Raw genomic sequence first — 57,671 nt, 5'->3', positions numbered from 1 at the left:
GTTTTGAGTAGTTCTTCCCCGTGTTTCAGTGACAGGTTCTTTTTATTGCTGTTGGTGTTCCTCATAAATTTAATTTGCCTCCTTTGAATTATTCTTAGTTAATAGCTGGTCTACTGCTAAAGCGAAAATAACACCTATTAGATTAACAAATAAATCAATTATATCATATACATTTGTCATTATCCCAAAGCCATTTGTAATCTCGAATAATTCCACAATTGTTAAAGAGATAATAGCCGAAATAAGTTTATTTTGTTTCCAATAATCAGAGGAAAAGGAAATTAAAAAATACACGGCGAACGAGATTGATAAATTTCCGGAGTAACTTTTTACTATTTCAAGTCCGGGCCCGTTGTAAATCTGTTTTAATAAAAGAAGCAGCACTCCGAGAAGAACAAATAAAACATTACGAACTTTTTGTTGATTACTTATGGTTGAAGTGCCCATAAAGCCTTAATGATTATTTTATTTATAAAGAAATTTTTTGGTTGTCAGATTCCGGATGATCCGCCTTTGGCGTATCTCCGGAATGACTGGTTTATGTTCAATTTTTTAAAACCACTTCTTCTTCTTAAAGAAATAAAGCATAAGAACACTTAAACCGATCATTACTCCCCACAAGGCAAAGTACGCCCATGGCCAGTTCATCTCAGGCATATTGGGGAAGTTCATACCATAAATTCCAACTATAAATGTAAGCGGGATGAATATCGTTGCAATAACAGTAAGCACTTTCATTACCTCGTTCATCTTATAGCTCATCAGTGAAAGATGTGTTTCCATCAGACCGTTTGTAATTTCACGCTGCACATCGATTGTTTCTGTTATCTGTATTGTGTGGTCAAGGAGGTCACGCAAATACGGCATTACTTTCTTGTTGATCAGCTTTGATTCTTCTCTGATTAATCTTGAAAATATTTCTCTTAATGGCCAGAGTGATCTGCGAGTGAGCAGCAATTTGTTTTTAAGATTATAAATTTTTTCGATCTGCGATCTGTCGGCACTTCGGATAACTTCGTCATCTAGCAGTTCAATTTTTTCTTCTATCTGTTCAAGCACAAGATAGTACTGGTCAACAACAATATCCATCAATGCGTAGAATAAATAATCGGATGCCTGCTTCCTCACCCTTCCATAATTGTTTGTTATTCGCTCATTGATTGGCGCAAAAATGCTGTCTGATTTTTCAAGGAAGCTGAAAACAAAACTGTTCCCGAGAATGAAGCTCACCTGCTCGATACCGATCTGGTCTTCGTGATTGTTGTTTGTGAGCATCTTCATAGCAATAAATATATAATCGTCGGTTATCTCAATTTTCGGACGAGTCTCTGTGTTCAGTATATCTTCAAGTACCAGCGGGTGGATATTGAACTTTTCTCCGATCTGTTTTATCAGCTCTGTATCGTGAAGCCCGCAAACGTTTACCCAGGTAACTTGCGGCGTATCGGTATACGGATCAATTTCCTCAACAGAATTTATTTCACAGGTTTCAACATTTTTTTCATCGTACTCTGTTAAAGATATTTTAACCTTTTCAATTTTCTTTTCGCCAACGTGGATGATCGAGCCTGGAGGCAGGCCAACTTTCGAAGTGGTTTTCTTTTTAATCCCGGGAGTCAGGTGTTTGATGATGTTTACCGGCACTTCTAAAATATTTTGAGGAATGTCTGTAATTTTCTTCATAGCGGTTTCATAATGATTGATTTATTAGTTAAATAAAAATATAAAATTTTCTGCTGGCAAACATTTGCTTCTTTACTATCTTTTCGTTCGATGAAAAAAATTTTTTATCTGTTTACAACAATTTTGATTCAAATAATGCTTACTTCCTGTGAGTTTTTTGAGGGTTCATCTCATATAGATCCCGACGATCCGAGTATTGAATACATCGGTAGGTTTGATTTTTCAAATCCGAAAAGCGTTAGATTTGATTGGCCCGGTGTTCAGATACGAACCCGCTTTGAAGGGACTTCCTGTTCGATAAAATTGAAAGACGGAAACAGCGACTATAATATTTTTATTGACGGAAGACTTCATAAAATAATACGGACAACTTCGGATACTGTTTACGTTCTTGCAAACGTTCTTCCAAATAAAGTTCACACTTTATTAATTACAAAACGGACCGAAGCACTATTCGGTGATGCAGCATTTGAAGGATTTATACTCGACGGAGGAAAGGATCTTGTAAAGCCAATTGAAATCATTAAGAAAAAAAGAAGAATCGAATTTGTCGGCGATTCATATTTCACCGGGTTTGGTTCCGATGGTAATTCTTCCGATTGTGTATTCAGCCGCGAAACAGAAAACAGCTATCTTTCTTTTGGTCCACAGCTTGCAAGAAAGTTAAACGCTGATTATTCCGTCGTTGCAATCTCGGGGTCCGGTGCAGTAAAAAATTACGGTGACTCGCTCCGCACTTCTGAGTTGCCGCTTCCTCATTATTATGAAAGAACATTGATGAATGATTCGCTTCTCTGGGATTTTAAACTATGGCAGCCGGATGCGGTTGTTGTTCGTCTCGGAAGAAATGATTACTGGCAGAAACCTCATCCCAAAAGAGAAATGTTCCTGACAGCGTATCTGAAGCTGATAAATGATATCAGAAGGCATTATCCGAACGCACACATTTTTACTTTATGCAGCCCGATGAGAAGAGATCCACACTGCGATTATATCAGCAGCATAGTGAACGAAATGAAACAGAAGAAAGGGGACAAGAAAATTCATTTTGTTAAAGTGGATGTTAAATTCAATGAGAAAAGAGATTTCGGCTGCGAAAAACATCCGAACAGGTTTGGTCATAAAAAGATTGCAGACTTTCTTGAACCCATAATAAGGAAAGAACTCGGATGGGAGTCATTGTTAAAACGAATCATCCCATCCAATCCGTTTAGTAAGAAATAAATTTATTAATTGTGGTTGGCTGATAAACCGTTAAAACGGTTTATTTCTCTCCTCTTTTTCATTAATCCACGACTTAAGTCGTGGGCTAAAAACCTAAAATGTTTTGGTAACCGTTTCTCCAAAGGAGTCCTTTGGACAACGGTTTGGAGTTAATTCAAATACTTGAAATAATTTTAACTATTCTTTTCTTCCTTGTTTACAAATAAAGTCTGCGTAGGATAAGCAAACTCTATTTTTCTCTTCTCAAACTCAGAATAAATTTTCAGGTTGATGCTTTGCTGGGTGTCCATATATTTCACATAATCAGAGCCCGATACAAAATAAACAAATTCGAAGTTAAGACTGAAGTCACCGTACGAAGCAAAATGTCCGCGGTCGAAACGAACATCGCTGTGTGATTCAATAATTCCTCGTACAAGTTTCGGTATCTCTTCAAGCTGGGCAGCAGTTGTTTGGTAGATCACTCCGAGTTTAAATACCACTCTTCGTTCCTGCATCTTCTTAAAATTATGAATTCTTGAATTGGTCAGGTCAGTGTTCGAAAACACTAATTGCTCACCTGTGAGTGCACGAACTCTCGTTGTTTTTATTCCTGTGTATTCAACGGTGCCGACTTTATCCTGCACAGTTATAAAATCACCAACTTCAAAAGGACGATCTAAAAAGATTACGAAGTAGCTGAAAAGATCGCCAAGTATTGCCTGTGCTGCGAGAGCAATTGCAATTCCTCCTATTCCAAGTCCTGCTATGACCGCCGAAATATCAAATCCGAGATTATCCATCAGAAAAACAATTCCGATCACCCATACGAAAATATTTATCAGCACAGTCATTCCACGAAGCTGTCTTGCCTTTTCCTCTCCTCTTTCCTGCCTTTTGATAAAGTACGAAATCATAAACATTATTGTTGAGCTTATGAAGCGGACAATAAAAAATGTTAACACAAATAACGAAGCCACTTCAATAATTTGTGAAGCGTGCTCTGATAGCGTTAAACTTGTTATTGCAGAATAGAACACCCCGTAATACAGCAGAGGAATTAATGACTTCTCAATTGTTTTGATTAACAGATCATCGAGAGTTGTTTCGGTTTTTTCAGCCCATTTTTTCAGCCGGTACAAAACAATTTTCTTTAAAATCTTAATTAGTATAATTCCAGCAACGAATATTCCGATCGCGATGATGTAGGCTTGAAAGGTATTTCCCCAAAATGTCTGGTTTAGAAATTCTTGCATATTTTCAAACTCCTTTCAATCTTAATTAAATTATTACAAAAAAATTCCATTTCAATTACAATTTAATAATTTTTTCAGGTTTGATTTTTGCTCAATTGCTTTTACCTGATACAATATCTAATTTTTCATTGTAATAAATTGAATCAACTTTAACAGGATAATGTCAGTTCACACCGAAATAAATAAAGGGGAAATTCCTCAGAATAATCAATCCGAAAGAGAATACTTCAAAGCATCGGATGAGTTTAAAGATGATGCTCACTTTTCATCTTTAAATCAATATAAAAATGTCTACGAGTTTTCCATTGCAGATAAAGAAAGATTTTGGGGCGGCGAAGCGAGAGAGCTGCATTGGTTTAATCAGTGGAGTGATGTTAAACTTGGAAAGGCATTCAACTCTAAATGGTTTTTAAATGGAAAAACAAATCTGAGTTATAACTGCCTTGACAAACACCTGCCAACAGAAAAAAGAAATAAAGCTGCGATTATCTGGGAAAGTGAATCCGGCGAAAGCAGAATATTAACTTATCAGCTTCTCCACACAAAAGTCTGCAAGTTTGCAAATGTTTTGAAGAAACACGGCGTTCAAAAAGGCGACTATATAATAATATATATGGGAGTAATTCCGGAAGCTGTAATTGCAATGCTTGCCTGCAGCAGAATTGGAGCAATCCATTCAACTGTCAATTGCGAACTTAGCAGCAGCGCACTCGCAGAAAGAATAAATCATCTTTCCTGCAGATTTGTGATTACGCAAGATTATGTTTTAAAAAGGAAATCAGCTTGATATTAAAAGTAAAGTGGATGCAGCAATTAATAACACGAACTCGATTGAAAAAATAATTGTTTATAAAAGATCAAAAAATCAGGAAAGCAAATCACTGCCCGAAAAAGAATTGTTCTGGCAGAATGAACTTGATAAAATCTCGGATAATTGCGAAGCTGTTCCTCTTTCATCACAGCAACCATTATTCAGTTTATTTACCAACGGACCGAGAGGAGATCTTGTAAACATCCTTCATTCAACCGGCGGATATATGGTTCAAAGCTATCTTACGGCAAAATGGATTTTTGATCTTAAGGGAAATGATATTATCTGGACGGTATCTGATATTAGTAAAATATCCGCACATACTTACAGTATTTATGGACCGCTATTGAATGGAGTGACAACTTTTCTGTATGAAGGAGTTCCCATTTACCCGGAACCTGATAAATACTGGCAGTTAATATCAAAGTACCGGATTAATATTTTTTATGTGAATCCAACAACCATTCGTGCGCTTTTGAAACTCGGCGACGACTGGGTTTTCAGGCAGGACATTTCAAGTCTGAGATTGCTCGGTATAAAAGGAGAAACGATTAAAAGAGATACCTGGCTTTGGCTGTATAACAATATTGGAAAACAAAAGTGTCCGATCGTTGATACATGGCTTCAGACAGAAACAGGATCGATAATAATTTCTCCCCTGCCCGGCGCTTCCGAGCTGCTTCCCGGCTACACCGGATTTCCTTTCCCTGGAATTGAAATAGATATTGTTGACTTAAATGGAAAATCTGTTGCAGAAGGGGAAGCCGGTTATCTTATTATTAAAGACAGCTGGCCATCGATGTTCACAACTGATAAAGCAGACAAAGATGAATCCAATATGAACTGCTGGAAACAATTTAAAGGAAATTATTTTACCGGTGATGCTGCAATAAAGGAAGAAAATAATTTTATTAAAATACTTGGAAGAGTTGATGATGTTATAAAAGCTGCCGGTAACAGAGTCGGAGGATCTGAAATTGAAAAAGTGCTGCTGACACATCCATCAGTTTCTGAAGCAGCAGTCGTGAAAAGATCGGATGAAATTATTGAGAATGCAATAGTTGTCTTTGTTACTCTAAACAATACTGAAGGCACACCACTCCTGAAAGAAGAACTGCGGAATTATATTTCAGAAAAAATCGGAACGCTTGCTAAACCGGATGAGTTAATTTTTTTGAAAGAATTTCCGAAGCTTGAAAACGGAAAGATTGACCGCGGGTTGTTAAGAGAAAATGCCAGGGAAGGACTGAAAGAGTTGTCCGGGAAGGAAAGCGAACACCAGAAAATTCTTGAAAAACTGAGGGAGGATTACCAGAAGATTTACTTTGAATAAAAACAGCCCGTACACTTTGCTTGCCGGTATAAAATAATTGCCCCTTGTTTATTAATCCTTCTTTTCTAATTTTAATGTGTGATAACTCAATTAATTAAAATCTATTAACTGAAAAAACTTACATAAACTAAAGAGGCATTGATGAACAAAAGAAAAATCCTTTTACTGATTTTCCTGCTGTCGGCAGGTTTTATTTTTTCACAAACAACGCATGATGTAACGGTCCAGAACTTTTCATTTTCTCCCGGCGAGCTAACAATTACTGTCGGCGACGCTGTAAAGTGGACTAATGTTCTTGGAACCCACAATGTTAAAGCAGATGATAATAGTTTTACAAGTGGGCCCGCAGCACCCGCACCCTGGGAGTTCACACATACTTTTACAACTGTTGGACTCCATCCATACTATTGTGAACCACACGGTGCACCAGGTGGTTCAGGAATGGCCGGAGTAGTTATTGTTCAAAATCCAGTTGGTGTAGAAGATGAAAATTTAGTTGCAGATAAGTTTGAGCTGCTTCAGAACTTTCCAAATCCTTTTAACCCAACGACAAAAATTGAATATCGGATTTCAGATCGAAGCTTTGTTTCACTGAAAGTTTACAATATTCTTGGTGACGAAGTTACGACTTTAGTGAATGAAGAAAAGCCAGCCGGTGTTTATAATATAAATTTTGACGGAACAGGTTTATCAAGTGGTATGTATTTATACAAAATTCAGGCGGGAAATTTTGTTGAAACAAGAAAAATGATTTTGATGAAGTAAAATTATATTGTTATGATAATCAGAAATGGGTGGATTTATTCCACCCTTTTTTATTTTACTTTGAAAACAACGAACGTCATGTCATCCTGCTGCTTGTTGCCGTTCAGCCATCGCTTCGCAGAGTTTGTAAAGTGCTCGATTATTTTTTCCGGAGATTCTTTAACAACTTCTTCAAATTTCCGGATTACATTATCATAGCCGAACATTTCTAATTTTTCGTTGAACAGTTCTGGCAAACCGTCACTCATCAATGCAACAACATCACCCTTATTGAGCTTTACATTAATCTTGGTGTAACTGAAATCAGCAAAACTGCCAAGAGGCAATCCTTTTAAAGATGCAGATTCAACCTGTCCGGTCGATGCACGGTAAATCAAAGCCGTGGGCATTCCCGCTCCGGCGAGCTCGAGCAAATCATCTTTTATTCTGATCAGCCCCATTGCCATAAATAAATTCGGGAGATGCATCTTGCGGATGGAATAATTAATATGATTAAGTATTTCATCAAGATTTTCATTTTGTGATAAAAGATTGAACAAACTTTTTGTTGCAGTTACTATCGTACCTGCCTGTGCACCGTGACCTGTTGCATCACCGATTACAATAGTTAAGGTTCCATCCGGATGCTGTTGAAAATCATAATAGTCTCCACCTACCTCAGTGGCGGTTTGCATTAATGCTGCAATTTCGATTTTGGGATGATCGGGTATCTTTGCAGGAAGCATTGATAACTGAAGATCTCGTGCAGCTTCAAGTTCTTTTTTCTTTTGATCAAATTCCATCTGAAGGATGGCTGCTTTTGCTTCGGCCGCATCCATCTCACTTTTATGAAATTTCTCCAGTGTTTCATGTGCCTGCTTTTTGAAACGGTATCGGTTGTAAAGCAGGATCATAATAATTATTGCTATTACAAGTCCGGCAATAAGTGTGGTTCTGTACAGATTTTGAATTTCACTTTTGCGTTCGAGCAATTCAATTTGCTGCTTCTGTTCTTCTGTTTTGTATTTTGCTTCCAGCTCTGCAATGGTTTCCTGTTTCTGCGAATTAAAAATTGAATCGTGCACAGCTTTGTATTCTTTGTATTGTGCCAATGCTTCTTTATAGAAACCATTGTGTTCATAAATATAAGCAAGAACATTTCGAGCTTCACGAATTGTGGACCAGCTTCCTGCTTCTTCTGCAAGCTTTAATCCTTCTCTGCCTGTTGAAACAGCTTTTTCGAAATTTCCCATTTGATTATACAAATCAGCCAGTACCAGTAAGGAGGAAGCCAGTCCTCCTTTATCGCCGAGCGATCTTCTTATGTCAATTGACTTTGTGAGATGCTTTAATGATTCAGAATAGTTATTTAAAGAAAGATAAATTGAACCAATGTTGTTCAAAGCAATTGCAATCGAATACTTACTGCCGGATTTTTCCCAGATTGCAAGTGCCTGCTTATAGTAAATCAATGCTTCATTGGGATTACCTTTTAACTCATTAATTGCTCCGATACTGTTAAGTGTCGAAGCCAGATTGTTTATCTCATCAATCTCTTTCCAGTAATGCAAAGCCTGGTTATAATATTCAAGAGACCTGTCGTATTCTCCAAGTTTTTGATAAAGAATACCGATGTTATGAGTAGATGCTGCGAGCCCCCGCTTGTTTGAATTTTTCTTATTGATCTGAAGCGCCATCTGATGATATTTTAATGCTTCATCATACTTGCCCAGAACATCATTGGTAATTCCAAGATAAGTATAGGTTTGTGTAAGTTCATCAATGTCCCCCAATCCTTCAAGTAGTCCAAGTGCTTCGATATGATTTGCAAGCGCTTCTTCATTTTTACTTAATCTTCGATTGACCGAACCAAGTTCATTCAGAAGCTTTGCTTTCAGTACGACATCACGATCCGATTCGTTTTCCTGAATTGCTTTTTGTAAAATAATTATTGCATCTTCATACTGACCCTCTGTTCTCAATATCCTCGCGCTTAAAAATGCAGACCAAATTAATCCGTTGCGGAAGCCCGTACTTTTTGATTTATTTTCAACAAGGGTTGAGTATGTTTTCGCTGAATCAAGTTCATTCAGATATATAAACGCCCAGCCCTTATTGTAAAGCACTTCGGTCTCGAGCATGATGTCAGGCGATTCCTTAAGAATATCCAAAGCCTCATCACCATAATTTAATGCTTCATCGGATGCCGAACGTTGAACTTCCTCCATAAGGTCAATAAGAATATTTACCCGCTCATATCCTTCCGATGTACTAAGTACATTTTTAAGACTATCGACCTGATGTTCACCAGCAAAGGTAAAACAAGCCGTAGATAGGAAGAAAAACAGTACAATTTTTTTTAATAAGCTCATAAATAAATCTTTAAACCTGGGAAAAATATTAACAGTTAATCCGATTGCCATTCGGACAGATGATAAGCTAAAATTGATTTATGCAGATGCTGATAAAAGTGCAGGCCAAAAATAATTTCAGAAGATTGAACTGTCAATCAAATTTTCCTTAATATTGATGAAAGGAGTTTTTCTATGCTGAGCGGAAGCAGTGTGACGAACTCGACTTCACACCAGATGATAATATTTTAAGTACGCGTTGACGTATAAATTTTTTATTTGGGACTAAACCTGTAGTCAAACACGTAAATAATATTTATTATTGATTTGTTAAATTAAGTTGTAGCATGAATTTATTGAATTCGGGTTTTAGGTTAGTTAACTCATTTAAATATAAATTCTAAATCAATTTCAAAAGGAGTGCAAGTTATGGCAAACGGAGTAATTAATTTTTTTCATCTGCTGGCGACATCAATATGGATAGGAGGAATGGTATATATTCATTTTGTATTGCTGCCGGCCGTTTCAAAGATTGATCAGGGCGAAGGAGGAAAGCTTCAGGGAATTATAGCGAAAAGATTTTCGATTATTGCCTGGAGTGCGTTACTGATTCTTCTTATCACCGGCTATCTGAAAACGCCCTCAGAAATGTTATTTAACACAACAACTCATTTCGGGATAATTCTAACGATAAAGCATATTTTGATTCTCTGTGTAATTGCTGTGGGCATTATGATTGGGGCGGTTGTTGTTCCGGGTTTAAGAAAGCATATGCCGAAACCCGGCGAAAAACCATTGCCAGAATTTTTCTCTTTTAAAAAGAAGCTTGAAATTCTCGCAACGACCAATCTGACGCTCGGGATATTAATATTAATCTGTGCTTCAATGTTGTGGTAATTGTATTTTGTTCATTTACATGATTTTGAATAGGGCAGACTGTTTGTCTGCTCTTTCATTAATAATAAACTCATCGAAATAATTTTAATTAATTTTTAAATATTCTTTCATTATTCAATTTTAATACTTACTTTGCATTCAGAATAAATGCATAAGGAAGTATTTATAGCCTTAGCTATGCTATCTTGCCGAAATTTCTCCCCTGTTTTCCTTAGTGTCTTTCTCTGTCATAGAATTGAGTTATGGTTCGCTGGCTTTAAAAAATAATTTCAATTCATTAAACTAATTCGGAGGCTATATGCAAAAATGGCAACTACTTGTCATAAACATTTTCATGTTCGTTCTTCTTGCATCCATAAAAACTTTACCTCAAGAAGATCCATTCCGTATTAACGAAACCGGACCAGTTACAGTTAAATCGCAGGACATTTTTCTTCTTTGGATGGAAGATATTGGAGGAGGAAATTATAAAAGCTATCAAAAGGTTTACAGATATAAAACGGATGGCATTTTAATTCCACACGACTCACTAGATATTGATACCATGATTACAAAAACCCTTCGTCGTGAAGACAACCGACAAGGCAGGAATGATTATGTAGATGTGTCAAGAGGCCAGTTCAACAGAGATCCATATGATGATGCAGTTTCGATCTGGCGACCAGGGAATTCAAATCAGAAGATAGAAATAATGATCAGTCATTTTGATACTACCGGTTTCTTTACTGGATCTTCCGCGACCGCATTCGATGCTGGCGAAGAAATAGAGGGTGATGAAGAAATTTATGTGAGAACTGGAAACTTTGACAACGATATCAATGATGAATTCGTTATTGCATTCAGGGATGCTGCCGATTCAGTTATATTTTGTTCGTATGATGTTGATTCGACGCTTCAAGTATCATTGATTGGAAGATTTGCTAATTCAAAAGTTGCTGGTTCTAGTCTTACCCATTTCGTAAAGTATTTTATAGAAACAGTCGATTTAAACAACGATAATGTAGATGAAATTGTCTCCTACAGCTGGGAGACAGGAGTTACTTCAACATACGTCCCAATTACAGTTCGGATTTATACTTTTGAAAATGTGACAATTGTACCCAAGGGAACGACGAACATAAATGTACCAAAATCAAATGCCACAGGTTTGCAGGATTTTATAATGTCATCCGCTAAAGGACAATTTGATGATGATGAGAATGATGAACTGGTATTTAGTGCTGTTGTTAAATCTAATAATTCACACATATCGCATCATTATATAATTAATGTCTCGCAGAACCTGACATCAATATCTGTCGGACCAAGGGGACAGTTTACTTTAAGTGGAATTCATAATCCAAATTCGCTCACGGAATTTTGTGTGGCTGCAGGCGATTTAAACGATACCTTTAATAAGCGTGACGAAGTAGTGTTTGCCGCAGGTACTCAGATTCGTGTTGCCAGTGTTAATGATGATTATTCATTTACTGCTGAAGCATTAATCCCGATAGCAAACGGAGGTGGCAGCGATTATCTTCAGAGCAATAATTTTCTTAAAATCAGTGATCTGAATATGGATAGACGAAAAGACATTTTACTTGTTAAGAACATTGTTGCTGTTTCTCCACATGCAGGAAAAGGGTTCCTAACCTATGCTATTACTTTTGAAGATTCTACGCTTGACACCGGAACCCACAAAACATTTGCCCGGTTATTTGAAGATGAAAATCAGAACGATGTTTATCACAAGTATGCTATTACGGTTGGTAACTTCGATGGATTTGATTTTACCGTTGGAACACCGTCACTGTATCATGATTATGGTATCGTTCAGCCAATTGTTCTGTTAAATGCACCACCAGTTCACTTTGATGTGATTAATGGAAACATATATGACGTTAATGGATGTTATAATGGAGGCAGTTGTGATTTTTATTCTAAATATAAAAAACAGACAACATCATCAGTTGAAGTAAAAACTGAAATCAGTAATGACTGGGCAGTCTCTGCCGGAGTTAAAGTAGAAGGCGAAATAGAAGCAGCACCGATGGGTGTTGGAGTTTCAACAAGCTATAAAGTTTGGGCAACCGGAAAGTATGGTAAAAAATTCAGTAATGATCAGACTAATCGTACAACAATATCTGTAAGTGTTGAGGTCGAAGCTCGGGAAGATGACAGAATCTATTCAACTATTGCTGATTATGATATCTGGGAATATCCCGTATTCCATGGAAACGAACAGTTTTCCAGAAGATCCTATTTTGCATTAGTGCCAAAGAATGTTCAAGCCACATGGTATGGAAGTAAAAGTTATTTCGCTCAGCAATATGTTCCTGATCATGAAGTAAGTAATATTCTTTCTTACTATCCCTATGATACATTATCTAACAATCCAAACCTTGCACAGGTTATCCGGGCAAGTTATGTTTCAGATAGGTTTTCGCTGGATGGATCTTCATCATATGACTGGAATTTATCGATAACCGATTTTGAAGAAACAGGAGCGGATACAACACGGGATATGGGTATTGATGCCGGTGTTGAGCTTGGCGGATTTGAAAGCACTTTCAAATTTGATAATCAGAAAATGAGTACCCATACCACAACAGTTGAAAATTTAATCGACTTGCAAGTGCATCTGGGAAGTGTAAATATGAGCATCGGAGATGTTAAGTATGCAGTGACTCCATATGCGTACTGGGGTACAAATGATGCTTTAGTTGTTGACTATGCAGTTCAACCGGAGTTAGCACCGCCTGGATTTCCTGAAACCTGGTGGCAGGAAACCTATGGAGATATTCCTGACCCGGCGTTTATTCTTCCATGGCGATTGGATCCAGAAAAAGGATTTGCACTTGGAGATCCGGAAAAAAGATTTCAGACAAAGGATATAACTTTTGTTCCAAGAAAACCTCAGGTTGGCGATACTTTAACAATTACCGCAAGAGTGCGGAATTTTAGTTTGATATCGACTTCATCTCCTGTATCAGTAAAATTCTATCTTGAAGATCCTGATTCCGGAGGAACACCAATTATAGGCGTAAATGGAACAAACACAGTCAATACTAATGGCGTTGTTCCGCTCCAGGGAAAATCTGAAGTTAACTTTAAATGGGTTCTTCCTAATGGATTACCAGCATATCCAAAAATTTATGCTGTTTTGGATCAAGAAAATGCAATTACAGAAATACACGATAACAATAACAAAGGATTTAATATTTTAGGATCATCCTCTGTTTCTGGTATTGATGATAGTGAAAATTATATTCCGGACACATATGTTCTCTATCAATCATATCCGAATCCATTTAATCCAACTACAACGATTAAATACTCATTACCCAACAGCGACGTAGTAAGTCTGAAAGTATTTGATATACTTGGAAGAGAAGTAGCTGTGCTTGTGAATGAATATAAACCCTCAGGGACATATGCAGCTGAATTCAATGCATCCGAATTTGCAAGCGGAGTTTATTTTTATCGATTGCAATCAGGAAACTTTGTGCAAACGAAGAAAATGGTATTAATTAAATAATAAATCAGACAGGAGAAATAAATGAAAAAAATAAAAGCATTGTTCATCTTAATATTTTTTCTATTAGCGGGACTTAATTATGCTCAAGGAAAATTTGAAGGTAAGATCAAAATGGAAGTAGAAGCTGATGGAGAAAAGCAGGTAATCGACTATTCTGTTAAAGATTTACGATTCCGAATGGAAGTTCCTGAATCGGAGGGGGCTATGGTTTACGATAGTCATGCAAATAAGATGTATATAATTATGGATGAGCAAAAAGCATATATGGAAAACTTTATGCTTCCCGAGATGGATAAGAGTTCGGGAAGTTACACGAAGACAGGGGAAACGAAAGATCTCCTGGGATATAAATGTGAAAAATTCCTTTTCCAGCAGGATGACAGAAAAGGTGAAGCTTGGATGACAAAGGATTTGGGTGGATTTATTCTTTTTGGTGATTTAAATCAACAGAAGTTCAATATTCCCAGCTGGAAAAGTGAAGTTCTTGACGCTGGTTATTTCCCATTGCAGGTAATTGAATATGACAGCGAGGGAGAAGTTATGAATACATTTAATGTTATCGAAGTTGTTCCTCAGGAATTAGATGCGGATTTATTTATTCCCCCATCCTCTTATAAAAAGTTTGAAATGCCGGGAATGAATATGGACATGCTTATGAATGCAGAGTAATGATTGATCGAAATAAAATAATTATGGTGCACGTATTGTTTTAGTTATCTGCTTTTTATGTCACCCCTCTTTTAAGATTATAAAGGAGGGGTTTTTTATGATGGCTGATAATGATACAATATTTTTATAATAGAAATAAAAAGAAACACATTTCTGTAAATATTGATTAGTTTTGCGTGGTATGATGATTGAGTTAGTGCTATGCAAAAAACAAATTCAATCATTTTATATTCAATTCGAATAGAGAGAAATATGAGAAAATTAGTTTTACTGTTGAATATCTTTTTACTGACGACAGCAATAACGCTTCCTCAATGGACTAATCAAAACCCCGTTCCCGAAGGCAATCATCTCTGGTCAACTTTTTTTATTACGGATAATACGGGATGGATTGTTGGTTCAGATGGATTCATCAGGAAAACAGCCAATGGAGGACTCGATTGGTTTGAACAAAACGGCGGAACTTCTTCAACACTGCGATCGGTTCAATTTATAAATGAAAACACAGGATGGATTTGTGGTGAGAATGGTTTAATCATTAAAACTACTGATGGCGGCGCAAATTGGTTTGGGCTATCATCCGGCACAACAGAAAATTTAACAGATATACATTTTATTGATTCTAATATTGGGTATGTGGTTGGTTACAATGAAACTATTTTGAAAACCTCCGATGGCGGCTCAAGCTGGAGTACTCAAAACACCGGTTCTGACTTCGATATTTATTCGGTTGATTTTGTGGATGCAATTTTAGGATATGCAGTTGGTGGCAGAGATTCAAGCAATTTTCTTAAAACTACTGATGGTGGACTTAGCTGGATAAAGAAAACTTTATCATTAGGTAATATATCAACCCCGATTTTAAACTGTGTTGAGTTCACAAATTCGAACACTGGTTACATTGGTTCGGAAGGTCAGTTCCTTAATCATTCAGGAAATATCAGTAAAACTACTGATGGCGGAATAACATGGTTTTCCACGACTTTATGGAGAGCTATTCAGAAAGGGGATCAGTCTGAACATTATACAGAAGACAATCCGACTGATAATCAAAGAGGTATAAGATCAATTTATTTCAAAGATCAGAATAGCGGATTTGCTGTCGGTGGTACGAGAGATGGTTGGTGGAGAAGTATTTTTACAACTACCGATGCCGGCGCAACCTGGGAAAATAAATATGGTTATTCAGAACAAACAGGGTTACTTTCTGTTTTTGTAAATGGCAACGGAAAAGGATTAGCTGTTGGATACAGCGGTATTATTTATACAACTGAAAATTACGGATCTTCATGGTTTCAAATTCTCAGCGGGAAAAATTCACTTTACTATGCAGGCGATTGGATCACCTCCGTTTTTATGATCAATGAAAATGTTGGATGGGCGGCCGGATATAGAAAAGGAATTTGGTATTATCCAATAATTTTAAAAACTACCAACGGCGGAAAAAGCTGGATTACTAATTCTGAGTTCGGCAATTCATTTACTAAATCATCAACGAATATCTTTTTCATAAATGAAAACAGCGGCTGGGTTAGCTTTTATGATAGAAATGCATACAAAACTACTGATGGCGGGCTTACATGGTTTACGAGTGGAATTTCCGGCAATAGTATATTTTTTATAAACCAGGATACAGGACTGGCCGCTTATGAACCTCTTGGTATTTACAAATCAACAAACGGCGGAACGAATTGGACTAAGAAAAGTTCTGTGAGCAGTCGCAGTATATTTTTTGCTGATATCAATAATGGATGGGCAGTTGGTAACAGCGGAAGCATTTTGAAATCAACTGACGAGGGCGAAAGCTGGATTTCAAAAACAAGCGGCACCACTTCTAACTTAAATTCGGTTCATTTCTATAACAACAATGTAGGAATGTCCGTTGGTAAATATGGAACAGCTTTGTTGTCAACAGATGGAGGGGAAAACTGGGTATCACAAATTATTGGCACTTCCAGCACATTAAATTCTGTTAGGGTAACCAGCCAGAATACTGTATGGATTGTTGGTAATGACGGGACAGTAATAAGCAGTGATGATCAGGGAACTAACTGGATATCTCATTCGGGGTTAACGGAAAGCAATTTGTCTTCAGTACATTTTCTAAATGAAAACACAGGCTGGATTGCGGGAGACAATAGTATAATTAAATATTTTGTCGAGCCAGCACCTCCAACAATCCATTTCGCACCGGTGTGGTCCGGTAGCGGATATATGGTTATGGATATCTATGTAACAGGAGTAGAACTAATTGGCGGCGGAAGTCTTATTGCCGGTGATGAAATAGCAGTGTTTGACGGTGAGCGTTGTGTGGGAGCCGTGCTTCTCACCGAACCAATTCCTGTTGGTGGAAATATAATTATTAAAGCATCAACAGATGATCCGGGAACACCCATAATAGATGGTTTTATTAATGGAAATCCGATTAGCTATAAATTCTGGTTATCATCAATATCCCAGGAAGTATCGGAATACACTGCAAACTATATTTCAGGAAGCGGTGTGTTTGTTTCACTTGGTTCAGCCACTGTTGAATTCGCCAATGTAGTGCCCGTCGAATTTATTTCTTTCAAAGCCAACGTATCCGGTAATAAGGTTGTTCTCAATTGGCAGACTGCAACCGAAGTGAATAACTATGGTTTTGAAATTGAACGCAGTTCAGACAAAAATAATTGGATAATATTAGGTTTTGTCAATGGAAGCGGAAACAGAGAAGCACCAAAAGATTATACCTTTATTGATGACAATTTAATTGGGGGGAATAAGTTTTATTACCGCCTGAAACAAACAGACAACGATGGCAGTTTCGTATATTCAGATATTATTGAAGTGGATGCGCTACCGGTCAGCTATTCACTTTATCAAAATTATCCTAATCCGTTCAATCCCTCCACAACAATAAGATATCAGCTGCCCAATGAAGCAAAAGTAATTGTAAAGCTTTATGATATGCTCGGTAACGAAGTATCCACACTTGTTAACGAAGTTAAGCAACCCGGAGTTTATGAGGTTGAATTGAACGCACAAGATCTTGCAAGCGGCACTTACATCTACAGGTTAGTCTCAGGAGGGTTTACTGAAACCCGGAAGATGGTGCTGCTCAAATAATTTGTATCAAATTACAATTGTCAGGTATTGATCAATATTGAATTAGGAGGACGAAAGTCCTCCTTTTTCTTTTAGTAATGATTTACAAATGGTTTTGCTCATCCAAATCATCGGAAAAAATAAAAATATTTTTCCTCTCTTTTTCCGAAAGCCGGCAATAAAAAAATTAGCATTTCAGATTGTACTATAGCAAATTAGAAACTTTGCTTGACGATTACCAAGATTCACCAATCAGCAAGAATAGTTGCATAAGTTAGTTAATCTTATAACTTTAAAATTATAATTTCACTTTACTCCGAGAGGGCACGAGTACAGCCAGTTTCCGTATCCTCATTAGACTGCATCCCCAATACTCTCCCGAAGTGAGAAATAACTATTCACATTTTTTAGGGAGGTCTCATGAAAAACTTCAAGGAAATTTTCTCTCCTTTACCAAAGATTCTCTTTCTGCTTTGCTTTTTCTTCATAACGGGTTGCGAAGAAGAAAATCCCGTTGAACCGGATCCTAGCAGCAACCTTTTACCTGGAGTTGCTTACATTGGACATGGATATAATGTTTTTGGTGATTATGCTAAAGCCGAGTTCGTAAAAAGCCCTCTGTTTGAATATGAAAATTATTCCACTGTAACAGTTGGTGGGAAATCATTTAATATTCCATCAGAAGTTCAGTATACATATATCAACGGTGCAGAATTTAATAGTGTTTATGGTTTGAATTCTTACGAATACCGGGAGTCAATGACTATAAATGCAAGCCTCAGTGGTCAGTACTCATTTTTCAGTCTATCAGTAAAAAACAACTACAACGAAGAGCATTACAGAAGTAACTATAAAGCATTTTGTACGATTCAGAATGTGATAAAACAATGGAAGCTAACTCTGCCTTATACGGATTTTACAAAGCTAAAAAGTATGTTGACCAATCAAGCACGAAATGATATTGCAAACCTTTCACCCGAAACTCTCTTTAACAAATATGGCACTCATTTTCTGGCAGAAGTAATAATCGGTGCGAGAGCAGATTATAACACTTGCGTAACCAAGTGTGCTGCCACAACAACAATTAAAAATAATTTTTCCGTATGTGCTGAAGCAAGCTTTAAGAAAAAATCCGGCTCAGGCAGCTTCAATATGGTTACAGAAGAACAACTTCAGTGCTTTGAAAGTAATTCATTTCAAAACCTAAAGGTATCCGGTGGGAAGAGCGAGTACGGATCATATATTTTTCAAACAGGCAATTACGAAAAGTGGATTGAATCAATAAATAAAGTTGAAAACCTTACCATTTCTGATTTTACAGATAACAGCTTGATACCCATCTGGGAACTTTGTGCTGATGATACAAGGAAGAATCAGTTAAGTGCGGCATTTGATTCATATGCCAGTCAGTTTGCTCTTCCTTCTATTGTTGATGACGCAATTAATGATTTTTATTTCGAAGTCACTACTTATCCGAATGTAACACCCGTGCCCGGATGGTCATTGATAAATGTTGACTTGAACAGAGATGCCGGAGGTAAATTTATTTATCTTTGTTATAAGGCAGGGCTTGACGATCAGGAAGCCATTTCGGCAGTAACGTTCATTACGAATAGTCAACAGACTCCAGCGGGCTTCGTAAAAATTCCACAAGATTTGAATGAAGGTGCCGGAGGCGATTTTATTTATCTATGTTATAAAAAAGAAATGACGAGCAACCCAATCAGAAGAGTTGACATTCTAATCGGACAGAATGCTCAGCCCGAAACCGGGTTCTATTTTGTTGAAAATTATTGGTCCGGGATAAAACAGGATCTTAACCAGGGTGCTGGAGGTAACTTTCTATGGATGGTTTTCTCTTATGATCTTCCCAATCCATGGTTATAGCAATATATTTTCAAATTTAATATGAAGCTAAAAGGCGAGCCCATCACTCGCCTTTCTTAAAACTCTCTTCGAATTTAATAACTCCGCAACTGTTGCCATTTATAAAGCAATTTTTTAGTTTAAGATACAAGATGTGCGCTTCTTACTGTTCTTCTTCTTTATCGCACACATATAATTAAATTTATTTTTTTTATTTAACAAGGAGGTTGTTATGAAAAAAGTACTGCAGAAAATAATTGCTGCAAATATCCTGTTAATTCTATTCTGCATCACTGGCTTTGCTCAGGAAACTGATCAGGTAAAAGAGGAATCATTATACAACAGACTCGGAGGTGCACATGCGATTGCACAGGTTGTAGATGATTTCGTTGACCGTATCTGGGTGAACGAGGTCTTAAATCAGAATCCAAAGAATAAAGAAGCAATGGGCATAAGTAAGCCTGCATTGAAATATCTCGCCACAGAACTTACCTGTATGGCAACAGGCGGTCCTCAGAAATATTCAGGACGTGGTATGAAGGAGGTCCATTCGGGACTTAACATCTCGGACAAAGAATGGGATGCAATGGTTGTAGATTTCAAAACCACACTAAACAAATTTAATGTTCCGGAAAAAGAACAAAACGAATTACTCAATCTTGTTGGTGGATTAAAGGGTGATATAGTAATGTCATCTGCAAAATAATGCTGGGTAAATTTTTTTAATCTTAAGAATTGTAAGGCGGGTTAACCACTCGCCTTTTGTATTTTTTTAATTCAACTCCTCTCAAACTGACTCTGTATTAATTTCATAATCACTGAGATTAATTGTGAACTATCAATAACTGTCACACTTAACATCAGCATTTGCATCGAATTTCAGTGTTACTAAATCACAATCCAGAGGATAATCCCGCTTTTTTACTTATTACCTGATTGGCATTAACATTGAGTTACTAAGTATCATTTGTTGTAAAAATAGCTGGGAAAAATGGAAGCAATTAAAAGAACTTTACAGGGTGAAATTGTAATCGAAAAAGTAAACTTAATCAGAGCAACAATGCATGAAGCATTCGAAATAAAAGAAATTCTTAACGACGATATTTTCGATTACAATAAAATAATAATAGACTTAACAAGCTGTGATTATGTCGACAGTACATTTCTCGGTGCTTTGGTTTTTTCTTATCGTAAAATAAAGGAAAAGAACGGCACCTTTGCTCTCGTAATCAGTAATGGATTTCTTTCCAAATCATTTCTTTATAGTGATATATCATCCATCTTCAAAGTTTACTATTCACTTAAAGAAGCCATCGAAAATCTGACTGATACTAATAAAAAAGAAACAATATCAGAAGAACACTGAATTAATAATATGATATTGACGGCGACAGGTTTGTCCTGCTTTTCAGTCAAGGGCTTGTCGGGGGTGAAATTTTCAGTAAAATTAACCTAAAATATCCATTAATTACCCCGTCAAATTTGGTTGTTTGGTAAAATGTTTTTTAAAGCAATTATTGAGTGGCATACAGGTTGGATACAACCAGCAACTAATAACTATAGTGGGAGAACAATGACAACTTTCTTTATATTGCTCGGAGTACTGCTTACAAGCATCATCATCACATTTGTGCAAATCAGATCGTCGGATAAAAAAGAAATGGAAGAATTAAATCAGTTATTTGAGGATGTACCGTTGGATTAACACTCAAATAAAAAAGTTAAAATGGTACAAAAATACCCCGCTGCACATTAGGGTGAGTGCAGCGGGTTTTTAATTCAAATGTTATCAATTCATAACCATCAAATATTTCCAACTACATTTCTCGCATATACAATTTGCTGTCTTTCCGAGGTAGCATTTAGTTTTAAGAGTTCGCCGAAATAATATTCGGCTTTCTTTTTATTGCCAATAAGTTCGGCGGATTTTCCAGCGCCGTATAATGTATTGAAACGGTTTGGATTATTCTTCAATGAAAGCTCATATTGTATAAGTGCATCCTTTGGTCGGCTCAATTCCATATAAAGATCTCCCAGCATTTCTCTTGCAGGAAGTAAAGCTCCAGGTGTTACAGGATTTTTACTGGTTGCATCTTCGAGGTCGGCAGCAGCAGTCATCATCTCTAAGCATTTTTTCATTTCATTCTGTACATACAACATCCAGGCTTTGACAACTTTCTTTTGAATTTCTATTTGGTTAATCCAGTATATATTAGATTCTGCATCCGGGAAAGTGCTTTGAAGCTCTTCCAATTTTTTCAGAGATTGAGTTGCAACTTCTACGTTCTTGCTTCTCCCGGCACCTATTCCTTTTGCATAATAAATCAATGCTTCATACTGCGGGAAAGTATCCCACGGAAAATCTAAATGAGTGAAAGAAAGATTTGCAGCCTCATTCCAATTCTGATATTCTAAAGCCAGTCTGCCGTGAATTGCAGCAAGTGCATAAGCAACTTGCGGCATCGCTTGATAGGATCCATGCAAAGTATCAAGAATATCAGAAATATCTTGTGCCTTCTCATATTGTGACTGCTGCAGGTATGCATAAACTAGATAATCCAGAGCATGGAAATAATGGTTTGATATTTTTCCGTCAACGGGCATTTTCCAGGCAGCAGCAGCTGACCTCAGATTTAAGTTAACTGATTCTTGCCAATAACCCAGTCGTGTAAAAATATGAGTTGGCATATGCAAAGCGTGTGGAACTTCAGGGGCAAGTTTATAATATTCTCTTGCAACCCTGATTGCATTCGGTGCGAGAGGCGGATAATCGTATGCGTGAATTGCGTAATGAAATCCTGCCGGGTGATCAGGAATTATTTTAAGCACACTTTCTGCAAGCGCACCGGCTTCTAACTGCAGCGTGTACGATTTATCGGTTGGCGAAACCGTTGCAAGCATTGATAAAACAGAAAACATTTTTGCTTCGATATCATCAGGTAATTCATCAGAGGCAGTTTTCCATCCAATCCTGAATGCTTCCAATCTTTCAGGCTCAGATTTATTTATTCCATCTTCAAAAAAAGAAGCAACTGCCGCACCGTACAACTTTTCCTTTTCTGTTTCCGCAAGCTTCAGAGCATTTTGTGAAAGCACGAAACCATCGTTTAAAGTTTTTTCGTCGGGAATGTCCGGCCAGAGAGGATGAATATATGTCATCGCTTTCCCCCAGTACCCCCAGAAGCAGTCTTTGTCCATCTCGATTACTTTGTTGAAAGTATATTCAGCATCATCATAAGTCATATGATGTATAAGCGCAATTCCAAATGCTATCAGCGTATCCAATTTCGGACTGCAGCCGTCCGAGAACTGAACTGTACCGCACATTATATCCGGAGTCAAATATGTTTTTTGAGTTTCATTAACTTTTTGATCCGTGCAGGAAATCGAATAAAAAAGTAAAATGATAATTAATGGAATTAGCCTATTATAGAAAAGTACTTTTGTCGTTTGTCTTGAATCTACGGTTTCCATATAATTTTCCTTTTTTTAAAAATGATAAAATTATTGACACTGACCTAGCGATTATAATTGAGCTATATAATCCGCAACATTTTTTGCCCCATCACTTATACCGACAAGGAACCCTGTCCGCTCCGACGGCATCCACGGCAAACCAACGAAGCAAAGACCCGGCGAGTTAGTTACACCTCTCGTCTGATTTGGAAATCCTTCTCTGTCAAAAACAGGTATCTTCACAAAACTATAATCCCAATCATATCCTCCTGCCCAGATAATAGTTTTTATATTTTCCGATTCCAGATCCAGCTCTTCAATCAAAGCTTGCTTGTAACCATCTTTTAACTCAGGCAATTTTTCTTCGGGTAAATCTAATTTCATTTGCTGAATATACTGATCGATCATTTTTACAATTTCACTTTCAAATTGATCTACTATCGCGAGACTTTGGTGTAAATCAGGCGCAAAAAATGTTTTATTATTTTCAGCACCTTTGAGGTGACCTAACAACGTAATTCCGTCTTTTGAAAATTTATGCAGGTTGATTGTATATCCGCCATTCTTTCCTGTAAGCTGAGGTATTGGACGAAACCTTTCAACACCAGGCGGCAATTGTTCCGGAGTTAAATCAAAGATACCCATTTCATCCAGCCATTGAATTATATCCTTACCTCTGTAACGCCTTGGTAATCTTCCTGCTTTTCCAACACACAAAAAAACTTTTCTACCGGATTGATAAAGTTCTTCCGCCAGTTGAGTACCTGATTGTCCGCTGCCGGCAATGAGAACTGCTCCATCCGGTAATGAAGTTGGATTACGGTATGCGCTGCTATGAATCTGATGAATATCGCCGGATATTCTTTTGGATATCTGTGGTATTCTCGGCACACGCTGGAAACCGATTGCAACCACAACATTTTTTGCCTTAATAGTTTTTTCACCGGTTTTTATTATATAGCCCAATCTTCCATTGGGTTCTACCGAAATCACATTAGTATTATACCAGACTGGCAAATTGTTCTTCCGGACATATCCCTCTAAGAATTTTACAATTTTATCTTTTTGCATAAATCCGTCAGAAGGTTCTCCATTTCTTTCACTTCCGGGCATCCGGTATAAAGCCCAGTTTGGTGTTACAAGTGTGAACGAATCCCATCTTTCATTACGCCACGGATGCGCGATCTTATCATGCTTCTCTAAAATTATATGCTCTTTATTGTGTTGATTAAGATAGTAGCTTGTTGAAAGCCCCGCTGGTCCACCTCCGATTATTACAGTTTCGATTTGTTCAATCATAATAATTAATCCTTCTGTTAATTAATGTAATTATCAGTTCTGCTTGTAAGCAGCAATTTAGAAATCTAGTTGGGATTTAATTTGCAGATAAACCTGCGCTAAGCTTTACAGTAATATGAGGAATGATGAAACGCAGTTGTTAAAAACTAATAATATTATTAATAAAGACAAACAGAACTTTATTCAACCATCACCTAAAACGAACTACTTCACTCCTTGCCTATTCAATGCTGGGAAAAGTTTTAAAAAGAAATTTATTTTAACGGGAATATGCTGAAATTTGAGCAACTCAGCAGTTTACTTCATTCGGTCATAAAGTTTTTTCAAGTAATAGTTGCATTTTATTAAGTTATTAGTGATTTTGAACTAAAATTTTTCATCTGTACTCTGAGAGCCTGTTTTAGATTTAGCTAATCTATCTATCCCCTGTAAAAATCTCATCATCATCTTTGCAGATGCAACAGTTAAAGGAGAGTTTCGTATATGATTTGCATTTTGTAGCAGTCTGCCCATTCATTATGCATGAATAGGGCAAAAAAATCATCATTAACAATTAAAGGAAGCTACTATGAAATATATTTTCTGCATTCTGCTATTCCAATTTGTGTTAAGTGTATCGATAAATGCTCAAATATCAGGCTATGCACTTCATTATGACGGTGTTGATGATTATGTCAACTATGGCAACGCAGCAACTTTTGATGTTGGCACAACAGCCACATATGAATTATGGATAAAACCAGATTCTGGTGCCTCAGGATTTCTTTTTAACAAATGGGTTGCATTTCAAGAAGACAAGCAAATAACTTATTCAAATGGAAGTGTAGGATTTTACTTATTTAATGTATTTGGTGGAATAGCACTTTATTCAACACCAATAATTCCAGAGCTTCAGTATACTCATATTGCATTAACATACGATGGCTCCGAGGCAAAAATATATATTAATGGTGTATTTGACACATCAAAATTTGTTGGCAATGGTGTTAGTAATTCTTTCGGTAATTTATTTTCAGGATTTAATCCAGACAGGAACGATGCCGTATATCCATATGAAGGAATTGTTGATGAGTTCCGCATCTGGGATATTGCTCGGACAGAATCCGAAATTCAATCCACTATGGAACAAACATTAATCGGAAATGAAGCTGGGCTAGTAGCATACTGGAAGTTTGATGAGGGATCGGGAACTGTAACTAATGATGCAACCGCTAACAATAATCCGGGGACGATTAGCGGGGCCACCTGGGTAGTTTCAAATATTACTGATGTTGAACAGACAACCGGCAGCTTACCAGCAAATTATTCACTTGAACAAAACTATCCCAACCCGTTTAATCCATCAACAAAAATAAAATATTCAATACCATTTGCAGAAATTGTTACGCTGAAAGTTTATGATCTACTTGGACAAGCAGTTGCGACACTTGTTAATGAATATAAACCCGCAGGAAATTATGATGTTGATTTTACGGCGGACAAACTTTCAAGCGGAACATACATATATGAAATAAGAGCGGGTGATTTTGTTGAGACCAATAAAATGATCCTGCTTAAGTAAGTTAATTTTCATTCTTAAATATTCAAGGGCGAGCCATCAACTCGCCCTTACTGATTACTATATTTAATCACAGTGATGTAATTAACATATGAATTAATGTTATCTGATTATTTGGAAGCTGGATTAGGATACTGATTCATAATTGTATAAATGTTATCCTTGTGCTCTTGAATGTATCCTCTCAACTCAGCCCATTCGTCAGCAAGACCATCAAGCCTTTTCATATATTCATCCCAAAATGCGTTGAAAGCATTCATATCTTTCACGACATACCAAATATTAAAATTCCACTCGTCGCCCCAGGCGTGGTTAAAATGTCCCCAACTATTAAGCATCTTTTCATCTACTAGCTTGTTTAATATTGGGGCAAATTTTTCATTAGTTAATTTATTAGCCGCTTCCATATCAGCCATTTTAACTTTTTGAAAACTTACTACCAGTACAGGATTTTCCTGCTCCTGTGCAGAAATATTTTCTGACACCGAAATAAAGATTAGTAATGCTGACACCATTAGCACGAGCTTTCCCATAAAGCACTCCTTTTTGATTATTGATGAATTAATTGATTCCCCTGATTTGCTACATTTATTTTAAATGATTTTAACGAGTCAATATCCAATTGATAGACTTTAATGTATCTACATTTTCTTGATTTAAGGATTACTTTGCTGCCCGGGTTATGGGAGAGGTAGTCAAAACTAAATATTAGTTTGAAGATTGGCAAATGTAAGTTTCATAGAAATTTTATCTAGTTACTTGAAACTAAATAATCCATCTACCTTTCCCTCGCAACGGTAGGTTTAAAATCTGCGGGACGACCAAGCTTGGGCAATCCGAGTATTTCTCTTGCGCGGTCGAGTGCATCGTCAATGTTTCCATGAATGTTTGCTTCGCCGATCTTTTCAATAAACTCAGCTTGTGCAAGTGCCATCAGCGGCTGAGTGTGCACTCCCGATAAAATAAGTTTAGTATCATGTCGTTTTGTTTCTTTCAATAATTGTTCGAGAGCATGTATTCCTGTTGAGTCTATTGCCGGAACATCGCGCATTCTTATAATAATTATCTTCGGAGGGTTTTCGACAATCCTCACCGTATCCCGGAACTTTGAAACCGCACCGAAGAAGAAAGGTCCGGTTATTTCAAAAACCTCAACACCGTCCGGAACTTTTTTATTCTGGATTGAGTTCACGTCGGTCACTTCTTCTTCATCTTTCAACTCTCTTGTAATAATTCCAACGTTTGTTACCATCGCCATTCTTCGTATGAATAAAAGAACCGCGAGTATCATTCCTATCTGTATTGCAATTGTAAGATCGAAGATAACCGTGAGTCCGAATGTTGTAAGCAGTACAGCAATATCGCTTTTGGGATATTTAAATATTTCTGCGAATGATCTCCATTCGCTCATATTGTAAGCAACGACAATCAGAATTGCGGCAAGTGTTGGCATTGGAATAAGTCCTGCCCATCTTCCGAAGAAAAGCATTATTAAAAGAAGAACAATTGCGTGAACAATTCCTGCGACAGGAGTTCTTCCGCCGTTTTTAATATTGGTTGCTGTTCTTGCAATTGCACCGGTTGCAGGAATTCCACCGAACAGAGGTGTTACAATATTTGCAGCACCCTGTGCAATCAATTCCATATTTGAGCGATGTCTTCCGCCGATCATACCATCTGCAACAACTGCTGAAAGAAGAGATTCGATCGCAGCCAAAAGTGCAATTGTAGTTGCCGGACTTATCAGGTTCCTGATAGTTTCAAAATCAATTTCAGGAAAAGTTGGAGTTGGAAGCGAAGAAGGAATTTCTCCAAACCTGCTTCCAATCGTATCCACCGGCAGATGAAAAAGCTGAACCAGCAGTGTTGAAATAATAATTGCTATTATTGTTCCGGGTATCCTGTGAGTAATTCTTGGAAAAATTAAAATCGTAACCAATGAAATTGCACCGATGATAAATGCCCAGTAGTTCATTGAAACAAAGTTCTGAGAATAAACAATCCACTTCTCAAGAAATTCCGAGGGCATTTTTTCAATAGTCAGTCCGAAGAAATCTTTTATCTGAGTAGAGAAAATTATCAGAGCAATACCGCTTGTAAATCCGACTATCACCGGATGAGGAATAAATTTTATAATCGATCCGAATCTTGCAAATCCCATTATGACAAGAATCACTCCTGCCATTATCGTTGCAATGATCAAACCGTTAGTTCCGTACTGCTGGATTATTCCGTAAACAATAATTATAAAAGCACCAGTTGGTCCGCCGATCTGAACCCGGCTTCCGCCAAGAAAAGAAATTATAAATCCGGCAACAACTGCAGTGATTAATCCTTTATCGGGTGTAACTCCGGAAGCAATTGCAAAAGCAATTGCAAGAGGCAGTGCAACAATTCCCACTATCACTCCGGCTGTAAGATCAGACGTAAATTGTTTTTTTGAGTAGTCTCTAAGTGTAGTAAAAAGTTTTGGTGTCAGCATTCGTAAAATGATTTCTTATAGTTTATCTAAAAACGACCAGCAATCTTACACTTTTTTTATGAATGCAGAAAAATGTATAGTTAAATGTTGAGCGCGATGATGGCAACAACAATCTGTATAATTATTCCCACAGCAATACTTATACTTCTTTGCTGATAGGGCATGAGAGGGAAGATCTTTTTATAAACCAGGTAGCCAAGCGGCAGATAAAATAAGCAAGCTGAGATCGTTCCCGGTGAGTAGCTAGCAGTAAAAATTGATGCGGCTATATGAACAACACCATTAACAAAGAATAAAATGCTGAGCACGGCAATTACAAAGTGATTTAATTTATTTAGCGAGTATAGAGTAGCCACAGCCACCGCAGCTGTAAATCCGATTGAGTTTATGATAATAAAATCATTCAGGGAAAGATTGACATTAAATATTACTGAAAACCATCGATAAAACCCGGCGAAGTATTCATCAGCTAGATGAAAGAGATAAGCTGCCGGAATAAACCAGGCAATATATTTTTGTTCTTTATTGATCATTAAATCAACCAGTAAATGAGATACTTATGAATGCTCAATACCCAGCAATTCAGGCAGTTCTGTTATGGAATGAATGCTATACTCCGGGTGGTTTGTATTAAGACTTCTAAATTCACTGTTCACACCAATGAAGAAAACTCTGCCGGCTTTTGCCATTTCATGGTCAATACTTGTATCGCCAATATACATTGCTTCGTTTGCTTTCAACTTTAAATTGTTTAATGCCAGGTTTAAACCTTCAGGAGAAGGTTTAGGATTTTTAATGTCATCCCCGGTAACGATTGTTTTAAACAGATGTTTAATTCCCGTTCTCTGAAGATCATTCATAACACGTGTTCTCGAACCGGAGGTTACAAGTCCGACCGCAAATTTTTTTGAAAGTATTTCTAAGACATTATGCACATCCGTAAAAAGCGAGGGAGAATGCTTTTCAGCTTCTTCCAGCCAGTAAGAATTTGCGAGCTCCCATTTTTCTCTTGGAAGCTCCATTGCTTCATAAGTTTTATACCAGTCAGGAGAATATGTACTTAAAAATTTTTCTTTGTTAATTTGAATACCTAATCGTTCGAACATAACTTCATAAACTTCATAGTGAACCGGGAAAGAATCAAGCAGAGTACCGTCAAGATCGAACAGGATAGCTTTGATATTAATCAGAGGTGTAGTGATCATATCTTCCTACCAATCGCAAAAATTCTTTCGTTTGAAATTTCAAAATCATACGGATTTCTTTTATCAAAAAATTCCAGAAGAAATCCTGCTTTACTGAAGTAGTCAACAATTTCTTCAACTGTGAACAAAGTGAAATATGATTTGGTTTTTATTTCAAGAAGGTCTTCAATATATCCTTCGAATGTTCCTGCTTTGACTGCAACCAGCAAATAACCATTCGGTTTCAATACTCTGCGAAATTCAGTAATGAGTTTGCCAACGTAAATTTTGGGAGTGTTTATAATCGAGTAATAAGATATGATACCATCAAATGCGTAGTCCTCGAAAGGCATATTACCAATATCCGCACATTTAAAACTCATTTCCGGATTGTGAAGTTTTGCAAGCTCAACACACTTTTCAGAAATATCAACACCAACAACATTTATTCCTTTTTCAAATAAATATCTTCCGATATGTCCGGAAGGACCACAACCGGCATCGCAGATAAGAGAATCTTTATTGAATCTTTCAGCGAAAGAATCAAGAAGTTCCCGATCGTATTCTTTTTCGTTCATCTCATTGTGGAAAAGGTCGTGGTATTTTTGAGCGGCGAGATTGTATGCCTGGCGGGTAAGAAAATTTATTGATTGAAGAGAATCAACCATTTAGATAAATTGAAGGAATTACTTAATGTGACAGAAAAATATTTTTGCAATCAAATCTATTGTGGCTGACTGAAGTTAAGTCAACCACTTATTCAAGATGATAAGCAGAATTATCAGGCTGACTTTTTCTTGAACATTCTATAGATTGCAAGAAGAATAATTGCTCCAATAACAGCACCGATAAACCCGGCAGTTTCGCCTTCCTGATACAATCCAAGAAATTTTCCCAGGTAAGTAAATACAACTGAACCTGCAATACCAAGCAGTATAGTTATAATTATTCCCCCGGGATCTTTGCCGGGCATAATAAATTTTGCAACCGCTCCCGCAACCAGACCTATGAGAATTGTCCAGACTATAGTCATTTTAACCTCCGCTTATGATGAGTTAGAATTTGTCAGTGAAACATTTAAATTTAACTTAACTCATATTATCAAAAGAATCAACTGTTTGCCCCGGTAAAAGTTTATTTTCCTCTCTATTCGCCTTTTAGATCTTTTTCGAGGAGAGAAAAAATTATGCTATCAAGAAACTCACCATTGAATAAATAATTTTCTCTGAAATGTGCTTCCTTCCTGAAGCCGACTCTTTCAAGAACTTTCTGTGATCTTTCATTTAATGGATTTACATTCGCTTCGATGCTGTGGAGATTCATTTCTTCGAATCCGAATCTCACAATCCTGTTAATAGTTTCGAACATAAATCCTTTGCCCCAATATTCCGGTTTGAGCGCATAGCCTATTTCTGCCCTGCAATGTTCCGGAGTCATTCGTATAAATCCTATATAACCGATAAATGCATTCAACTTCTTCTCAATAATTGCCCAGTTTATGCCCGTTTCATTTTTATAAGAATCCTCGATGGCCCGAATCAATTTTTCCGAATCGTTAACAGAATAATGTCTGGGCACGTCCATAAATTTCATAACATCATCATTTGATCGGATGGCAAATATTTCTTTTGCATCAATAAAAGTTATTTTTCGGAAAAGCAATCGCTCCGAATCAAGCTCGGGAAAAGATTTAAATATATCCTTGTTTATTTCTGTCATCATTCAAGATGAAATTTTATTTGATACTGCTCGATCAGTATTATAACTTCGTAAATCAACCATCGGAATAATTAAATTGTATTTGAACCAAACTCATTGACACAGATAAAATTTTCTTTATGGGTGATTTTCCAATTGAGCTTTAAGGTTTTCTAGACTCTTTTCAAGCATACGCTGCAAGTTTGGCTTCAATATAAAATAGTCCAGTAATGGTCCGAGTATAAAAAAGGGCGGACTGTATTCAATGACATACTTAACTTGTGTTTTATCCGCCTTACTTTCAAAAAACCAATTCATCTTATGCGGAAAACCTTTGAGTACTATTCCCTGCCAGCCCACATTTTCTCTAAAATAATGAACCTCTGTTTCAAGATTAAATTTCAAAAAGCCGATGGTAGTCTGATAAGCATAGCGTGCATTATTTCCTCTTTCAATATTTGTTATTGGTTTTAGGTCCGAGGCACCTTCACGCCATTTATCCCAGTGCTTCCAATCTGAAGCATAAGCAAAAACTTCACTTACCGGTCTGTTGATATTTATGCTCGCTTCGACTTTCGTCATTTTCATTATCTACTGCCAGTTTATTTGAAGTGGAATTAATGTTGATTACCATTGTCTCTTGTTAGAGGTTAGAATGCTTTAGGAGAGAGCAAAGAAACAATTCATATGTAACTTAACTTTTATTTGTTAAATACTCAACTAACAATTAGCAAGTCTTTCCAAATTTTCCAATTCTTTTTTGTAAACCGGGAATAGCAATAGTTTCGATAGACGGAATTCTATTTTCTTCAGCAATCCGGATTTATTGGATATTTCTGTCGTGAAAGCAACAAAAGAATTTTTTCCATCATCGCGGGGCTCAATTGTAAATGTTGTTATGTAACCTGTGTCATTTGTTTCAACGAGAACTCTTCCCGGATCAGGTTCAGAAACTACAGTGCGAAAAGATTGGATCTTGCCCATCACTTTCATTTGAACTTTGGCAACTGTTCCTGCACCAAAACCTCCCTGCTCAACCACAAGCGAAACGAAAGGTGGTCTTGGTAGTATCTTCGGATGTGCTTCTCTGTAGTCTGCAATGATTGAGTGTACAATCTTAGGTGATGCGTTAATTAATTTTGAAACTGAAAATTTATAATTGCTCATTTTACTTTTTATTATAGAAAGAAACTCCTTCACTTTTTAATTTTTCGACCCACATTTCTTCGAGCGTTTCAAGTTCTGATCTTAGTTCTTTTTCAGTTTCATCTTTCACCTCAATCTGATCGAGTATTGAAATATCAAACTGATCTTTGCCGAGTCTCTTGTAATCGTCTGCGAGATCGCTGTATGCATGACTTCCCAGTTCAAGCTCAAAAGTTATTCCACGAAGTTTAGCCGGGAGGTTTAACGAAGTTCCAATAAACATTTTATTTTCCGGTTTGTTCTTAACGGCAAATATTCCGGCGGGATGTTTCTGATTTTTATATTCTTTAATTAGTTCTTTTTTGTTGATCATTTCCTGTCCTCATACTGATCCTCCAACTCCTCCACTCTGGCTTGGTGTTTATCAAAATTAATAAATCTCATTAATACTAACATTATTCCGGCGAATAAAATATAAGCAAGCATAACATATTCCCATTCAAAAAATCCTTTCAACTGTCCCATAACTGCAGCACCTGCAGCTAACCCCAGATTTGAGATCGCCATATAGAGTGTGAATTGAGTAGCAGCAACTCGTTTCCAGCAGAGCTGCATCGCTGAAGCAAAAATTGCAATAGTGCTGAATGTTACCAAAATGTAAAAGCTGGTTATAAATCCCATCATAAAAATTTCGTTTTGCCAGAAAGTTTGTAGAAAAGAGAGCAGGGAAACTATAATTATTAATAATACGAGATAGAATGAAAGCATTTTGACTTTGCCGAAATAATCTATCAGGAATCCACCCACAAACATTCCGAGAATTCCCGAGATTAAATTTGCAGTGGCAAAAAATTGAGAGTATTGTGTATCTGCCCAGCCGAGTTTTTGAACCGTAAAGACGGGAAGAAGCGTATCAATCAATCCTTTTCCTGTACTGAAACTAAAAGCTGCAACACCCATCATAAAACTGACTGGAAGAAAAAATACTTTAACCAGGCTTTTGAATAATTGTTTCCAGCTGTGTAGTTGAATTTGTTCTGCAAATGTTGAAGCCTCACCATTTGTCCAGGGCAACAGTTTTTCTCCCGGTCTTTCTCTAAGCAATAATGGAACAATAATTATTAATGAAACAATGAAAGAAAATGAAATGATTGCATAGAAATAACCGTGTTCACTCATTATCCAACTTCCGACTGCAACTGCGCCGGATATTCCGAGTGTCTTCGAACCCCACATTAATCCATTTGCTCTTGCCTGCTGATCTACCGGTAAAATATCTATTGCCATTCCATCCACGGCGATATCTTGTGTTACCTCGAAAAAACCAACAAGAAATCCGGTTATCATTAACAGATATAAATTATCTAATGGATTAATAATTAATGACATAGAAAAGAAACTCAGAATCAATCCGAGTTGTCCTATTAAAACCCAGGGTCTTCGTCTTCCCATTGACAAATATGTAAACCGATCCATCACAGGGGCGTTTATTATTTTTAGACTCCATGGAATTCCAAGCACCGCTACGTATGATCCTATTTCTGCAGGACTTTTCCCATTCATTGCTAACCAAGCCGGTAAAGCATACCAAAGCAACCCCTCAGGAATTCCCTGGGCTATGTATAAAACTGAAAAGGTAAAATATCTTAAAAAAGTATTTTCAGATAATGCGGGAAAAGTTTTTACTTTTTTACTGTTAGTCTTTATGAAAAGCATTTGATTATTTTGCCAGATACTTTAAAGCCAGGCAGGTGATATCATCCGATTGCTCAACACCATTTGTGAAAGATTGAACATCGTCAAAGATTTGCATTATAAGTTCATTCATATTCAACGACTGCTTTCCCTCAAGAACCTTTTCAAGTCGTGTTTCTTTGTATTCTTCGTTGACTTTATTAAATGCCTCAGTAACTCCATCTGTATAAAAGAGCAAACTTTCTCCAGGCTGCAGCATTATAACAGTAGACTGGTATTCAACATCTTTCATAGCCCCAATTAAAAGCCCGCCAATTTCAGGAATCTGTTTTACAGAGCCATCCTTTGAAAGCAGGTAGGGCGAATTGTGCCCACCATTCGAATATTCAAATGCACCGCTTCTTGTATCAAGTACTCCGTAAAAAACAGTTACAAACATATTTGATGGACTTTCATCTACGAGGATATTATTTATTTCTGATAATATACTATCTGCAGGCATTCCCTTGTATGCAGTTGCTTTGAGTAAAGTTTTACAAACTGCCATCAGCAAAGCGGCGGCAATTCCTTTTCCTGAAACATCTCCGATAACCACACCAAGCCTGTATTTGTCAATCATAAAAAAATCATATAGATCGCCACCGACTTCTTTTGCAGGAATCATTTTAGCGAAGATGTCAAACTCTTTTCTATCAGGAAAAGGAGGAAATGTTTTAGGAAGAATTGATGTCTGAATTACTGTAGCTATATCAAGCTCCTGCTGAAGCGCAACAAGTTTATTATGACTAACCATTGCCTGTTTATACAAATCAATTTCTCTTAATGATTTTTCGATTGTTATTTCGAGATCCTTTAAATCAATTGGCTTAGTAATAAAATCGTAAGCGCCTCTGTTCATTGCCGTTCGGATATTCTCCATATCGCCATAAGCAGAAACAATTATTGATTTCAGAAGTTTGTTGTTTAGATCATTTATTTTTGAAAGTAGAGTCAGTCCATCCATAACCGGCATGTTAATATCTGTCAGAATCAGATCAATCGTTCCGTCATTTGAAATTTTTTCTAACGCCTCAGCACCGTTTCCAGCGAAATGAAATTCGTATTCGTTCGCTTTTATTTTGGTCCTGAATTTTTGCCGGATAAGTTCCTGCAGGTCAGGCTCATCATCAACGACTAATATTTTTGCTAATTGCATTTGATAACTTTCACTGTGTTAGGAAATTATTTTGGCAACGTGATAATAAATTCAGCACCTTTGCCCTCTTCTGATTCTATTTTAATATCACCCCCATGAACTTTAGTAACGATATCATAGCTGATTGAAAGGCCAAGACCGGTCCCTTCGCCGGTAGGTTTTGTAGTGAAGAATGGTTTGAAGATTTGTTCTTTTACCACTTCCGGAATCCCATCGCCATTATCGCGGATTCTTATTTCAACATTACCGTTAATGTTTTTAGTTGACACTTTTAATGTAGGAGAAAAATTATTTTCACTCCTATTTTTCTTCTCGTTAGCCGCATAACAGGCATTATTAACAATATTTAAAAACACACGGCTGAGATCCTGTGGGACAACATTTATCTTTTCCAGAGACTGGTCATATTCTTTTTCAATCGTGATGTTGAATTCTTTGTTCTGAGCCCTTAAGCCATGATAAGCCAAAGTTACATATTGATCGAGCAAGTCGTTGATATTAGTTGGCACCTTTTCTCCGGAAGTTCCCCTTGAATGAAGAAGCATTCCCTTAACTATAGAGTCAGCTCGTTTACCGTGATGATTAATCTTTTCCAGATTTTGTTTTAAATTTTCAACAAGCTCAATAACATCTTCAATTTTATTATTCTGCAATTCAATTTTCATTTCATCGAGAAGTTCCCTGCTGACCTCAGAAAAATTATTCACAAAGTTTAAAGGATTTTTAATTTCGTGTGCAATTCCAGCGGTGAGTTCACCAAGCGACGCCATTTTTTCCGAATGAATGAGCTGTGCTTGTGCTGATTTCAGTTCGTTCAATGTTGTTTCAATTTTATTTTTTGCTTCTTCTAAATTTTTAAAATCTTCATAGCGTGCATAGGCAATTGAAAAAGCCTCGGCTAAGGTTTTCACTAATTCGAGCTTTTCATCGGTTAGCGGCTGAACATCTCCAACGTAAAGCATCCCTTGTGCAAAAGGTACAAAATGTAGATCAAGAGATTCCGGAGCTTCTGATGAGCCCTGGTATGATTCAGCGGTTGGTATTTGATTCTGCTCAACAAGATATTTGGTCCAGTTATTAAACTCCTGTTTATTCCAGTGTTCTTTGTATACAAGTTTATTTCGCCAATGATTTACAGTGTTGCTTGTAATTTCATTCGAGTCGAATGACATATTTAAAACGCCAAGTGACTTGCCATCCGGAGTTGTAAGATATACATGCACCGATTCAGTTTTTTCATCAATGATATAAATCCCGCATCGGAAAAATGGAACGCCAAGCATTTTAAGTTCACGCCAAATAACCGGTGTAATTCTGTTTAGATCTTCAGAAGTTCTCATCGATGCAATTTCTGCACGTACACGATCAAGTGAAGCCTGTTTTATTGATTGCTGTGCGCGGAGTTCGGCTTCCTTTAAATCCATGTATCGTCTGTAGGTAAGACTAAGCACAGAGCTAAACCGTCTGAATATTTGCAGCTCATCTTCAGACAGCTTATTCTCTGTCCATGCAAAAATAAATCCTTCTTTGAATGGAATGTTGTGTCCGTATTGCACTGCATCAAGAGGATAATCAGGATAAGCAATCTGAGGTTTTATAACTGAATAATATTTATTGATTTCATCTCCGCGAAGAACCGGAAAATATTCTTTTTGCATTTTCCAATGTTCAAATATTCCATCGAGGACAGGATGACCGGTCTGTTTCAGTTTGCCCGAAACTTCTTTTATCTCTCCGTCCTTTGTTATGGAAGTTGTTGTGAGATATGTTGTTCTTGTTTCTTCATCAATTCTTCCGACGCCACATCTCCATGGTAAAACATTTAATGATTTTAATTCTTTAAAAATTAAGCTGACTGTCTCAGATAAATCTTCAGGTGAGTGCATTGACATAGCTCTTGCACGGACCCTTTCCAATGAGGCTTCTATCTTTGCTTCTTTTGCTTGTGCTTCTGCTTTTTGAAGGTCGAGGTATCTTCTGAAAGTAAGATCAATTATAGCTTTAAAGCGATTCAGAATATTAATTTCATCTTGCAAATATGGTTTTTCATCCCAGGCGTAAAACATTCCTTCAGAGAATGGAAAATAGTAACCGTATTCCGTTTGCTCTTTGTGTTCACGCGGAGTATATGGAATTGATAGACGTGCAAAAAGAGCATTGTAGTAAGATTGTAATTCTTCATCTCTTAGTGTGGTAAAATAATTTTCATTTTTCAGCCAGCATTCATACTGGTTCCTAAATACCGGATGATCTGTTAGCATATCACCTGAACCGATCATCGTGAAGGAATCACTTTCAGAAGTTGTGGCGGCAGCATAAAATACTCCCTTACTATTATTCTTTGATAGAAGAACAACTCCACAGCGTAATGAACTTATACCGAGTTTTGGTAATTCAGTAAAAAGCACGCCCATCGTATCGGAAAGATCATCGCTTGAGTGCATTGCCATTGCTTTTGCTCTTACTCTTTCAAGAGCTGCTTCAATTTGCGCCTCTCGTGCCTGAGCTTCTGCCTTTTGGAGATCAAGAAAACGGGTATATGTTTGCTGGAATACTTTGCCAAAACGCATTAAGATTTTATTCTCTTCATCTGAATATTGAACACCGGTAAAGTTTTCAATGTACAGGGCAACATTCTCCAACAAAACTGTGGAGATAGAAAAACCGGGGTGACTGAAAATAATTTTTTTTGATTCCTCCGGAAAACCGGGAATATTTTTAAAAAGATCCTCGTAAAATCTGTTTTTTTCTTCAAGGGTAAGTGTGGTGGTAAAAAAATCTATTCCATTTTGCTTTGCTTCATTAAAACGATTATAATAGATGCAATCAAAATAAGGAATCGTTACCTGTGCAGGGGTTCCAAACTTATCAGCTATCCAGCCATAATAATCATCCCTAGTCTTGTAATCCATAATAAATCCCGTATGTTCAGTATGAATATTCAGTTGAACGAATTGTTCATATACAATCTGAATGACCTCTTTTAGCTCATCACTTTTTTGCATAGCCATTGTTCTGCTTCTTACTCTTTCTAATGCTGCTTCAATCTGTGCTTCTCTAGCCTGCGCTTCTGCTTTTTGAAGATCGAGGAATCTGGTGTAAGTGAGATCAAATACTCCTGCAAAACGTTCAAGTAGCTGCATAGTTTCGGTTGGACGAGGTTTGTAAGAGGAAAATAAAATTACTCCTCTTGAAAAATAAGCGCAATGGATTACCCAGCGATGTTTTGGAAGCTCGTCTTCAGATTTGTATTGGGTGCTGTTTTCCATTTTAAATTTGTTAAAATCAGCAAGTTCTTCTCCAGACAGATCAATAATCAATGACTTTTTCTGATTCTTCCACGCCTCATATGTTTTTTTATGGACAGGATGCTTAGTAAGAGGAAATCTTCCGGTTTCCTTCCATTGACTTCCGTAAATTGTAGCGTATAATTCAAACACACCTTCTTCCTCATTAAAAATTCCGATTGACATTTGTTCGGCCACCTCACCGAGTTCTTCCAACTGTTTAAAAAGCACGAATGAAGTTTCTGAGAGTTCTTCGCTTTTATGCATTGCCATTGTTCTTGCGCGGACCCTTTCCAGGCACATTTCAATCATTGCCTCCCTTGCCTGCGCTTCAGCTCTCTGCAGATCGAGAAATCGTGTATAAGTTTGTTCAAACACACTAGCAAAACGTTTAAGTATTTCATTTTCTTCATCTGTGAAAGGAGTAGTATCATAAATAACAACGGCAAACCAAAGATTCTTAGTTAAAAAGAGCGACCGTGCAAATCCTTTTGTATTGTACACATACTTCTTTCTTTCTTCAGGAGTATTTCTTGCAGTTGTATTTTTAAAGAAATGACGAAAAAAAATATCTTTCTTTTTTTTATCATATACATCAGCAGAGAAATCAGCTCCAGTTCTGATATTCTCCAATACACGATTGAATATCGGGTGATCAAGATACGGGACATGAATTTCCGCTGGGTAGGGTTGGTCTGGTGTAAAAACCCATAGATCCCAACTACCATCAGGATGTATTTTAGCAAAATTGGTAACGTTGAATTTTAATCCTAATCCGAGTAATTGCTCCATTACTACTTTTATTACTTCGTGAAGATCACCACTATTATGCATTCCCATTGTTTTAGCACGAACTCTTTCCAAAGCTAATTCTATTTCTACCTCTCTTGCCTGTGATTCGGCTTTTTGTAAATCAAGGAAGCGGGTATAAGCCTGATCAAAAACCTTCGCAAATTTTTTAAAAATATCATTCTCCTGTTCCGAAAATGATTTTTTGGAATACCTGGTAATATGAATGCCCGTATTTTTAGAAAGCGATACAGACATTGTTGCAAAATCAGTTCCTAATAAAAATTCCTGTTGTCGTTTAGGGACTAATTTCAAATCTGTACGAGAAAAGAGGTGGCGAAAAAGTTTATTTTTTTCTTTGAAGGAGTAAGTTTTTGAGAAAAAATCAATTCCGGATTCTCTTGATTTATATATATCCTGCAGATATGAAATATCTGTATATGGGACCAGTATTTTCTGGTAATTCTGATAAACTTTACTTTCAAGCCACCACACAACATTCTTTGAACCTTCTTCAAATAGAATGATAATCGAAGTATAAAAATCAACATTCAATTCTTTAAGCTGTTCAAAAACTGTGTGGACCACATCCTGGAGCTCGTTACTTTTTTGCATGGCTAAAGATCTGGAGCGGACTCTTTCCAGAGCAGCTTCTATCTTCGCTTCTTTTGCCTGAGCTATTGCATTTTCTATATCTATAAATCTTCTATAAGCCAGTTCAAACACATTGCGGAAACGACGAAGCAAATCCAGATCTTCTTTGCGTAGTGGAGTGTTGTAAGTTGAAACGCCTAAGGCTCCCAGCCCAATAGAGTAGAAATAGAAATGGACAGAAGCTGATTTATCTAATAATGGGTCGGGGAATTGTTCGTCATCTTTTCTGTACTTTCGGAATATATCTAATGACTTTCCGCGGAAACTCTGATTGAAAAATGCATTCGCCGATTTTTTAATCGTTTTGGCTAACTCGTGAGCTTTTGGATGCTTGACGTATTCAGCGTCTTCAATTATACTTTTATTGTATTGTGTAAAATACTGGTAGTTGAGATATGTATTTTTGCTTTCATTGAGGATAACAGTCTGGATGTTCCTGATATTATTCACTCCAAAAAGTCTCAGCTGACTCGATATAACCTTGCATAATTTTATCATATCAGCAGGCTCTTTCATTGCCAATGCAGACGAACGGACTTTATCAAGCGAAGCTTCTATTTTCAGCTCACGTTTTTTTGCCTCGAGCTCTTTTTTCAGTCTGGCAAGAATTGCTTTATTATTAGCCTGCTTAGTTTTCTTCTTCATTAATTAACTAAATATAGTTTAGTTCAGGAACACAATTAAGAAATTTTAATTGTTGGAAGTACTTCTAACACTTAAGTTAGCTCAAAAACAAAAAACCAGCAACTATTGGTGATTGACAACACAAACTAATTCTTGTGTTAAGGTTTGATATCCTTACCCCAGATAGCAAACCAGATTGTACCGATAAGACCACAAACAAATGCTGTAAAAAAATTTGTGAAAGGCGAAACATTCCAGAGAAAAGCACTGCTCAAGGCTGCAGCTGAAACAATAACATCCCGGATCAGGTAGTATGTTCCGAAAGTTTCAGCTTTTGCATCTTCGGGAGCCAAATCCATAATTAATGCTTTTCTCGTCGGCTCACCGAATTCTTTTAGTCCGCGAATTACAAAGGCAACAATCAGTAATGCAAAGGATTGGGAAAAATAAATTACCAGCGGAAAGATTGTAAAGAAAACAAAAGTTATTAGTATAAAAGGTTTTTTGTAATATCTGTCAGCATAGTAAGCTACAGGAATATAAACAAGCATTGCTGTTATCATTTCCACAACAGTCAATACACCAAACTGAAAAGCACTGATGCCCAGAATATTTACACACCAGACAACTACAAATGCGTATGGAATTTGTTCTGCAAACCTGATGAGAATATCAGAGACCAATAAATTCCACAATGGAGGACTGAAGCTTTTCAATCCTGCCAGATCCTTAATGCTGTTTGTGCTTCGTTTTACATCTTTATCTTCCATTAAAAAATGAATTGCAAAGAGCGCAACTATTCCAAGCACAAATGCTGTGATAAAAGAAATTCTTATACCTGTCGTTGTTCCATAAATTGAAATAAAAGTACCGCCAAGTAATGGACCAAGAGACATCGGAATTCTTTTTACAAGCGAATGGACAGTTACTCCCATTGTTCTTCTGTTTGAAGGAACAGCTTTTGAGATGAGGCTCATGATTGCCGGAAGAGAAACTGCACTCCACGCAATGAAAAGTACAGATCCTGCAAATACTGCTTCCCACGATTGAAAAATAATTACTATCAGATAACCAAGCATTGCGACTGAAGTAAACAGCATCAGTGCTTTCTTATATCCGATTTTATCACTCAAGAATCCGCCGGGGAAAGAATAAAGTGCACTAATAAGATTGTCCATCGCATTGAGAAATCCTACTGCGAGATTTGTTCCGCCAATTGCAAGTATGTAGAGCGGAAGAAAACGTTCGCCCATTTTTTCTCCGAGCATAATCAGCACAACCATAATTATCATCGAGGTTATGTTTTTATTCAACCCGAAGAAATCAGCGATACGATTTCTGAAAGAAGCATTCATCATTAAAATAAAAATTAAGTTTATGCGGGAAGTTCGTTATTCGTTTTCTGGTTTCAAAAACTTTTGAACGTCATCAAATGAAAGGGTATTCTGACTAAAAGAATCGTAAGTTCCCAAATTGAAAACATCGTCAACAATATCAGAGAACTTCTTGAGTATTGATCGGAAAATAAACGGACCAAAACTTACTCTGTTTATTCCGATTTCCTGTAGTGTTTTTAGGGGAACAGATTGAGCTGATCCGAGAATATTAATAGGATGTTTAATTTCTTTACGAAGTGTTTTTACGGTTTCCAAATCCAGAACTCCCACGGGGTAGAAACAGTCAGCCCCAGCACTGAGATATCTTTTTGATCTCTTGATAGCTTCGTCAATTAATTCTGAATTTGATTGTTCCTGTTTGCCGAGAAAACAATCTGTCCTTGCATTTATTACAAGATGAATTCCCCTTCTATCTGCAGTTTCTCTAGCTGCAAAATTCTATCAGCTTGTTCATTTATATTTCTCAATACTCCTTCCTTGCCAATACTGTCTTCAAGATTAATCCCAACAGCACCCGTATTTAACAATAGATTGATATTTTCTTTTAAAGTCGAAATGTCAGAAGCATAGCCCGATTCGATGTCTGCCGTAACCGGAATATCAACGCTATCAGCAATTCTCTTAATAATTTCCAGGTGAGTTGTGAATTTTATTTTCTCTCCGTCTTTGTAACCAAGTGATGCAGAGATTGCTGCACTTGCAGTTGCAACAGCGGGAAATCCTTTAGATTGTAAAATTCTTGCACCAATAGGATCCCATATATTCGGCAGCAAAAGTATTTTGTTACTATTGTGAAGTGATAAAAAAAGTTCAGCCTTCCGTTTTTGTAGTTCGATGTTCATAAATAATTTTATTTAAACAACCTTTGAAATCCTGGGTAAGGTCTGAGCGGAATTAACTCGAACTCGATGAGTTTCTTACCTACATACGGGAGCTTACTTAAAACTTTTTTAGCTTCCACTTTATTTTTTGCTTCCAGTACCAGCACTGCCGATTTCTTTTCTTTGCGGAAATAAAATTCACGGACAATTCCATTTTGATAAAGCTGCCAGAGAGCTTTCGCTTCAGCTTTTGCGTTTCTCCTGAAATCGATTGGTCTGGCTGTACTCATTTCCTTTTCCAATGCAATGATTTTCATTTTTAATTTCCGAATTCTTTTTTCTGAATAATTTTTTGTTCTTTTCGTTTTAAATAATTAAATGATTTCATCCAAAGCAACAATGGGATTCCGATGATCAATGTTAAAAGAAAAAGTCCAACGGGAATATGAACATCATCGGGTAGTATATCTGAGTGGGGACCAATTAAAAATATTGTGAAAAAAAATCCGGCAACTCCGATTACAGCCAATGAAAATAAAAATACAAACAGGCTCACTATCCACTTAATCATTTAATTATAATGTCCGGTTAAACTTCAGCGATACTTTTTAATCCAAATATTTTAACTTTTTTCTCTTTTCCCTTCAACTGTAATTCCGCGACAAACTCAGATCGAAGATATTCCGGAATCTCAACGTTTTGAAGCATGTATTCGCTGATTAAAAACTTCTGACTGTACTTATTGCACTCCTCTTGAATTCTTGCAGTCGTATTCAAAACATCACCATGGTAAACAATTTCTTTTTTAATTGTCCCTATCCATGTCACAGAAACATTTCCGGCGTGCAAAGCTGCTTTAAACTCAGGATGAACTCCGTACTTTTTTAAGTAGTGATCTTTATTCCATTCAATAGCAGTCAGAATATCAAAAAAACAGTTAATGCATCGGGCGTATTTAACTCCCTGCTTATAAGACCACGTTAAAATTATTTCATCACCAATGTATTGATATATTTCGGCTTTTGACATCAGGATCGCACCGGTCATATCGTGAAAATAATCTATAAGAAAAGAGCTGTATTTTGTGTTACCAAGCTTTTCAGCAATTGCAGTTGAAGATTTCAGATCAATAAAGAGAAAAATTTTGTTTACTTCTTCCGGTAAATGATACCTGCCGGTAACATATTTTATTAAATCTCCCGGTCTATGCAGCCTTCTTATCTGCAGAACAGCAATAGAAATAACAGAAATAATACCAATAATTAAAAGATCGCGGGGAAAATTTTCTCTGTAAATAGCGGTGTGTATAGATTGACTCATTGATAAGTTAAGTGTTAAAAAATTACTCGCCGAATTTATCAGAAGTTCATGGAAAGCAATCACAGCAGAATAAACTATCGTTCTGAACAGAAGAAGAAAGAAATACGACTTTCTTCTAAATCTGTCGAGGAACAAAAACTCTTCACAAATTCCGATCGTTGTTCCAACTAAAAATCCGATGAAAAGTCCTCTGAGAGTTGGTCCCGGAATATCGAGCTTGTCGATGTAATGCAACAGAAAACCTATAACAGTTCCGGCTATAGTTCCGATTACTGTATAGATTAACACGTTGGATAATTTGTAATTCCTGGTAACAAACATTTCATTGAAAAAGTATTTATAGAAGACAGTACAGAAATAAACAATTGATATTTAGCTAAATTAGGGAAGAATTAAAAATACTGGCATATATTATAAATAAGCGGAAATATCGCGTGTTCTGTGGTATAACTTAATAACTACTAATCGATTTTTTTAATGGATAAAATTTTATGTTAATTTTATAAAGTAATGCCAGCGGAAATTTTATATATAAAAAATATGGTATGTGACAGGTGCAAAAAGACTGTCACCAGAATTCTCTGTGATCTTGGATTTGCGCACAAGCCCGTTCTGCTTGGCGAAGTCCATCTTAACAAACAAATTGATAAATCATTAAAAGAAAAGTTGAGCAGCAGGTTATCAGCCGAAGGTTTCGAGCTAATTGATAATCGCAAATCCAGAGTGATAGAACAAATCAAGAAAGCTTTAATTGAACTTGTTCAAAATGAATATCCCGATAAAAGACTAAATTTTTCAAAGTATCTCTCTCAACATTTAAATCATGACTATTCATACCTGAGCAACCTTTTCTCTTCCGTTGAAGGGAAAACTATTGAACATTACCTCATTCAGCAGAAAATTGAAAAAGTAAAAGAGCTGCTTGTCTACGACGAGCTGACTCTTTCGGAAATTGCTTATAAACTGGGTTACAGCAGTGTTGCTCATCTTTCAAACCAGTTTAAAAAGGAAACAGGACTCACTCCATCTCACTTCAAAACCATCGGTGCTTCTAAAAGACAATCGCTTGATTCTTTGTAATCAAAATAATCTGTAAATCATTTCTAAAATCATGTAAAACACACCAGGGGTTCCCGGAGTAAATTTTCATTGTTAATTTTTTAAAGGATAAACAATGGAAACAATAAAAACAATCTTAATAATAACTTCATTTCTTTATGGCTCCTGTTCAGAGCATAATTCACATTATGAATCTCTGGAAAAAACAAATGATGCTAGTCAATCCCAAATATTGGAAAGGAAAAACCATATGAATAAAACATCAATTGAATATGCGATAAAATTCAATTCTGATCTCAACAAAATAATAGCTGGTGAAAAAACGAAGCTTTTGTTTTCGCCAAGAATAAAAGACGATGAAAGCAATATAATCAAGCTAGAGACTTTTCATGAGAAAGAAGCACATGTAATTATTGTTTCTGATGATCTCGAGGACTTCAGTCACCTGCATCCCGTAAATGAAGGAAATGGTAATTATTCAGTTGAAATCAATCTTCCTTTCGGAGAGAAGTACGAGATGTTCATTGAGTATAAACCAATGGGCAGTGATAAAATTATTGAGCGCTTTGATCTCAATGTTGAAGGAAGAGAAAAATCAAAAGCAGTGTTTAAAAATGAAAACCACTTCTTTAAAGATCAGAGTGTATCGGTTATACTGCAAAATGCAGAGGATTTATTTTCAGGAAAAGAAATTCATCTTCCGGTTGTCATATTAAAAGATGGCAAAGAACTTAATGCTGCAAAATTTGATAATTATCTTGGTGAAAAAGCTCACGCAGTATTAATAAGAATAGCAAACTTTGACTTTCAACATGTTCATCCAATGGTAATGAACAATCAACTTAATCTTCACATGAATATTGATAAAATCGGGTACTATCGTTTATGGTTACAATTTCAAATTGATGGAACGCTTCACACCGCAGATTTTGTACTGGAAGTAAAACCATCTGGTCATTTAATGGGACAATCAAATCACAATCAACATAAACATTAGGAGGTAAAATGGACCACAATATGGATCACTCAATTCATTCGCGTCACCATATGATGCACATTGCTGACAGCAGAACAGAAAAGCATTTGGATAACAAAACGCAAAGCACCTTCAGACTTGCAGTAAGCGCAACACTTCATTGCTTGATCGGTTGTGGTATTGGTGAAGTTCTCGGAGTGATAATTGGAACAGCATTCGGACTGGATATGATAACCACAATGATAATTGCTGTCATCCTGGGATTTATCGGTGGATTGGTACTCGGAATTGTTCCTTTAATTCGTGCTTCATTTACTTTTCGGAATGCACTTAAAACAGTTATAGTTGCTGAAGGATTAAGCATTGTCGTCATGGAAGCATTTGAGGTTTTAACTCAAGTATTAATACCGGGAGTGATGGAAGCTGGACTAAGCGAACCTATATTCTGGTATGGAATGATTGCGGCACTGACTGTCGGATTTATAGCAGCATTGCCTGTGAATTATATTATGATAAAGAAAGGTGTTCGTCATCAGCATTAATTTTTGAATATTTTTTTTACAACGGCGATGGAAAATTTTAGAGTATATTACTTTAAAATTTTCCCACTGATAAGTGGTGCTGCTATATTATTGAGCAAGACTAAAATCCACAATCTTCCGTTCAACAAGTTGTAGTCCGCAAACAGTTTCTGCCACGAATGACCCATCACATAATGTCCAAATACAAACTCAAAAATTATCGTAATAACTACCCAAAATATTCCAATGCTGAGTAAAGTTTTTGTTCTTTTGATTTTCATCTTTTTGATGAAGAAGTAAATGATTGTAAACTGAACAAGAAGATACAGAATGGTTCCAAGCTGATGTGCAATTTGTTCTCCAAATTGCGGAAGCAGCACACCGACTCTAAATGTGGCAACAATAATTGCACTGACAGCAAGAATAAGCCAGATGCCGAAAGATTTTAAATAGAGCATAAATGAAAAGTCTGATGCAAAATATTTATAAAAAACCCGAACAAATTTACAAAAACCAAAAACTTAAAAGACATTTTTAACTTTTTATGTAAGTTCGCTGTAACAAAAAAGGAAAATATTTTTATGAAATCAATTCTTGTTATTCTATTTGCTGCGTTACTCATTACCGGCTGTAGCAGTTCAAACAAAATATCTAACAGCTGGAAAAATCCGGATGTGACAATAGAATCGGCGAAATTTCAAACGGTTGCAGTATTTGCAATGGTGAAAAATCCGGATATGCGGATGGATGTTGAAGAAGCTATCGCGAGCCAAATGCCAAACACTATCGCAGTTCCTTCATACAAGATGATAACGAATGAAGAACTGGCAGATTTAAATGCTGTTAAGCAAAAACTAAATGAAAGAGGAATGGAAGGAGCGCTTGTGCTCTCAGTAAGGAAAGTGGATGAAAAAACAAGCTATTACTCCTCCGGAATGTATCCTTCTGCTTACTACACTTTTGGCGGATATTATAATTATGCGTGGAATTATATGTATGATCCCTATGTTTATTCGAGCACAAATGTTTATGTAGATCTGGAAACTCTTATCTATTCAATAAAGAATGACCAGCTTATCTGGTATGGTGAGAGTACGTCTGTTAATCCGAAAGATATTCAACAGACAATATCTGAACTCGCAGTATCAATAAAAGAACAATTAGTTGAAGACGGTCTTTTGGATCCGGTACGTTGAACTTAATTATTAAATCAAAATACATTTTCAAATGAATGAAATTAAGTCAGCCGAAGACATTCGTGGATTAGCAAATGCCTTCCGGGAAAGCCGAACATTTTTAACTGCCTTCGAGTTGAAAATATTCTCTGTGCTTGACAATCATATGATGACCGCTGACGAAGTAGCTCAGAAAATTAATTCTGACCAGAGAGCAACAGACAGACTTATGAATGCACTCTGCGCAATGGGAATTCTGAAAAAAGTCCACGGCAAATTCTATAATTCTGATTTATCCTCTAAATATCTTGTTGAAGGCAAACCAGATTTTATGGGTAACCTTTATCACACGAATAATTTATGGGACAACTGGAGTTACCTGACTGAGTCAGTGATTAAAGGCAGTTCAGCAGTTGATGATGAAGATGAATTAGCTGGAGATGATTGGGTTGAAGCTTTTATCAGTGCGATGCATTACCGTGGAGTTCATCAGGGAAAAATTCTTTCGATGATGATTGATTTGACAAATGTGAAAACAATGCTCGATGTTGGCGGGGGTTCTGCCGCATTCTCAATTGAAATTGTGAAGAAAAATCCATCCATCAATGCATTTGTGCTTGATTTACCATACGTTATTCCTTTGACAAAAAGATATGTAAGTGAAGCAGGCCTATCAGAAAAATTTAGTTTTATTGAAGGCGATTATTTAACAAAAAACTTTGAAGGCAGTTATGATTTGATTCTTCTTTCTGCAATCGTTCATATAAATAGCTATGATCAAAATAAAATGCTTATAAAAAAATGTGCAGATGTATTGAACAAGAATGGAATGATAGTTATAAACGATTTCATAATGAATGATGACAGAACGCAGCCGTATCACGGGGCATTGTTTGCATTAAATATGCTTGTTGCAACCGAAAACGGGGATACATATACTGAAAAAGAATTCAGAGAATGGTTTGAATCAGCAGGTCTTTCTAATATTGAAAGAAAAAATACTTCCTTCGGCTCAGACCTGATGATAGCTTTTAAATGATTTTATCTATCGAACCTGTTCGGCTTCAAACCTGCCCCAGTTAATCACTCCGGGAAATCCAACATAACTCCATTGCCCATCAATCCTATAAGGAAGTTGCATTGAACAATCCAACAACACATTGTTATCTATCATTCCGGGATTTAGATTCAGGGATAAAGTTCCGAGTGGATTTGCGATTCCTTCAAAATTACCGTGACCAATTTGCGGCCCGATATTTTCACAATTTGAAACACGATTAAATCGCCAACCGCCTTTCACTTCAACTGAATCAATACTATCAATCCACAGATATCCTTCGATTATTTTGTTCCAGGAACTGTCGTAACCGGTGTACTTGTAAGATTTTGGAAAAGAGTTTGGATCAGAATCCTCGCAGGAATAAAAAACTATCAGAGAGAAAGCTAACAAACCGAGAACTAATTTCATTTTAATAATCCTCAAAATTGACGGATGAAATTAAATGAATTATTACCAGGGAGTCAATGAGATTTTATAGTCCCAAGTATCAAAAAAGAATTTAAAACTTACTTAACAAGCATCATCTTTTTTGCTGATGAAAAATTCCCGGATGACAGAACGTAGTAGTAAACACCGCTGCTAAGATGTGAAGCATTAAACTCTAGTTCATATTCACCAGCCGAAAGTTCACTGTTCACAAGAGTAGCTACTTCATTGCCAAGAACATTATAAACTTTCAGAGATACTTTACCGGTCACCGGCAACTGATAACGAATTACTGTAATCGGATTAAACGGATTTGGATAATTCTGTTCCAGTAAAAAATTGTTGAGGTTAGAAGAATTCTCATCTCCTGAAACCGAAGAAGGATTCAGCTCTCTTATTACCACTGCATTCGGAGTCATTAAACCACCTGAACCGTTAGGAATAAAATCTTCTATGTAAACACCGTTGCTGTCGTACATCTTAACTGAATGAGTTGCACCATTCCCTATTAGAATATTTCCGTTAGGGAAAAAATCTACTCCTTCTGCCTGACTCAATCCGGTTATGAAGTTATTAATAAATGTTCCGGAGGAATTAAATCTTTTAACTGCTGTACCGTCGTAGTCAATTGCAAGCAAATCACCATTATCATCAAACCAGATATTGGTTGGGCCAGCAAGATTTGAATTAACAAATATCCCAAGATCGTTACCACTTGCATCAAATTTCCTGACATTATCTGTTCCGTAGGAAGAAACGTATAAATTTCCATCGTCGTCCCAGTCAATACCAATACTTTGAGCAACGCCAACGGTAGTAAAGTCATCTATAAAAGTTCCGTCAAGTTGATAGCGTTTTACTTTTCCATTGCCTGACCACTGCAAAACATAAAGCAAACTGTCAGGACCGATCTTCATTCTGGTCGGTCCGCCGATACCGGTTGCGAAATCCCCGATAAAATCTCCTGTTGTTGAATTATATTTTGTTATTCTTCCCGTATTCAGATTCGAAATCAAAACTACTTGCTGATCTTCAAGAAAAAGAATATCCTGCGGCCAGGCAAGAACCGTATCTATAAATGTTATCGGGTTTTCTCCGTTTTCATCAAACTTTAAAATTTTCCAGGGAGGACTTGAAAAGTTTCCTGCATCGCTTATATAGATTTCCAAATCCTGGCTGAAAACATTTGAGGCAAATAAAAGAAAGACTATAACAATAACCAGGAGAATAGTTTTTTTGATGAATGTAACACTTTGCATTTTACAGCTCCTTAGATTGTTGGTGAAAAATCTGCCGGAATATTCCCTTGACATTCGGCAACAATATCTAAACAGAAACTATAAAATGCTGACAATAAAGGATAGGTGGAAAATTAGTGTTTTTTGCGGTTGAAGTTATAGAATTTCATTTAACAGAATTGCACTCACATATAATCCTATTCCGTAAATCAAATGCGTACCCAGACTTTTAAGTCTTAGCAAGTTTGGATTAGGAAGTTTTGCTGATGCTATACCAAATCCAAATGCCGGCTGCATTATAAAAAATGGCCCGACTGATGTAATTAATCCAATTATGACCGCAGGAAAGAAGGTTGGTTTATACAACCAGCTAACTCCGTAGACAGCAATAAGTATAAAAGCAAAAGAGATTCCAATTAAATAATGAACCGTCCAGCCTAAAAATAACTCGTGTGATATTTGTGGTGCGTCTTGAATTTTATTGTGAAAAAATTTTCCTTTCGGAAAATTTCCTACCCAGCGTCCAACATATTTATAATCAAGAGATTTTATTTTAAATAGTTTGAGAAATGAAACCCATATGTCTATTGCCAGCGTAGCGCCAATTCCAATAAGCAGAGTTTTTAAAATTATAATTATCATGTTTTAACTAAATGTTTACTTTGATAGCTACCGTGCGTTACCATGACGGCGATGATTATTTTAACAGCTCGATAAGTTTTTCTTTGGTTAGTCCACATTGATTTAAGATTCCCAGCAATGTTCCTTTGGATAAATCGGAGTGAAGCGGACAACAGTTCTGAATTCATCTTTGCGAAGACATACGTGACTTCCTTTTTGTCTTACGATTTGAAAGCCCTCGCGTTCAAGAATTTTGATCAGTTCTTTACCTGATAGAACAGGAAGCTTAGCCATTCACAGCTACTTCAAAAGGATAAAGAATTATTTCGCCATCTGAACCAGGATAATCCTCAGGTTCAAAACTTTCAAGATATAATTCCACAGCTTCTTTAAGATTGGTCTGTGCTTCTTCAATAGTTTTCCCCTGACTCACGACATCAAGTTCAAGACAATGAGCCACAAACCAATTTTCTTCTCTATTTATTACAGCGGTGAATTTCTTCTTCATTTTATCTCCGGTTTTTAACTAATCCAAAATATGAAAATAAATCCTTAGGATAAAGGGAGAGTAAATAATGGTGAAAGCTATGTCAGGCAACTATATTACAACATGATGGAGTTAAATTGTATTTCTCCAATTACGTTTTTCAATTGATCGAACAGAATTGAGATTTCTTATACTTTCAAGAAAATTTACAAGTCTTGATAGCTCATCATCTCCCAAATCACCAACGAATGGAATCACCGGAATATGGTTCCCGTAATTTCTCTGAAGTTTTTCCGGACTGTCATCAATTACTAAAATTTTTTCTAATTCGAAGCCGAGCTTCTTGACTTTTTTCAAATCTTTAATCCAGTACTGCTCACGCGATTCAATATCGATTTTAGAAACACATTTGTCCCGTGCCCAAACAAATTTAAGAACAGATTGATCAGCGAAAAGTTGTTTGACTATATCGTTAGCATACTCTGAAGTTGATGAAGTCCAAACTGCAAGTTTGAAATTTTCATTGATGAATTTAAGAAAATTCTCAAGCCCCGGCCTTTTGTAAACGAAGTATTGGCCAACTCTGAAATCTTCCGGAAAAGATAGCCTTGTCAGACTTGAATAGATTAAGGTTTCATCAAGATCAATTATTAGTAGTTTATCTTTCATTAAGATTGTTATCGCTGAGTTATTGAGTTTACTCTCTCCCCTTCATCTTCTTTACATCTTTCATTGTGCGATGAAAAAACCTCCCCCACTTTTTATCCTTCGGTGCATCAACCTGAACTTGTTTCAGGTTCTCTACTCAATTCAAAATCAAGAAGTAAGATTCCGAATCAAGTTCGGAATGACAGCGGATTATATACATCATCTCCCCTTCATCTTTTTTACATCTTTCATTGTGGAATGAAAGAACTTGCCGAACTTTTTATCTTTCTGTCTCTTTTCAACGTAGGACATTTCATTATACAATGACTCTTTATAAATCTTGATATAATTATTATAACGCTCTTCTGAAATCTCTCCCCTTTCAACGGCTTCAAGTACTGCGCAACCCGCTTCGACAGTGTGAGTGCAGTCTTTGTATTTGCACTGGTCTGCGAGCTCATCAATTTCATTGAACGTATCACCGAGTCCTGACTCGTTTGAGATTACTCCGAGTTCACGCATTCCGGGATTATCTATTATTATTGCTCCGTTTTCTAAAACTATAAGTTCGCGGCGGGTTGTGGTGTGTTTTCCTCTTCCATCTTTTTCTCTTATCGGCTGTGTTTTGTACAGTTCCTGATTAATTAAATTATTCAGCAAGGTTGTTTTGCCAACACCAGATGAACCAAGCAGGCAGTAAGTTTTAAATGGCTCAAATAAAGTTTTAATACTTTCTATATCGCTTGCGCTGTTATTGCTGAAAGAAGCAATCTTAACATCAGGCAAAATTTTACGGATATCATTCTTCTTTTGCTCAATTTCTTCAGCATTTATTAGATCACTTTTACTTAAGAATATTGCCGGAGTAATCTTGCCTTCGTTTATCATCACAAGGTATCGTTCGAGCCGTCTTAAATTAAAATTGGAATCGAGCGACTGCATAATGATTGCAGTATCAATGTTCGCAGCGATAAGTTGGTAATCAACTTTTTTGCCGGATGCTTTTCTTTTCAGTAATGTTTTGCGCGAAAGAATGTCGTGAATAATCGCCAGAGAACTATCATCGAATAGTTGTGCATAAACCCAATCGCCGACAGCAGGCATATCAAGGGAGTTCTCTGAATTAAACAAAAATTTTCCCGTAAGCTCTGCATAAATATCTTTTACACCGTTGGAAACAACAAAGCTGTTTTTGTTTACGCTTATTACTCTTACGATGTTAAAATCAGTTTTGGATAAATCTATTTTATCGCTGAACCAATTATCGAAGCCGAGATTTTGTAGGTTGTCCATTTTATTTTAAATATTTACTGTCGTTATAAACTTTAAAAAGAATATAATTTTAAAAGATCGTTTTCTTCTTATATAATTTATAGTCAACAAATCTTTTATCTAATTCTAACTCTTCTAAATGTCTCCAATACAAAACATTTATAGCAAATGGAATGGCAAGTATAAGTGAATACATTCCACCGTAAAAAAGTGGAAATCCAATTAACCAAAGTAAAAAACCGAGATACATCGGGTGCCTTATCCTCGAATAAATTCCACTTGTAATAAGATCGCCTTCGTAAGTTTCTAATGTTTTGATTGTTAATAAAGCAGTTAAGAAAATAATTACACCAAGAATAGCTAACGAGATACCAAAATAACTCAATATTATCGGAAGGTTTGTTTCGGACGGATCGAAGCTGCAGAGTAAAAACCAGGAAGTCCATAATAACAACATATTTGAGAATATAATTACAAACGAAATCCTGCTCGCTTTAATTAATTTTTTGTGTTTCAAGATTTCATAACTAAGTCTGACTATGTGAGCAATTATACATAAAGATACTAACGGGAGAAACATCTGATTATTCATTTCTGCTGTACAATAAAATTGATTAATTAATTCAGACGGCCTTTGGTTTAGTAAATGGAACCAACATTGGTACTTCGTGCTGATATTTTATATAAGCTTCGCCGAATTCTAATACAAGTTTCTTTTCTTCCAGTATTGTCCCAATGATTACATAAATGGTTAGCACTGTGTTTATGAGCAGATCCATTAACGTAAATATTGTACTCCACAAGAAAATTATTAGAGCTAAATACATCGGATGTCTTATTACTCCCAATAAACCTTTCTTTTTAATTGTTTCGGCAGGATTTATTGTTAATTCCTTTCCAGAGTTTAATATTTGCCTGATTCCGAAAAACGATAAAGAATCATAATTAAAGAAGAACGCCCAGAAGAATAATAACAGTGAACCATACATTAAAGCGTAACGTATAATAGACCAGGGGAAAGTATATGATACAATTATTTCGTTATCGTATGGAGATGTATAATCAATTAGCAGAATGAGGAGTACGAGAGCGGATAAAACGTAAAAGAGACGATAGAAAGCGTAATATTTTTTTAATATGCGGCTGATAAATTTTGTAAATGAAATGCTTATTAAAAAACTATGAAGGGCGCAGTAGCCTGCCCAAAGTCCGCAAATAAAAAAATATCTCATAACCTATTTCCCCGTAGTTATTGCCTAATAAATATTTCTCACGCCCCCATATTTATCTGGATTTATTTTTAAAACCAATAACTTCCATTGCGGTTGGAAACAACAAAGCTGCTTTTATTAACGCTGATTACACTTATAAAGTTCAGAAAATAAATTATAATTTTCATTTGATAAGCTTTTCAATGTAATCCGGAAGAAGAATTCCCGACTTAAGTTTTGGATCCTCTTTCGGCTGTTCGAATTTTTTTGAAAACGGTATAACACCTGCCCAAACCGGCAAATCATAATCTTCTTCTTCATCCTTTGGCGGACCGGATCTTATTTTTGCTGAAGCTTCATCTATCTTAAGTGAAACAACTGAAGTTGCATTAAGTTCTTTTTCGTTTGGCTTTCTTGCATCATTCCATCTGCCCGGAATGATATGATTTGTTATTGCTTCCAGAGCATTGAGTTTTTCAATTTTATTTTTAATCAATTGGCCTTTACCAAAAATCACCACAGATCTGTAGTTCATTGAATGATGAAAAACTGATCGTGCCAGGACAAGCTCATCTAAAATTGTAACTGAAACAGCTATTTCTTCTCCGCTGGCAATTTGTTTAAGAAGCCGGCTGGCTTTTGCACCATGAAATACAAGATGATCGTTCATTCTCGCGTGGATAGTCGGGATAATGAACGGGTGTCCATCCTGAATAAAACTGATGTGGCAATACAAAGCTTCATCAATAATTTTATTGATGGTTTCAGAATCGTAAAAACCTCTTTCCGGTATGCGATTGACTTTTATTTTTTTACCCGGTTTATGCTTCAAGTATTTCACCTTTTAGATTAAAATAACCTTATCGTTTATTAATCATTGGGATTATACCCCCCGAAAAATTTTAAATCAACTTTATCCTTAAACCAATTGTTGAAGCCGAGGTTTTTTATGGTGTTCATATTTTGATTATTTAAAGCTCATTCTAGTTGTTAGTTCTACTAGCTTTTTTTTGTTTTCATCACTCAAAAAATTATTAAAGCAAATTAAGAATCCCTGAAGAACATTATTTATTATACTTTCAAAGTATTCTAATACTTCAAATAGACGATAAATACTTATTGATTCATACGCAACAGTTTTAACAGAAATGTTATCATCTTTCAACTCAAGATCAAGTAATTCCGAACAATCCTTATATGAATGATGAACTGACTTACTTTTTGCATCATATACATCGTCAGTTAGCATTTCTAATAAATCACTTGGAATCCCGGCCTGAGGTGCAAGTGCAGTAAGTGCAATTGATAGACTTTCTCTACATTCGGCTGGAGAAGGGGATTTTTCATAACGAAACCAAGCAATTAAATCTCTTTTGCATTGCTCATCTTGTTGCATTACAGTAAAGTACTGTGCAAGTGTATTTGCTTCATCAATTGTGCGTATTAGTAAAAGTGAAGAATTATATTTTTCAATGCTATCAAGAAACAAATTGCACATGTTTATAATCTTTGTGAATAATAATAAAGCAGCACATATTGGAGACTCATTATTTAACTCAAAGTGGGCATTAAATATTTCCGAATGATATTCTGTTAACATTTTAACATATTCTCTATACTTTGCATCCATTTTGCCTATTTCATTTTTCATCTTTTCTAAATCCCAGCTTTCTCTATCGGTTAAATATTTAACCACATCGGATTTTGATTTCTCGTTTTTGTTTTCATCATTAGCTAAACGCTTAAAGTTTTCGTATGTGATGCAATGCTGACCATGTTTGTCAACTACTACCAAAATATTTTTTTCCTTGAGCCAACTATCTAAGGTAGGTTCACTCATATTCATTATATAAGCGCACTTCCCGATTGATATTAATAACGGTTTCGATTCTGTCTTTTTTTTCTTTTTTGCCATATATAAAGCTAATAATTCATTCCATCGTAGAGTGCAACCTAAAGAAAAAATGTTCATTAGCACTTTTTCCAAGTACATCTCTATACCAAAAGCAAAAACCCTTTGAGTGGATTTTCATCTTTTAGCTTAACAATATTTCAAGTACTGAAGTAGTGAAACTCTTGTCTCATCATTCTTACTTTTTCAGGTGGGATTATTTTTAAATAATTATATCCCACATTTAGTACATCGTGCAAAAAACCAAGAGATGCGTTAAGATTTCTTAAATAAAAAACTTCAGAAACTTTATCATCATAAAACTTCATTTTTGCAGCTGACCAATGAGTAAATGCATTTAACGTAGTCCAATTTTGGTAATATGGAGCATATTTTAAATTAAATAGCACCTTAGCCATCTCTGCTGCCACTTCACTGCGTGATCTGAATGAGATTTCCTTTTTGCCTTTTATAAATCCCGGCAGACAATGCCAATCAATTTCTTGCAAACTTCTTAATTCTTTTTTCGCTTTTGGATCAACAAGTTCAACCAATTTCAAATTCTTTGCATCCTCAGTAAACTTATTATGTGGATACCTGTCATTTATTTTCTTTAAATAAGGATCAACTTCTAATACAGTCGCATAGTTTTTAGAAACTTTTAAGTAGTATTCTGCACCAAATTGAAAAAATCTTCGGGCAAGTTGTTCTCCCTGAAAGTTATTATCAAGATAGATTTTATAGAACCATAATAAGTCTATATTTACTTCCAAAGATGAACGCATTAGAATATGCATACTATCAATATCTCTGAAAGTTAATTTTGATATTGCTAACAACAAGTCAGCAATTCTCTCGATTGACTCAGAAATAAATTTCTTTGTGTAGTTAAATTCTGTTTCTTTCTTTTGGAATGTTAATCTGAGTGAACAAACTTCTTCATAAGAACTTAATATTAGTTTATCAAGTTTATCTTTATTTGGTAATGGTATAGAAGATCTTGATATCTTCATTACGAAACTTCTTGTGTATTTAAATTATTTTTCTTTTCAAACTTCCCCATT

At 36.3% G+C, this 57,671-nt stretch carries 57 protein-coding genes and 1 pseudogene (1 of these 58 only partly in view); 18 read left to right on the top strand and 40 right to left on the bottom strand.

The window, feature by feature from the left end; genetic code table 11:
- The 3 genes from IPM14_00570 to corA all read right to left on the bottom strand — a co-directional run.
- Positions 1-65 carry the 5' end (the start) of a DUF4256 domain-containing protein gene (locus IPM14_00570; protein ID MBK9096616.1) on the bottom strand. The gene continues 511 nt to the left of window position 1, outside the view, so the window shows 65 of its 576 coding nt (coding positions 1-65); the start codon lies at positions 63-65; the stop codon falls past the left edge of the window.
- 4 nt (positions 66-69) lie between these two features.
- Complete coding sequence (locus IPM14_00565; protein ID MBK9096615.1) at positions 70-447, bottom strand: hypothetical protein; 378 nt, start codon at positions 445-447, stop codon at positions 70-72.
- 105 nt (positions 448-552) lie between these two features.
- Complete coding sequence (gene corA / locus IPM14_00560; protein MBK9096614.1) at positions 553-1,683, bottom strand: magnesium/cobalt transporter CorA; 1,131 nt, start codon at positions 1,681-1,683, stop codon at positions 553-555.
- Positions 1,684-1,773: 90 nt separating this feature from the next.
- On the opposite strand from corA, the gene IPM14_00555 reads away from it, so the two are divergent.
- Positions 1,774-2,907 carry an endoglucanase gene (locus IPM14_00555; protein ID MBK9096613.1) on the top strand — a complete coding sequence of 378 codons (1,134 nt, stop codon included), beginning with the start codon at positions 1,774-1,776 and terminating at the stop codon, positions 2,905-2,907.
- Positions 2,908-3,080: 173 nt separating this feature from the next.
- Here IPM14_00555 and IPM14_00550 read toward each other — a convergent pair whose 3' ends face one another.
- Complete coding sequence (locus IPM14_00550; protein ID MBK9096612.1) at positions 3,081-4,142, bottom strand: mechanosensitive ion channel; 1,062 nt, start codon at positions 4,140-4,142, stop codon at positions 3,081-3,083.
- A gap of 160 nt (positions 4,143-4,302) precedes the next feature.
- On the opposite strand from IPM14_00550, the gene IPM14_00545 reads away from it, so the two are divergent.
- The 3 genes from IPM14_00545 (at position 4,303) to IPM14_00535 (ending at position 7,051) form a co-directional block, all read left to right on the top strand.
- On the top strand, positions 4,303-4,929 hold the full coding sequence (locus IPM14_00545; protein MBK9096611.1) for an AMP-binding protein: 627 nt from the start codon (positions 4,303-4,305) through the stop codon (positions 4,927-4,929).
- 13 nt (positions 4,930-4,942) lie between these two features.
- On the top strand, positions 4,943-6,286 hold the full coding sequence (locus tag IPM14_00540; GenBank protein MBK9096610.1) for an AMP-binding protein: 1,344 nt from the start codon (positions 4,943-4,945) through the stop codon (positions 6,284-6,286).
- 141 nt (positions 6,287-6,427) lie between these two features.
- Positions 6,428-7,051 (top strand): T9SS type A sorting domain-containing protein, encoded by a 624-nt coding sequence (locus IPM14_00535; protein MBK9096609.1) that lies wholly within the window; start codon positions 6,428-6,430, stop codon positions 7,049-7,051.
- Between the two features lie 50 nt (positions 7,052-7,101).
- Here IPM14_00535 and IPM14_00530 read toward each other — a convergent pair whose 3' ends face one another.
- A complete protein-coding gene (locus IPM14_00530) occupies positions 7,102-9,402 on the bottom strand; it encodes a tetratricopeptide repeat protein (GenBank protein ID MBK9096608.1) in 2,301 nt (766 codons plus the stop codon).
- A 408-nt stretch (positions 9,403-9,810) separates the two neighbouring features.
- On the opposite strand from IPM14_00530, the gene IPM14_00525 reads away from it, so the two are divergent.
- From IPM14_00525 to IPM14_00490, 8 genes are all read left to right on the top strand, one after another.
- The gene (locus tag IPM14_00525; GenBank protein ID MBK9096607.1) at positions 9,811-10,278 is read left to right on the top strand and encodes a CopD family protein; all 468 of its coding nucleotides are present in this window, start codon (positions 9,811-9,813) and stop codon (positions 10,276-10,278) included.
- A gap of 3,130 nt (positions 10,279-13,408) precedes the next feature.
- Positions 13,409-13,795 carry a T9SS type A sorting domain-containing protein gene (locus IPM14_00520; GenBank protein ID MBK9096606.1) on the top strand — a complete coding sequence of 129 codons (387 nt, stop codon included), beginning with the start codon at positions 13,409-13,411 and terminating at the stop codon, positions 13,793-13,795.
- Positions 13,796-13,816: 21 nt separating this feature from the next.
- Entirely contained in the window at positions 13,817-14,464 is a 648-nt protein-coding gene (locus tag IPM14_00515) for a DUF4412 domain-containing protein (GenBank protein ID MBK9096605.1), read from the top strand.
- A gap of 252 nt (positions 14,465-14,716) precedes the next feature.
- Positions 14,717-17,572 carry a T9SS type A sorting domain-containing protein gene (locus IPM14_00510; GenBank protein MBK9096604.1) on the top strand — a complete coding sequence of 952 codons (2,856 nt, stop codon included), beginning with the start codon at positions 14,717-14,719 and terminating at the stop codon, positions 17,570-17,572.
- Between the two features lie 399 nt (positions 17,573-17,971).
- Positions 17,972-19,438, top strand: a complete 1,467-nt coding sequence (locus IPM14_00505; protein ID MBK9096603.1) for a hypothetical protein — start codon at positions 17,972-17,974, stop codon at positions 19,436-19,438.
- 211 nt (positions 19,439-19,649) lie between these two features.
- Positions 19,650-20,123: a group 1 truncated hemoglobin gene (locus IPM14_00500; GenBank protein ID MBK9096602.1), complete on the top strand. Its 474-nt coding sequence runs from the start codon at positions 19,650-19,652 to the stop codon at positions 20,121-20,123.
- A 285-nt stretch (positions 20,124-20,408) separates the two neighbouring features.
- The gene (locus IPM14_00495; GenBank protein ID MBK9096601.1) at positions 20,409-20,783 is read left to right on the top strand and encodes an STAS domain-containing protein; all 375 of its coding nucleotides are present in this window, start codon (positions 20,409-20,411) and stop codon (positions 20,781-20,783) included.
- A 132-nt stretch (positions 20,784-20,915) separates the two neighbouring features.
- On the top strand, positions 20,916-21,122 hold the full coding sequence (locus tag IPM14_00490; GenBank protein MBK9096600.1) for a hypothetical protein: 207 nt from the start codon (positions 20,916-20,918) through the stop codon (positions 21,120-21,122).
- A gap of 98 nt (positions 21,123-21,220) precedes the next feature.
- Here IPM14_00490 and IPM14_00485 read toward each other — a convergent pair whose 3' ends face one another.
- From IPM14_00485 to IPM14_00475, 3 genes are all read right to left on the bottom strand, one after another.
- Positions 21,221-22,891 carry a hypothetical protein gene (locus tag IPM14_00485; protein MBK9096599.1) on the bottom strand — a complete coding sequence of 557 codons (1,671 nt, stop codon included), beginning with the start codon at positions 22,889-22,891 and terminating at the stop codon, positions 21,221-21,223.
- A 51-nt stretch (positions 22,892-22,942) separates the two neighbouring features.
- A complete protein-coding gene (locus IPM14_00480) occupies positions 22,943-24,172 on the bottom strand; it encodes an NAD(P)-binding domain-containing protein (GenBank protein MBK9096598.1) in 1,230 nt (409 codons plus the stop codon).
- Positions 24,173-24,538: 366 nt separating this feature from the next.
- Positions 24,539-24,685 (bottom strand): hypothetical protein, encoded by a 147-nt coding sequence (locus IPM14_00475; protein MBK9096597.1) that lies wholly within the window; start codon positions 24,683-24,685, stop codon positions 24,539-24,541.
- Between the two features lie 55 nt (positions 24,686-24,740).
- Between IPM14_00475 and IPM14_00470 the strand changes: the two genes are divergently transcribed.
- Positions 24,741-25,733 carry a T9SS type A sorting domain-containing protein gene (locus IPM14_00470; protein MBK9096596.1) on the top strand — a complete coding sequence of 331 codons (993 nt, stop codon included), beginning with the start codon at positions 24,741-24,743 and terminating at the stop codon, positions 25,731-25,733.
- A 107-nt stretch (positions 25,734-25,840) separates the two neighbouring features.
- Here the strand turns inward: IPM14_00470 and IPM14_00465 are convergent, their stop codons facing one another.
- The 19 genes from IPM14_00465 to IPM14_00375 all read right to left on the bottom strand — a co-directional run bounded on the left by IPM14_00465 (position 25,841) and on the right by IPM14_00375 (position 44,310).
- Entirely contained in the window at positions 25,841-26,263 is a 423-nt protein-coding gene (locus tag IPM14_00465; protein MBK9096595.1) for a hypothetical protein, read from the bottom strand.
- 245 nt (positions 26,264-26,508) lie between these two features.
- Positions 26,509-28,212, bottom strand: coding sequence for a sulfate permease (gene sulP / locus IPM14_00460; GenBank protein ID MBK9096594.1), 1,704 nt, complete (start codon positions 28,210-28,212; stop codon positions 26,509-26,511).
- Between the two features lie 80 nt (positions 28,213-28,292).
- A complete protein-coding gene (locus IPM14_00455; GenBank protein MBK9096593.1) occupies positions 28,293-28,745 on the bottom strand; it encodes an HXXEE domain-containing protein in 453 nt (150 codons plus the stop codon).
- 24 nt (positions 28,746-28,769) lie between these two features.
- Complete coding sequence (locus IPM14_00450) at positions 28,770-29,417, bottom strand: HAD family hydrolase (GenBank protein MBK9096592.1); 648 nt, start codon at positions 29,415-29,417, stop codon at positions 28,770-28,772.
- A complete protein-coding gene (locus IPM14_00445; GenBank protein MBK9096591.1) occupies positions 29,414-30,064 on the bottom strand; it encodes a class I SAM-dependent methyltransferase in 651 nt (216 codons plus the stop codon). The genes IPM14_00450 and IPM14_00445 overlap by 4 nt, the downstream gene beginning before the upstream one ends.
- Positions 30,065-30,177: 113 nt before the next feature.
- Positions 30,178-30,429 (bottom strand): GlsB/YeaQ/YmgE family stress response membrane protein, encoded by a 252-nt coding sequence (locus IPM14_00440; protein MBK9096590.1) that lies wholly within the window; start codon positions 30,427-30,429, stop codon positions 30,178-30,180.
- A gap of 113 nt (positions 30,430-30,542) precedes the next feature.
- Positions 30,543-31,115, bottom strand: a complete 573-nt coding sequence (locus IPM14_00435) for a GNAT family N-acetyltransferase (GenBank protein MBK9096589.1) — start codon at positions 31,113-31,115, stop codon at positions 30,543-30,545.
- Between the two features lie 117 nt (positions 31,116-31,232).
- Positions 31,233-31,682, bottom strand: a complete 450-nt coding sequence (locus tag IPM14_00430) for an SRPBCC family protein (protein MBK9096588.1) — start codon at positions 31,680-31,682, stop codon at positions 31,233-31,235.
- A 132-nt stretch (positions 31,683-31,814) separates the two neighbouring features.
- Positions 31,815-32,261 (bottom strand): SRPBCC family protein, encoded by a 447-nt coding sequence (locus tag IPM14_00425; GenBank protein MBK9096587.1) that lies wholly within the window; start codon positions 32,259-32,261, stop codon positions 31,815-31,817.
- Position 32,262: 1 nt separating this feature from the next.
- Positions 32,263-32,613, bottom strand: a complete 351-nt coding sequence (locus IPM14_00420) for a GIY-YIG nuclease family protein (protein ID MBK9096586.1) — start codon at positions 32,611-32,613, stop codon at positions 32,263-32,265.
- On the bottom strand, positions 32,610-33,956 hold the full coding sequence (locus IPM14_00415; GenBank protein ID MBK9096585.1) for an MFS transporter: 1,347 nt from the start codon (positions 33,954-33,956) through the stop codon (positions 32,610-32,612). Before IPM14_00415 ends, IPM14_00420 begins: the two co-directional genes overlap by 4 nt.
- A gap of 4 nt (positions 33,957-33,960) precedes the next feature.
- A complete protein-coding gene (locus IPM14_00410) occupies positions 33,961-35,130 on the bottom strand; it encodes a SpoIIE family protein phosphatase (GenBank protein ID MBK9096584.1) in 1,170 nt (389 codons plus the stop codon).
- Between the two features lie 26 nt (positions 35,131-35,156).
- Positions 35,157-36,470 carry a HAMP domain-containing histidine kinase gene (locus tag IPM14_00405; GenBank protein MBK9096583.1) on the bottom strand — a complete coding sequence of 438 codons (1,314 nt, stop codon included), beginning with the start codon at positions 36,468-36,470 and terminating at the stop codon, positions 35,157-35,159.
- Between the two features lie 4,172 nt (positions 36,471-40,642).
- Entirely contained in the window at positions 40,643-41,842 is a 1,200-nt protein-coding gene (locus tag IPM14_00400; GenBank protein ID MBK9096582.1) for an MFS transporter, read from the bottom strand.
- Between the two features lie 33 nt (positions 41,843-41,875).
- The gene (locus tag IPM14_00395; protein ID MBK9096581.1) at positions 41,876-42,283 is read right to left on the bottom strand and encodes an isocitrate lyase/phosphoenolpyruvate mutase family protein; all 408 of its coding nucleotides are present in this window, start codon (positions 42,281-42,283) and stop codon (positions 41,876-41,878) included.
- Positions 42,271-42,723 carry an isocitrate lyase/phosphoenolpyruvate mutase family protein gene (locus tag IPM14_00390; protein MBK9096580.1) on the bottom strand — a complete coding sequence of 151 codons (453 nt, stop codon included), beginning with the start codon at positions 42,721-42,723 and terminating at the stop codon, positions 42,271-42,273. Before IPM14_00390 ends, IPM14_00395 begins: the two co-directional genes overlap by 13 nt.
- An 8-nt stretch (positions 42,724-42,731) precedes the next feature.
- Positions 42,732-43,019 carry a hypothetical protein gene (locus tag IPM14_00385; GenBank protein ID MBK9096579.1) on the bottom strand — a complete coding sequence of 96 codons (288 nt, stop codon included), beginning with the start codon at positions 43,017-43,019 and terminating at the stop codon, positions 42,732-42,734.
- A gap of 2 nt (positions 43,020-43,021) precedes the next feature.
- Positions 43,022-43,273, bottom strand: a complete 252-nt coding sequence (locus IPM14_00380; protein ID MBK9096578.1) for a hypothetical protein — start codon at positions 43,271-43,273, stop codon at positions 43,022-43,024.
- A 17-nt stretch (positions 43,274-43,290) separates the two neighbouring features.
- On the bottom strand, positions 43,291-44,310 hold the full coding sequence (locus IPM14_00375) for a hypothetical protein (GenBank protein MBK9096577.1): 1,020 nt from the start codon (positions 44,308-44,310) through the stop codon (positions 43,291-43,293).
- Positions 44,311-44,532: 222 nt separating this feature from the next.
- On the opposite strand from IPM14_00375, the gene IPM14_00370 reads away from it, so the two are divergent.
- From IPM14_00370 to IPM14_00360, 3 genes are all read left to right on the top strand, one after another.
- On the top strand, positions 44,533-45,102 hold the full coding sequence (locus tag IPM14_00370; protein MBK9096576.1) for a helix-turn-helix transcriptional regulator: 570 nt from the start codon (positions 44,533-44,535) through the stop codon (positions 45,100-45,102).
- A gap of 94 nt (positions 45,103-45,196) precedes the next feature.
- Positions 45,197-46,078: a hypothetical protein gene (locus IPM14_00365; protein MBK9096575.1), complete on the top strand. Its 882-nt coding sequence runs from the start codon at positions 45,197-45,199 to the stop codon at positions 46,076-46,078.
- An 8-nt stretch (positions 46,079-46,086) separates the two neighbouring features.
- Positions 46,087-46,599 (top strand): DUF4396 domain-containing protein, encoded by a 513-nt coding sequence (locus tag IPM14_00360; GenBank protein MBK9096574.1) that lies wholly within the window; start codon positions 46,087-46,089, stop codon positions 46,597-46,599.
- Between the two features lie 47 nt (positions 46,600-46,646).
- Here IPM14_00360 and IPM14_00355 read toward each other — a convergent pair whose 3' ends face one another.
- A complete protein-coding gene (locus tag IPM14_00355; protein MBK9096573.1) occupies positions 46,647-47,036 on the bottom strand; it encodes a hypothetical protein in 390 nt (129 codons plus the stop codon).
- Positions 47,037-47,159: 123 nt separating this feature from the next.
- Here IPM14_00355 and IPM14_00350 point away from each other — a divergent pair, with 123 nt between their 5' ends.
- Positions 47,160-47,774 (top strand): DUF4136 domain-containing protein, encoded by a 615-nt coding sequence (locus IPM14_00350; protein ID MBK9096572.1) that lies wholly within the window; start codon positions 47,160-47,162, stop codon positions 47,772-47,774.
- A gap of 31 nt (positions 47,775-47,805) precedes the next feature.
- The gene (locus IPM14_00345; protein ID MBK9096571.1) at positions 47,806-48,792 is read left to right on the top strand and encodes a methyltransferase; all 987 of its coding nucleotides are present in this window, start codon (positions 47,806-47,808) and stop codon (positions 48,790-48,792) included.
- 6 nt (positions 48,793-48,798) lie between these two features.
- Here the strand turns inward: IPM14_00345 and IPM14_00340 are convergent, their stop codons facing one another.
- The 12 genes and pseudogenes from IPM14_00340 to IPM14_00285 all read right to left on the bottom strand — a co-directional run bounded on the left by IPM14_00340 (position 48,799) and on the right by IPM14_00285 (position 57,620).
- A complete protein-coding gene (locus IPM14_00340) occupies positions 48,799-49,221 on the bottom strand; it encodes a hypothetical protein (GenBank protein MBK9096570.1) in 423 nt (140 codons plus the stop codon).
- A gap of 98 nt (positions 49,222-49,319) precedes the next feature.
- Positions 49,320-49,718 (bottom strand): T9SS type A sorting domain-containing protein, encoded by a 399-nt coding sequence (locus IPM14_00335; protein ID MBK9096569.1) that lies wholly within the window; start codon positions 49,716-49,718, stop codon positions 49,320-49,322.
- A gap of 915 nt (positions 49,719-50,633) precedes the next feature.
- Positions 50,634-51,119: a DUF2938 domain-containing protein gene (locus IPM14_00330; GenBank protein ID MBK9096568.1), complete on the bottom strand. Its 486-nt coding sequence runs from the start codon at positions 51,117-51,119 to the stop codon at positions 50,634-50,636.
- A 55-nt stretch (positions 51,120-51,174) separates the two neighbouring features.
- Positions 51,175-51,392, bottom strand: a pseudogene (locus IPM14_00325) (type II toxin-antitoxin system HicA family toxin).
- Complete coding sequence (locus IPM14_00320; GenBank protein MBK9096567.1) at positions 51,385-51,606, bottom strand: type II toxin-antitoxin system HicB family antitoxin; 222 nt, start codon at positions 51,604-51,606, stop codon at positions 51,385-51,387. Before IPM14_00320 ends, IPM14_00325 begins: the two are co-directional and overlap by 8 nt.
- A gap of 111 nt (positions 51,607-51,717) precedes the next feature.
- Positions 51,718-52,254, bottom strand: coding sequence for an HAD family hydrolase (locus tag IPM14_00315; protein MBK9096566.1), 537 nt, complete (start codon positions 52,252-52,254; stop codon positions 51,718-51,720).
- Between the two features lie 198 nt (positions 52,255-52,452).
- Complete coding sequence (rsgA, locus tag IPM14_00310) at positions 52,453-53,526, bottom strand: ribosome small subunit-dependent GTPase A (GenBank protein MBK9096565.1); 1,074 nt, start codon at positions 53,524-53,526, stop codon at positions 52,453-52,455.
- A 49-nt stretch (positions 53,527-53,575) separates the two neighbouring features.
- Positions 53,576-54,097 (bottom strand): isoprenylcysteine carboxylmethyltransferase family protein, encoded by a 522-nt coding sequence (locus IPM14_00305; protein MBK9096564.1) that lies wholly within the window; start codon positions 54,095-54,097, stop codon positions 53,576-53,578.
- Positions 54,098-54,128: 31 nt separating this feature from the next.
- Entirely contained in the window at positions 54,129-54,737 is a 609-nt protein-coding gene (locus tag IPM14_00300; GenBank protein ID MBK9096563.1) for a protein-S-isoprenylcysteine methyltransferase, read from the bottom strand.
- A gap of 163 nt (positions 54,738-54,900) precedes the next feature.
- Positions 54,901-55,548, bottom strand: coding sequence for a pyridoxamine 5'-phosphate oxidase family protein (locus tag IPM14_00295; GenBank protein ID MBK9096562.1), 648 nt, complete (start codon positions 55,546-55,548; stop codon positions 54,901-54,903).
- A gap of 135 nt (positions 55,549-55,683) precedes the next feature.
- Positions 55,684-56,688, bottom strand: a complete 1,005-nt coding sequence (locus IPM14_00290) for a hypothetical protein (GenBank protein ID MBK9096561.1) — start codon at positions 56,686-56,688, stop codon at positions 55,684-55,686.
- A gap of 80 nt (positions 56,689-56,768) precedes the next feature.
- Positions 56,769-57,620, bottom strand: a complete 852-nt coding sequence (locus tag IPM14_00285; protein ID MBK9096560.1) for a hypothetical protein — start codon at positions 57,618-57,620, stop codon at positions 56,769-56,771.
- Positions 57,621-57,671 lie beyond the last annotated feature (51 nt).

This window comes from bacterium (genome assembly GCA_016716565.1).
Classification (GTDB): domain Bacteria; phylum Bacteroidota; class Ignavibacteria; order Ignavibacteriales; family Ignavibacteriaceae; genus IGN2.
Note: the sequence above shows the minus strand (reverse complement) of the source record. Positions and strands in the feature narration are given on the sequence as shown.

Bases quoted from the DNA above. Each gene is read 5' to 3' on its own strand.
- sulP (MBK9096594.1), bottom strand. From the start codon at position 28,212: ATGCTGACACCAAAACTTTTTACTACACTTAGAGACTACTCAAAAAAA.
- IPM14_00415 (MBK9096585.1), bottom strand. From the start codon at position 33,956: ATGCTTTTCATAAAGACTAACAGTAAAAAAGTAAAAACTTTTCCCGCA.
- IPM14_00370 (MBK9096576.1), top strand. From the start codon at position 44,533: ATGCCAGCGGAAATTTTATATATAAAAAATATGGTATGTGACAGGTGC.
- IPM14_00305 (MBK9096564.1), bottom strand. From the start codon at position 54,097: ATGAATAATCAGATGTTTCTCCCGTTAGTATCTTTATGTATAATTGCT.
- IPM14_00385 (MBK9096579.1), bottom strand. From the start codon at position 43,019: ATGAAAATCATTGCATTGGAAAAGGAAATGAGTACAGCCAGACCAATC.
- IPM14_00360 (MBK9096574.1), top strand. From the start codon at position 46,087: ATGGACCACAATATGGATCACTCAATTCATTCGCGTCACCATATGATG.
- IPM14_00335 (MBK9096569.1), bottom strand. From the start codon at position 49,718: ATGTACGACAGCAACGGTGTTTACATAGAAGATTTTATTCCTAACGGT.
- IPM14_00430 (MBK9096588.1), bottom strand. From the start codon at position 31,682: ATGAAAATGACGAAAGTCGAAGCGAGCATAAATATCAACAGACCGGTA.
- IPM14_00420 (MBK9096586.1), bottom strand. From the start codon at position 32,613: ATGATCAACAAAAAAGAACTAATTAAAGAATATAAAAATCAGAAACAT.
- IPM14_00495 (MBK9096601.1), top strand. From the start codon at position 20,409: ATGGAAGCAATTAAAAGAACTTTACAGGGTGAAATTGTAATCGAAAAA.
- IPM14_00465 (MBK9096595.1), bottom strand. From the start codon at position 26,263: ATGGGAAAGCTCGTGCTAATGGTGTCAGCATTACTAATCTTTATTTCG.
- IPM14_00405 (MBK9096583.1), bottom strand. From the start codon at position 36,470: ATGAGAACTTCTGAAGATCTAAACAGAATTACACCGGTTATTTGGCGT.
- IPM14_00355 (MBK9096573.1), bottom strand. From the start codon at position 47,036: ATGCTCTATTTAAAATCTTTCGGCATCTGGCTTATTCTTGCTGTCAGT.
- IPM14_00475 (MBK9096597.1), bottom strand. From the start codon at position 24,685: ATGGGCAGACTGCTACAAAATGCAAATCATATACGAAACTCTCCTTTA.
- IPM14_00330 (MBK9096568.1), bottom strand. From the start codon at position 51,119: ATGATAATTATAATTTTAAAAACTCTGCTTATTGGAATTGGCGCTACG.
- corA (MBK9096614.1), bottom strand. From the start codon at position 1,683: ATGAAGAAAATTACAGACATTCCTCAAAATATTTTAGAAGTGCCGGTA.
- IPM14_00470 (MBK9096596.1), top strand. From the start codon at position 24,741: ATGAAATATATTTTCTGCATTCTGCTATTCCAATTTGTGTTAAGTGTA.
- IPM14_00380 (MBK9096578.1), bottom strand. From the start codon at position 43,273: ATGATTAAGTGGATAGTGAGCCTGTTTGTATTTTTATTTTCATTGGCT.
- IPM14_00350 (MBK9096572.1), top strand. From the start codon at position 47,160: ATGAAATCAATTCTTGTTATTCTATTTGCTGCGTTACTCATTACCGGC.
- IPM14_00390 (MBK9096580.1), bottom strand. From the start codon at position 42,723: ATGAACATCGAACTACAAAAACGGAAGGCTGAACTTTTTTTATCACTT.
- IPM14_00545 (MBK9096611.1), top strand. From the start codon at position 4,303: ATGTCAGTTCACACCGAAATAAATAAAGGGGAAATTCCTCAGAATAAT.
- IPM14_00425 (MBK9096587.1), bottom strand. From the start codon at position 32,261: ATGAGCAATTATAAATTTTCAGTTTCAAAATTAATTAACGCATCACCT.
- IPM14_00340 (MBK9096570.1), bottom strand. From the start codon at position 49,221: ATGAAATTAGTTCTCGGTTTGTTAGCTTTCTCTCTGATAGTTTTTTAT.
- IPM14_00550 (MBK9096612.1), bottom strand. From the start codon at position 4,142: ATGCAAGAATTTCTAAACCAGACATTTTGGGGAAATACCTTTCAAGCC.
- IPM14_00285 (MBK9096560.1), bottom strand. From the start codon at position 57,620: ATGAAGATATCAAGATCTTCTATACCATTACCAAATAAAGATAAACTT.
- IPM14_00345 (MBK9096571.1), top strand. From the start codon at position 47,806: ATGAATGAAATTAAGTCAGCCGAAGACATTCGTGGATTAGCAAATGCC.
- IPM14_00535 (MBK9096609.1), top strand. From the start codon at position 6,428: ATGAACAAAAGAAAAATCCTTTTACTGATTTTCCTGCTGTCGGCAGGT.
- IPM14_00315 (MBK9096566.1), bottom strand. From the start codon at position 52,254: ATGAAAGATAAACTACTAATAATTGATCTTGATGAAACCTTAATCTAT.
- IPM14_00565 (MBK9096615.1), bottom strand. From the start codon at position 447: ATGGGCACTTCAACCATAAGTAATCAACAAAAAGTTCGTAATGTTTTA.
- IPM14_00290 (MBK9096561.1), bottom strand. From the start codon at position 56,688: ATGAACATTTTTTCTTTAGGTTGCACTCTACGATGGAATGAATTATTA.
- IPM14_00435 (MBK9096589.1), bottom strand. From the start codon at position 31,115: ATGACAGAAATAAACAAGGATATATTTAAATCTTTTCCCGAGCTTGAT.
- IPM14_00400 (MBK9096582.1), bottom strand. From the start codon at position 41,842: ATGATGAATGCTTCTTTCAGAAATCGTATCGCTGATTTCTTCGGGTTG.
- IPM14_00445 (MBK9096591.1), bottom strand. From the start codon at position 30,064: ATGGTTGATTCTCTTCAATCAATAAATTTTCTTACCCGCCAGGCATAC.
- IPM14_00450 (MBK9096592.1), bottom strand. From the start codon at position 29,417: ATGATCACTACACCTCTGATTAATATCAAAGCTATCCTGTTCGATCTT.
- IPM14_00555 (MBK9096613.1), top strand. From the start codon at position 1,774: ATGAAAAAAATTTTTTATCTGTTTACAACAATTTTGATTCAAATAATG.
- IPM14_00510 (MBK9096604.1), top strand. From the start codon at position 14,717: ATGAGAAAATTAGTTTTACTGTTGAATATCTTTTTACTGACGACAGCA.
- IPM14_00320 (MBK9096567.1), bottom strand. From the start codon at position 51,606: ATGAAGAAGAAATTCACCGCTGTAATAAATAGAGAAGAAAATTGGTTT.
- IPM14_00500 (MBK9096602.1), top strand. From the start codon at position 19,650: ATGAAAAAAGTACTGCAGAAAATAATTGCTGCAAATATCCTGTTAATT.
- IPM14_00515 (MBK9096605.1), top strand. From the start codon at position 13,817: ATGAAAAAAATAAAAGCATTGTTCATCTTAATATTTTTTCTATTAGCG.
- IPM14_00525 (MBK9096607.1), top strand. From the start codon at position 9,811: ATGGCAAACGGAGTAATTAATTTTTTTCATCTGCTGGCGACATCAATA.
- IPM14_00530 (MBK9096608.1), bottom strand. From the start codon at position 9,402: ATGAGCTTATTAAAAAAAATTGTACTGTTTTTCTTCCTATCTACGGCT.
- IPM14_00490 (MBK9096600.1), top strand. From the start codon at position 20,916: ATGTTTTTTAAAGCAATTATTGAGTGGCATACAGGTTGGATACAACCA.
- IPM14_00485 (MBK9096599.1), bottom strand. From the start codon at position 22,891: ATGGAAACCGTAGATTCAAGACAAACGACAAAAGTACTTTTCTATAAT.
- IPM14_00300 (MBK9096563.1), bottom strand. From the start codon at position 54,737: ATGAGATATTTTTTTATTTGCGGACTTTGGGCAGGCTACTGCGCCCTT.
- rsgA (MBK9096565.1), bottom strand. From the start codon at position 53,526: ATGGACAACCTACAAAATCTCGGCTTCGATAATTGGTTCAGCGATAAA.
- IPM14_00505 (MBK9096603.1), top strand. From the start codon at position 17,972: ATGAAAAACTTCAAGGAAATTTTCTCTCCTTTACCAAAGATTCTCTTT.
- IPM14_00410 (MBK9096584.1), bottom strand. From the start codon at position 35,130: ATGCAATTAGCAAAAATATTAGTCGTTGATGATGAGCCTGACCTGCAG.
- IPM14_00365 (MBK9096575.1), top strand. From the start codon at position 45,197: ATGGAAACAATAAAAACAATCTTAATAATAACTTCATTTCTTTATGGC.
- IPM14_00440 (MBK9096590.1), bottom strand. From the start codon at position 30,429: ATGACTATAGTCTGGACAATTCTCATAGGTCTGGTTGCGGGAGCGGTT.
- IPM14_00455 (MBK9096593.1), bottom strand. From the start codon at position 28,745: ATGATCAATAAAGAACAAAAATATATTGCCTGGTTTATTCCGGCAGCT.
- IPM14_00480 (MBK9096598.1), bottom strand. From the start codon at position 24,172: ATGATTGAACAAATCGAAACTGTAATAATCGGAGGTGGACCAGCGGGG.